This is a genomic window from Bradyrhizobium sp. sBnM-33 (assembly GCF_032917945.1).
Classification (GTDB): Bacteria; Pseudomonadota; Alphaproteobacteria; order Rhizobiales; family Xanthobacteraceae; genus Bradyrhizobium.
The window spans coordinates 2,227,026-2,284,696 of the sequence record NZ_CP136624.1 but is presented as its reverse complement, the minus strand read 5'-3'; the positions used below and the strand labels follow the sequence as shown (position 1 = coordinate 2,284,696).

The window sequence follows — 57,671 nt, the reverse complement described above, 5'->3', positions numbered from 1 at the left end:
CCGTGCATGCCAGCTTGCGTTCTCAGCGAACTTCCAGGGACGCCCCTTTTCGTCTCGAGAAATCTGGTTCGCAAATTCGGGACCGATCTCTCCGTTCAGACCACAGGCCTCAATCGCTTTGCTGTTGAGGTACGAAGCGTGAAAATTAAACAATGTTACGGATAGAGGGTTGTCAGGCGCAATACTATCAAGTTCGTCTCGACTTGGCTCCTTCATTCCCTGATGCAGCGTTGAATCCAAACCGACGGCCATGATGTAGTCGCCGGGTTGGGCTTTTGCGACCCGGCGCCTAATCTTGGCAAGCGCGGCGTCGTAGGTCGGGGTATGCACGGCGCGGATGTCAATAACTGGGTCCCCCCAGGTCAAGGCGCTGAATAGAGGGTGCCCATGCGCCTCGATAAAGCCCGGCAGAAGGGCCGCGCCTTTGAGATCGATGAGCTCTGTTTCTGACTGACCAAGCACGAGAATGTCATCCGTGCTGCCGACCCTATCGATCTGGCCATGCTTTACCGCCACTGCTTCGGCGATCGGCCGCACGTGGTCCATTGTCACAACCGTGCCGTTGAAGAATATGCGATCGACCATCTTATCCTCAAACTGTTGCCGCTGCTTGGGTAACAGGCGCGCGTGGACCGTCGTGGAAGTTCGGCCCGGCGACGGGTCTTGGGCGAACCAATCCACACGGCTGCGAGTTAAGGCTTCTTTGGATCTTGTAGGTCCACGCTGGAGATCACTTTGCCGAAGTGCACCCAGCGGGTGCCGTCAAACTTCTTCATCTGCAGTTGCTCGATGGGATAGAAGTCGTCGTCATTGGTGGTCATAGCCATGCCAGGCAGAAGCAGAGGCAGGGTCACTTCTTTCATGCTGGCCGCTTGCTTCATGACATTGGTACGAGTTAAATCATCACCGCACTGTTTGAGGACGTGGACCAGCGTCTGAGCAACTGTGTAGGCATAGGCATTGGACTTTGAGCTTTTGTCACCGGCCGGATAGTACTTGTCCATGAAGGCATAATAGTCCTTCATTCCCTGGTCATCAGCCCATTGTGGATCCCCTGTGTCTTTCAGGTAGGCCGTCGAGAGAATGCCGGTTGAGGCCTCAAGGCCGGCGGGCTTCAAGACGTCGCTGACCACGTCGGACACATTGGAGAGGATTTGCGTCGGCTTCCAGCCGATCTCGTAGACCTTCTTGATCGCTTGAGCGGCGAGTTTAGGCGTGGCAACATTGATGAAGACATCCGCTCCAGACGCCTTCAACTTAATCACTTCCGAGTCCACCGTCGGCTGTGATGCCTCATATGGCGCCGCGGCGACAATCATTGAGGTCTTATCGCCAAGCCCTGTCTGAAGACCTTTCAGAACGTCCTTGCCGAAATCATCGTTCTGATACAACACACCGATCTTGGCGTTCGGCATATTCTCCATTAACCAGCGGGCGTAAATAATGCCTTCGCTTTCGTAACTCGGCTGCCAGCCCATAGTCCAGGGAAACTGCTTGGGGTCCCCGAACGTAGCGGCGCCGGACGACACGAAGAGCTGCGGCACCTTCTTGCCATTCAAGTATTTCCGAATAGCGATATTATTTGCGGTCCCGAGCGGCTGAAAAAGAAGAAGGACCTCGTCGCTCTCCGTCAGCCTACGCACCTGCTCAACCGACTTGGGTGGCGAATAGCCGTCGTCGTAGGAGATGAACTTGATCTTCCGCCCATTGATGCCACCTTCGTCATTCAGCTTGTTGAAGTAGGCGTCGAATGTCTTGGCGATCGTCGAATAGGCCGATGCTGGACCGCTGTATGGGTTTGTATTGCCTATCTTGATTTCGATGTCGGACGCGGCGGGATCGTACTTGCCTTCTGCATAACTCGCGCCCGAGAGCGCAAGACTGGCGCTGAGCAGGAGACCTGCACTGCCGTATTTCAGGATCGAGCGTCTGTTCTGCATGGCTTTGCTCCATTTTGAAACCGCACTAATCTATTTTTTCGATGCGAGCGCCTTTACGGCGCGCACGAGGCCGCCCAGTCCGCTCGGGATGACGTACATGAGAAGGATCAGGACGAGCCCGTAGACCGCGCCGGAAAGCCCCTTGGAAATAGTCTCTGCGAAGTTTGGGACGAACAGGACGAAGGCGCCACCGAAGAGCGCGCCTGGCAACCAACCGACGCCGCCGACGACAAGACCGACGAGGAGCGCAACAGAGAGCGAGAAGGTGAAGGAATCGGGCGCGACGAACTGGACCACGATCGCACCGAGTGCGCCGGCCACACCTGTGTAGAGCGCGCTCACACCGAAGGCGAGCGACTTGTAAACCGCCGTATTGATACCCATCGACCGCGCCGCGATCGGATTATCGCGGATTGCCATCAGGGCTCGGCCGCCGCGGCTCGCGATCAGATTGCGGGCGCAAACGTAAGCTGCGATCCCGATCGCCAGTGTGAATAGATAGAGCCATTGGTCCTGATCGAGTGGCAGACCGAAGGGCGCGTCGGGTTTGGCGAGCGTGATGCCTGTGACGCCTGCCGTCCATGGCTCGAAAGGCGAAAGCTTGAAGAGCTGCGGCGTGACGACAGCGAGTGCGAACGTTGCGAGTGCAAGATAAACGCCTTCAAGGCGCAGCGCCGGTAGGCCGAAGAGGAAGCCGACAACGAAGCAAATGATTCCTGCTGCCGGCAAGGTCCAGAAATAACCGACGCCCCAGCGATCCATCATGATGGCGGCCGTATAGGCGCCTACCGCGTAGAAGGCACCATGGCCGAGTGAGAACTGGCCGTTAATGCCGGTCAGGATGTTGAGGCCAAGGATAGCGATCGCATAGACGAGCACCATGGTGAACTGAAAGATGAGTAAATTGCCCACGAGGAAGGGCGCAGCAATCGCTAGCCCCAGGGAAATGACGGCAATTGTTCGCCTACCTGCAATGATGCGCTGCGCGGGATTGACGGCGGTGGGCTTGCTCATTGTTGCGGACGACTGCCGCGCGATCGATGTCTCTATCGTCACGGTTCAGACCCTCTGCACGACGGTACGACCGAAAAGGCCGGTTGGCTTGAAAACGAGGACGACTATGATCAGGAAGAGCGCAATCGGCAGCTTCAGCTCCGAGCCGATGACTGGGACATACGTACCGGCGAGATTCTCGATGACACCGACGGCGATGCCGCCCGCGACTGCTCCAGCGGGGTTCGCCAAACCGCCGAGCACGGCGCCAGCAAACCCGTAGAGGAGAATCGATAGCATCATGTTGGGCTCGAGGAAGACGATGGGTGCGATCAGAATGCCGGCGATCGAGCCAATCGCTGCAGCCATGCCCCAGCCGAGCGCCGCCATCCGTCCGACACGAATGCCGACAAGACGAGCTGAGACCGGGTTTTCCGCTGCCGACCGCATGGCGAGGCCAATTCGCGTGTAGCGGAAGAAGGCATAGAGCAGGACGAGGACGAGGAGCGTTACGGCGACCATGCCGATCTGCTGGTTACTAATCAGGCCGCCGAGTTGCGAGCCTCCACCGAAGGGGCTGGGAAAGGGTCTGGTGGTGAAATCCCAGATGAAGCTTGCGAGGCTGTTGATGACCGCGTAAAGGCCGATAAAGACAACGACGTGGCTCAGGACTGGGGCGTCGCCGAGTGGCCCAATGATAATGCGCTCGATGGCTATTCCGCCAACGAAGGAGACCGCCACAGTCAGCGGGATCACGAACCAGTAGGGAAGGCCCCATTGAAGTAGTTGCCAGGCGATGAAGGTTGAGAACATCGCCATCTCGCCCTGAGCAAAGTTCAGGTGGTGGATCGCCTGGTATATCATCACGATGGCGAGTGCCATGCAGGCATAGATGCCGCCCGTCGCGATGCCGGTTACCAGTTGCTGGATCAGCAACTCCATTTGTTGTGCATCCTCTCAGTAGCCTAGATAGGCGGCGCGAATGGATTCGTTATCGCGGATTTCAGTAGCGGTCCCCGACATCAAGATGCTTCCGGTCTCGATCAGGAACGCGTGGTCGGCGAGTTCGAGGGCGAGCGCTGCGTTCTGCTCGACGATGAGCATGCCGACACCCTCCTCCTCATTGACTTTGCGCAGGATCGAGAAGAGCTCGGCGACGATCATCGGAGCGAGGCCGAAAGAGGGCTCGTCAAGCAGGATCAGCTTCGGTCGCAACATCAAGGCGCGGGCGACGGCGAGCATCTGCTGCTCGCCGCCTGACAGCGTACCGGCTTGCTGTCGACGGCGCTCCTTCAATCGTGGAAACCAGTGATAGATGCGCTCGAGATCAGTGGCGATTGAGGCTTTGTGCTTGCGTGTGATCGCGCCGCACTGGAGATTTTCCTCTGCCGTCAGGCCGGTGAAGGTGCCACGACCTTCCGGCACATGAGCAATGCCGAGCCGCGCGATGTCCTCGGTCGCGCGCCTAGCGATGTCGACGCCGTCGAAGACAATGACGCCGCTGTGCCCGATCATGCCGCATACGGCGCGCAGCGTCGTCGTTTTCCCGGCGCCATTTGTACCAAGCAGGGCTGTCACTCCACCTCGCTCGACAGTAAAGTCGATGCCCTGAAGGACGCGGAAATCGCCATAGGAGGCGCGCAACCCGGTGACGTTGAGAAGCGCCGTCAATGCGTGTTTCCTCCGAGATAGGCGGCGATGACGTCGGGGTTATTCTGAACTTCGGCGGGTGCGCCCTCAGCGATCTTGCGGCCGAAATTGAGGACCACGACCGTGTCGGAAACCGACATGACGAGGCCCATATGGTGCTCGACGAGGAGCACGGTGACACCACGATCGTCTCTGATCTGGCGAATCAAGCGCCCGAGCTCGGCGACTTCCTCATGGTTGAGCCCACCAGCTGGTTCGTCGAGGAGAAGCAGGCCGGGCTTGATCGCAAGCGCGCGGGCCAGTTCGACGCGCTTCTGCGTTCCGAAAGGAAGACCATTGACTGGCAGGTCCGCCACATCTGCGAGGTCGAGATAGTCGATCAGTTCCCCGGCAACGTGATCGATATGCTTTTCCTGTCGCCGCACCCAAGGAAGCGCCAGAGAATCGGAGAACAGGTCGCTCCCGCTCTTCGAATGGGCGCCGACGCGGATATTGTCGCGCACAGACAGCTGGCGGAAGAGTGACACGTTCTGGAATGTGCGTCCGATGCCGATCACCGGCATCCGGTGGGCTGGGCTCGACAGGATGGAGTCGCCTTCGTAGATAATGTCGCCGGAAACGGGCGTGTAGAGCCGACTTAAACAGTTGAAGAGCGTCGTCTTGCCTGCACCGTTGGGGCCGATCAAGCCAAGGATCTGGCCCCGATGCAAATCAAAGCGAATGCCGTCGAGCGCTAGAATGCCTCCAAAATGGACAGCGACGTCGCGCACGGAGAGCTGCGGCTCTAAAAAGGCGGCGCTCGCGCTCATGGCATTCCTCCTGTCCGCGATGAACCTACGCAGTGATCTTCGAATTAGAGGGATCATAGTGCGCAGCAAATTGCGCTGCTGCCCTATGGCGCTTGCCTGCTACCTCGATCTCGAATTTTGATGCGGACAGAAACGAGGCGTCTATTCCGTCGCCGTTCTCGACGTAGCCCATTGCGAGGGAAGCGCCGACACGATGTCCATAGGCGCCAGAGGTAATAGATCCGACCAAACGGCCATTAGCCCATATGGGCTCCTGATGGTAGACAAGCGGAGCATCCGGTTCGATCATTCTGAATTGCACGAGCCGGCGGCGTACGGATCCCTGTTCTTTCTGTCGCAGCAATGCCTCGCGGCCAATGAATCCTCCCGGTTTTTCCAACTTCACCGCAAAGCCGAGGCCAGCTTGGTAGGGTGTATCTTCCGGCCCGATGTCGTGGCCCCAGTGGCGATAGCCCTTTTCCATACGCATAGAGCCAAGAGCAAAGTAGCCAGCCTGCGACAAGCCGTAATCAGCGCCAGCCTTAACGACCTTGTCAAAGACATGCGCCGCGAACTCGGCCGGCACGTAGAGCTCCCACCCGAGTTCGCCCACATACGTGACGCGGCTTGCGCGTAGCTTCGCGTAGCCGATCTCGATTTCGTGGCTGGATGCGAACGGAAAGGACGCATTCGAAAGGTCGCAACCTGATAACCGCTCAAGCAATGGCCTCGCATTAGGTCCCATAAGACCGAGCATGGGCAATCCCGACGTCACATCTCGGATAAAAACATGGGCCTCATCTGGAGTGTTGCGTCGCAACCAAACTAAGTCGCGTGTCTGCGACGTCGCCGCCGTCACTACCAAGTAGGAATCTTCGGCAAGCCGAGTGACTGTAATGTCCGCCTCTATCCTGCCGCGCTCGTTTAGGCATTGCGTATAAACAAGCTTGCCAACGGGCACGTCCACATTGTTGGCGCAGATCCGGCTGAGGACTGCACAAGCATCCCGCCCGTCTACCATATACTTGACGAAGCAACTCTGATCGAACAGTGCGACGTGCCCGGCTGCGTTACGGCACTCCTGGCCGACGATATCGAACCAGTTTTGCCGGCCATATGAATATTCAATTTCCTTCGCCTTTCCGTCGGGGGAGAAGTACCCGGGCCTCTCCCATCCGGCAGCCTCCGTCATCACTGCGCCGAGTGCTTTCAACCGATCATGGAAGACGCTTTGACGAACATCGCGCGCCGTCGTGTATTGACGGTAGGGCCAATGCATATCAAAGAGCAGGCCAAGAGCCTCTTTCGTCCGATCGTAAAGATACGACTTGTTCGATTGGAACGTATGCATACGGAGAACATCGACATCGGCGAGATCGACCGGTGCGTGGCCCTCCTTGATCCAAGAGGCGAGGGCCTTTCCGATGCCGCCGGAAGACAGAATGCCTACCGAATTGAACCCGCAGGCCGTGAAGAGACCCGATACCTCGGAAGTCTCGCCAAGCAGGTATCGATTGTCAGGTGTGAAACTTTCGGGGCCGTTGAAAAACAGCTGTATGCCGGTGTTGGCAAGCACCGGAACCCGGTTGACCGCCATATTGAGAATTCGTTCAAAATGATCGAAGTCCTCAGGCAGCGAGTCAAAACAGAAGTCCGTCGGAATACCATCGCGAGCCCAGGGCTTCGCCTCCTTTTCGAAGCATCCCACGAGCAGCTTGCCGGCATCTTCCTTGTAGTAAGCCTCCTCATCGGTCACGAACAATACCGGCAGTTCGCGCGGTAAGTCTGGAATTGCGTCAGTGACGACGTAGAAGTGCTCTGCTGCATGAAGAGGCAAAGAAATGCTATGCTTCGAGGCAAACTCGCGTGACCACATGCCGCCGCAAATGACGACCTTCTTGGAGCGAATGTCACCTTCATTCGTCGAGACGCCTGCGGCACACCCGTGCTCAATTAGAATCCGGTCGGCGCGCAGGTTTTCAATGATTTTCGCACCGGCCATACGCGCGCCCTTCGCGAAGGCTTGCGTAACGTCGGCAGGATTCACTTGGCCATCTTTGGGAGCCCATATCCCTCCAACGATGCCATCCAGATTGAGGAGCGGCCAGCGCTCCTTGATCTCCGCAGGCGAGACAGCATGCATCTCAAGGCCGAAGTTGCGTCCCATCGAAGCGCCGCGCAGCAATTCCTCGAGGCGGCCAGGACTTTTGGCGAGCCGCAGAGCGCCGTTTTGCTTGAAGCCTGTTTCCTGCCCAGTCTCGGGGCCGAGACTGTGAAACAATTCGCCGGTGTATTTGGCTAGCTCCGTCATGTTTCGGGTGGCGCGCAATTGCGTCACGAGACCCGCGGCATGCCATGTCGTTCCGGATGTCAACTGCTTGCGTTCGAGTAAGACAACGTCGCTCACACCGAGCTTGGTGAGGTGATAGGCGACCGAACAGCCCGCTATGCCACCGCCGATAACTACGACTTCGGCCTCCTCGGGAAGCCTTCCTGCCATTCTTACCGTCCCACGAGATGAATTGTCGTAGATTGAAATCTACAAAAGTGAATATTGCAATAGAGAAATGACACTTTAGTGCGTTTTGTTGGCAGGAGAATCTATGCGAAAGGATAGAATCTATGCGAAAGGATCAAGTGCACGGCTTGCTTAGGCTCAGCAGAGATAAGCGGAATTGATCCCGTCCCACGCCTGCACTCGATCGATTCAAGGAGCGAACATGAGTTCGATGATCAGGACGCCGCCCAAAATGCTGCGCCCTTCCAATCTGGAGGGACTGGCAGAGCAGGCTGAGCAACCCGTCAACGTGGAAGAATTGCTCAATGTCGGCGACCGTATCGGAGGAGAAATCAAGAACCTACGCAAGGCGCGTGGCATCACGCTCGACGCACTTAGCGACGCCGCGGGCTTGTCAAAGGGATATCTCAGTCAGATCGAGCGTGGGGTCTCGAGCCCTTCGGTGAAAGCTCTTCATAGTATCAGCCGGGCGTTGGGGGTCACAATCAGCTGGTTTTTTCCGCCGAAGGCCGATGATGACAGCGATTTGCGTGACTATGTTGTAAGAGCAAGCTCACGACGGAAACTGACCTTCGTAGGTGGCATTACTGATGAGCTTCTGTCCCCCAATCTTGGCCGGCAGCTCGAGCTTCTGAGATGCACATTCCCTCCTGGCTCCGAAAGCGGCAAAGAACCCTACACGCATCAGGGTGAGGAAGCGGGATATGTGATTTCAGGTGAGCTCGACCTTTGGATCGGCGAGCGTCATGTGGTTCTACGCGAAGGCGATAGTTTTGCATTCGCAAGCGACCTTCCCCATCGTTACGCAAACACCAACAAACGAGAATGCGTGGTCGTATGGGCCATCACGCCTCCGAGCTATTGAAGACGAACGGCAGAGGCGTCACTGTTTACGCGTCCTTCAAGAGCCGATAATCGCCGGCGGCTTGAACCGACGAACGTCTCACCACACTCAAATTGCAGAGCAATCTGCACGGCGTCGCCTGGTACGAATCACCGCCGGCCGTCCTTGGTAGGCGGCGGGGGCAACCGAGCAACTACTGTTGTCGATCAATGGGTTGGATGGTCTGAACAAAAAAACAGGGCCATCGCGAAAATGGCGCCAGTCTGGGAGGAAGCGCTTTCGAGCGGCGGCCATACGCCCCATGGACCGCGTGCAGTACCTACGTCGATCTTGTCAGCCACCTGGGTCAGTTAATTCCGCGACGAAACTCGAAAGAAATCGCCGGTATCGACTCCGCCGACGACTGTCCCGACGATCGAAATCTGAAGAATTCGGTCGGTTTCACAGACAACGGGATCTCGATCAAGAATGACGAAATCTGCAAATTTGCCGGAGGCAATACTCCCGATTCTATCGTCCATCTGCAGTTGATATGCCGCGTCGATCGTGATCGCCTTCAGCGCTTCTTCCATGGACACGCGCTGCTCAGGGCCAAGGACTGCGCCCTTCATTGTGCTTCGGTTGACAGCGACATTCAGGCAAACAAGCGCATCTGGCCACGTCATTGGAGAATCGCAGTGATAGGAGACCCGCATGCCCTTTCTTGACGCCGAGCCTGACGGAGCGAAGCGAGCCGCGCGCTCTTCGCCAAGCAGATAGTCGCGGAGCGCTTCGCCCCAGTAGTGGACGTAAGGCAAGAAATAAGAGCAAACGACGTTCAGTCGAACGGCACGATCGATCTGATCCTCGCGCATGATCCCGCAGTGCTCAATGCGAAGCGGCCCGGACACCTTCTGAGCGCCGACCCTCTCGATAACCCTCTCATAGACATTGAGGACCATGTCGATGGTCCGATCGCCATGGGCGTGGACCGACATCTGCCAGCCCTCACTCACGTATTTGGCGACCAATTCGTGCAATTTCTCTTCTGAAATGTTGGAATGCCCCGTGCTATTCTCAGGCAACCCCATTCCTTTGAGTGTCATCTTGTTGTTCAGGTAGGGGCTTGTGGTCCAGACGTTGCCCAACAGGACGGAGCCGTCCGCGTGGAGCTTGGTGCCAATCATCCGGAAATCGTCGTCGCCAAAATTGCGGGCAACGGTCACCTCACCGCCCAGATGTTTCGCTTCGTATCCTACAATACGGAGCGGGTTTCGGCGCGATTTTACCAGAGCGTAGAGCATTGGGCCCGCGCCAGGCTCAATCATGATCTCTGACGTGGTGGTATATCCTGCTCGCACGAACTTCTGCACCCACTCCTCGAAGCTACGCTTTTTTCGCTCTTCGCCGCAGACCTCGTAAAAGCGGTTGCACAGTTGCCATGCCGAAGTCTCGGCAAACTTCCAAGGAAGCCCGTCTGCTGCGTCGAACACCTTTCCGCCAAGTGGCGGTTTGTAGTCAGCGCCGATTCCAAAAGCGGCGAGGGCTTTAGTGTTTATGAACACTCCGTGAAAGTTGATTGTCTGAACAACGATCGGATTGTTGGGGGCTATGTCGTCGAGAAGTTCGCGGGACGGCTCTTCCATGCCCTCATGCAGTTGCGGATCAAGTCCAAGAAACCAGATGATTTCATCAGGCTTCGCCTTCGCAACACGTCGACGCATCTTCGCAATCACCGCGGAAAACGTCGGCTCATGAACCGCTCGAATATCGACGACAGGGTCGCCCCAAGCCAGCGCACTCATCATGGGATGGCTATGGGCCTCGACGAAGCCGGGCAGCATTGCCCTTCCACCAAGATCGCTCCTGATCGTATCGGCGGCCGCGAGCCTTTCGATGTCCGCCTTAGAGCCGACCGCCAGAACCCTGCCTTCTCGAACCGCAACGGCCTCGGCGATCGGTTTCGCTGGGTCCATGGTCCGGATCGGGCCGCCAAAGAATATTCGGTCAGCTGTCTTCATTTGGACCACCCTTCTTCGATTATGGTTTCTATTCGCAAATCTTCGGACGCCTTGGACGCCGGCGCTGCGCGATTGGTAGGGCGGCACGCGCACCGGGGCACAGGTCAAGAGCCGCGTCAATCGCGCTCCTGTCGAGTTCTCCTCGCCGGGCGATCAATACGACCTGGCTTCTCTCAGGACCTTCCGCGCTCCCCAGTTCGACGGAAGATCGCTTTCCTACGAATTGAAAGATGCCCCGTGACGGGCGCTCTTGGTCCTTGATCGTCAGACTCAACAAGCCCTTGCCGCGCAGAATTTGGGACGGGAGAGCCTCGGCAAACCGTCTGAAGGCTTCAGCACGAATTGGAGCATCCCAGTAAAAGGAGGCGCTTTCGTAAACATCCGAGTGCTTACCCTGCACCGCCCCTCGAGCTCTGTGTCGGACTTGTTCCGTCGGACCAAAAAGAATTTCAGGTGAGACCTGCGCATTCACAACATCCAACAGCTTCATGCTGCGTTGAGCTGCTTGAAGCATTTGCCTGACTTCGAGCTGAACCGCCTCCGGCACTAAATCGGTCTTATTCAACAAGACCAGATCGGACATGGCCGCTTGATCGATTGCAAGCTCCGTGCTTTGGTAGTCGAGCTCGAGTATGTTGGATGTATCGATCAAACAGAATAGGCCATCTACATAGAACTGCGCTCTGATAGGATCGCTGTCGAAGACTCTCAATACGCCAGCGGGATGAGATACACCGCTGCACTCGAGCAGGACCCGTGTGAACTTGCTCGAAAGACGGCTGACCGAAACCAAACCAGACGCCAGGTCGTCTCGGATTGAACAACAAACGCAACCGTTGCTCAGCTCTATCTGATTTTCAGTCTCGACCTTGATGAGGTCTTGATCAATATTAATCGCACCAAAATCGTTGACCAGCACGGCAAGACGTTCGGATCCAGGGTTATGCAAGAGATGATTGATGAGCGTTGTCTTGCCCGCGCCGAGAAACCCGCAGACGATGGTCACTGGAAGCATCATCTCGCGCGTCCCATCCAGCGATAGACAATGCTGAGGCGCTCCTTGGCGGATGGCTTGCTGCTGGAATCCAGCCTCCGCGCGGGACGACGCAACACTCCAACGATTCCGGTTGGGAAGTAATAGACTGCCAGAATGAAAAGCAGTCCGAGCCACAACATCCAGCGATCCGGGGACAGCACCTGGCCGATTCCCGGCAATGAGCCTAATGCCGCGCTCGCGCCTTTCAGTAGATCCTGCAGATAACCTTGCGCCACTAAAAACGCGGCCGCTCCCACGATACTGCCGTAGATCGTTCCGACCCCGCCGATGATGACTATCATGAGGATATCGAGCATGATTTCGAACGAGAGCGAGGCGTCCGGGCCGGTGTAACGAAGCCACAGCGACAGCATGACACCAGCCAGGCAGGAAAACACGGCAGCAACGACGTTGGACAGCGTTCGAAAGACAAAAACCGGATAGCCGATCGCTTCCGCTCTGAATTCGTTATCGCGGATAGCGAGCAGCACACGTCCGAACGGTGAATTCACGATACGGAGCAGCGCGAGAACGAATGTCACGCTCATCGCAAAAATGAAATAGTAGCAGACGACTTTGCCGTCGATGGTAAGCCCGAAGATCTTTGTATCCAACAGGCGGAAGCTTGGCATCAAAGCAGGCGGCAACCGGAAGATAATGCCATCTTCCCCGCCAGTCAGATTGGACAACTGAGTTGCAAGTGTTTGGGCCGCCGCCGACAGTGCCAGCGTGATCATAGAGAAGAATATCGCTCGCACTCGCAGCGAGAACAAGCCGATGACAAGCGCAAGCAAGACGGATACAACGATTGCCGCGCTCGCGCCAACGGCTAGGGAGGTCCAGCTCGCCCCCAATCTGATGATGGCGATACCGACCCCGTAGGCGCCGGTCCCGAAGAACACCGTATGGGCGAAACTTACGATGCCGGTATAGCCGAGCAGCAGATCGAAGCTTGCAACAAGAACCGCGAAGATCATGATCTTAACGCAAATGCTGATCGCCTTTGCCCCGGTTAACGCGAACGGCGCTACGAGGAGCACGGCAATGATTGCGATCAGCAGTATGATCAGAAGCCGGCTTCCTGGCCGGTCTCTGGATATCAGGCGTGTCCAATCGATCGACGTAGTCACCGCGCACTCGCCGGATAGAGCCCATTCGGGCGCCAAAGGAGTATCGTCGTCATCAAAGCAATGTTTGAGAATAGTGCGACCTTGGGCTCGATGAAGCTGGCGTAGTTCGCGCAGATCCCGACCAAGATCGCGCCCAGGAGAGCGCCCCCGGTGGATCCGAGCCCGCCGATGATGATGACGATGAAGACCAGTACGTTCATTTGGCTCCCGATCTGGGGGACAAGCGTCTGCTGGTAGAGGCCCCACATTACTCCGCCGAGGCCAGCAAGCGCGCAACCTGATACAAATGTCGCGACGAAGAGGCGTCGCACGCCGTAGCCGAGAGCCTCGACCATTTCGCGGTCGTGAACCCCTGCGCGGATCAACAGCCCGGTTTTTGTGCGGGTGAACACAAGATACTGGCCGAAGAAGACGAGAGCCCCAACCAGGAATGCGAAGGCGCGATAACGTTCAATCGCGACATCGGCGATCACGAAGGCACCGCTCAGAAACGGCGGCAGCGCCACATTTACCTGCTGTACGCCCCAAATAATCTTGATGATCTCTTCACCGACGATCAGACCTCCGGTCGTCACCAGAATTTGCATCAAGTGATCGCCGTAGACCGGCTTGACCAGCAATCGTTCAAACAGAAAGCCGGACATGCCGGCACCAGCGACGGCCGCTACGACGGCCACCAGGATCACGAGCAGATTCTCGCTCAGGTATGGAGATACGACGTAGCCGCTGAGTGATGCGAAGACGGTCGCCGAGAGATAGGCTCCAACAGTGATGAAAATGCCCTGGCCGAAATTCAAAACATCCATCAAACCAAAAACAATGGTCATGCCGGACGCGACCGTAAAGATAATCATCCCCATGGCCACTCCAGCAATCGTCAGAGTGAACCAAGCAGCCGGATTACCGATCGCCAAATATGCGCAGCCCATAAGAATGGGCAGGAGCGCCAAGGGCATCAGGTCGGATCGGTTCATGGACATAGCGCGAGACCCAAATGCGTTTTAAGGAGGTCGTCACGCGCAAAGCACTCATCCGCGGGGCCCGTGTGGACGATCCTTCCGGCATCGATAATTGCCACGTCATCGCCGACGTCGCGCGCAAGCTGCAGATTCTGTTCGACCAATAATATACTGGCTCCGCTCTGCTTCAGTTTGAGCATAGCTTCAGCCATGTTGTTTACGATCGCCGGCGCCAACCCTTTGCTTGGCTCGTCAATCAGTAGCAGCTCTCGGGGTTCGACGATTGCCCGCGCCATTGCCACCATTTGTTTTTGACCACCGGACAGTTTTCCAGCCGGCCTGTTCCAAAATTGATGAACGGCCGGAAACAGTTCAAAAATCCACTCAAGGCGCTGCTGATCGATATCTGTCACGCGCGAGGCGTTTCTCGCTGCCAGGAGCATGTTTTCCTTCACACTGAGGTTAGGAAAGATGCCCATGTTCTCGGGCACATAAGCGATACCGAGCCGCGAGATCTCTGAGGTCGAGCGACCTACAATGTCAGTGCCGGCGAAGCTTATGCGGCCTTTTGAGGCCGGCCACAGGCCCATAATCGTGCGCAGCGTCGTCGTTTTGCCCGCACCATTTCTTCCAAGGAGAAGTGTGATCCGATTGCGTTGAGCGCGAAAGCCCACCCCCTGCAGGATGTGGTATAAGCCAATGTGGGTGTGAACGTTCTCAAGATTGAGCAAAAGTTCCGTCACATCGCGCCTCGTCTCGAACCGGCATTTGCGCCCAGGTAAGCTTCCTGTACGATTTTCGATTCAATCACATCGGCTGGCTTACCGTCGGCCACGAGCTCCCCATTGTGGAGGACGATGATACGATCGGCGAGATCGCGGACGACGTCCATTTTATGTTCGACAAGAAGTATCGTCTTGTGGCTCAAATCTTTCAGATCGCGAATGAGGTTCAAGACCACCGGAACTTCGTCGGCGCTCATGCCGGCCGTTGGTTCGTCAAACATGTACACTTTCGGATCCATGGCGATGAGCATGGCAACCTCCAACTTACGTTGGTCGCCGTGCGAAAGAGTGGCAACCGGCTCACCGAGTTGATTCGCCATCGAGACGGATTTGAGAATATCAGTCGCTCGCTCGATCAGATCGCTTGCATCGCTCCAAATGCTCCAGAAATTGAGACCATGGCAGTGGCGACCAGCTTGCATCGATTGCGCAACCAGGCGAATATTTTCAAAGACAGTCAGGCGCGGGAAGAGATTGGTAAGCTGAAATGCACGGCCTAGCCCTCTCTTTGCCCGTTGGGCTGCGGACAAGGCTGTTACATTTTCTGCGCTAAGCCATACTTCGCCGTGGGAAGCTGCGATTTGACCCGAGATCAGATTGAAGTAAGTCGTTTTGCCCGCACCGTTTGGACCAACAATGGCGGTAAGCGCACCGCCGTTGAAGGACGAGCTGACGGCATGTACGGCCCGATGTCCTCCAAAGGAAACGCCAAGATCGACGGTCCTAAGTATTGCCGGATTGGCACCTGCGTTAAGGGAAGCTGCGCGTTCGGACCGATTGGGGGACATGGCTGTTATGGCCTATTTGCTCTTGGCCATTGAGTTCAGCACGGAGTTCAACTCGTCACCACCAAATGCCTTGATCAGCTTGGGCACAGCCCATTCGACGCCCGGCACCGTGGTGTAAATCACGCCATAGAAATCATGGAGTGCCTGATGATTTTCCTTGCGGATGGTGAGTTGGCCGGTCGAACCCTCGAACGACATACCTTCGAAGGCAGCGACCAGCTTTTCGGAGTCCGAACCTCCTGACTTGATGACGGCATTGACGATGGCCAGGGCTGCGTCAAATGCGAACGCCGTTCCAACGTCGGGCGGAGAATTGAATCGCTTCTTGTGCTCGGCGACGAGCCATTCATTTTCGATGTTCTTGATGACTTCGTAGTAATAGGGGGTCACGCCCATCAGGTTAGGAATGCCCTTGTACGCGGCCATTCCCTGAAGCGGAGCAGCGGTCGTCGCTAGTTCGATTCCATAGCGAGCGGGATCCATCGCGTTGATCTTTGCGATCGGGCTGGTGCCGACCCAATTGACCCACAAGATCTTCTTGCCTGGGCGGTCCTTAAGCGCATCAAAGACGCGCTGCGCGACCCCAGTGAAGTCGGTGGTATTGATAGGCAGAAACTCTTCGGCCACGACGGTTGCGCCGGCTTTTGTCGCCGCCGATTTAAAGACCTGCGCGCTCTCGCGACCGAAAACATAGTCTTGAGCGAGCACTGCGACGAAAGTGTCTTTCCGGGCCAGAAGCGAGGCCGAGGCTACAGCTTCCTGCCCAACGGTTCGGCCCGTGCGAACCACATACCTGTTCCACTTGTCACCAGTGATGCTGTCGGCGCCGGCGACGTCGACGACGAGAGGCTTCTTGAGCTCCTCAGCAACGGGCATCATGGCCAGGGTGGTTGCAGATGAGGTGCTTCCGACCGCTATGTCGGCCTTATCGTCCTGAAAGGATTCTTCGATCAGCGCACGTGCCCGATCGGGCTTCAACTGGTCATCCTTTTGGATCACCACGATTGGTCGGCCATTCACCTTCATTGTGCCCTGCGTGGCATACTCTAGGCCGAGCTGCAGACCAATCTGGGCTTGCTTTGCGTAAACCTCGAAAGCGCCTGTGGTGCTCGTGATCAAAGCGATCTTGAAATCTTCGGCGAAGGCTGCCGACGAAACGCAACAAATCGCGGTCAAGAGGAATACGGATGATCGCGCAGTGCGCACACAACGTTTCGTGATGCCAGTCATCAAAAATCCTCCCCATTCTTGTCTACGGAGAGCTAAATCTCCCATCATAATTTTGTCAATATGAAATTTTGTCATGAATTTTCACGGACCGCCTGTTTTGTGCCAGGAGAACGCGTCCGTTTCGCAGGAGAAAGCCGCCCCGGCAACCAGACGGTCTTAGACCAACTGTTCGGATCTAAGAGCTCTGCGAGATCGCTGTCCGTCCTTTGGACTTCCAAGGTAAGCGGCAATTACATTCGGATCAGTAGCAATCTGATCGGGACTTCCGTCTGCAATAACCGATCCGTAGTTCATGACGGTTATCCGTTCACACAACCCCATGACGAATTTCATATCGTGCTCTACCAAGACAATCGTCAATCCCTGCCGGACCTGATTGCGCAAGAGGTCGCCAACGGTAGCCGTTTCGACGGGGTTTAAGCCCGACGTGACTTCGTCAAGGAGCAGAAGGCTGGGCTCGGTCGCCAACGCACGAGCGATCTCGACGAGACGGCGGTCACCGTAGGACAAGTCCGCTACCGGCGCGTCCTCTTTCGCCAGGAGACCGACGATCTCCAGAAATTCTCTCGCCGCAGAAACGGTTTTCGCTTCTTCCCTCCGCTTTCTGCCGATCGAGAACATGCTTCCCCATAGACCGACCGAGTTGTGGAGATGCCGCCCTGTTGCGACGACATCTAACACGGTCATTTCGTCAAAGAGTTTTGGGGTCTGAAAAGTGCGGCAGACACCGGAAGCCACCCGAGCCTCGGGGGCCATATGTGTGATCGCTTCGCCTCTGAAGCAAATCTCGCCGGTGCTTACGGTGGTGAGGCCCGATATCAGATCGAAAGCAGTGCTTTTTCCAGCCCCGTTGGGTCCAATGAGGCCATGTATGCTTGCCTCCTTCACGTCCATCGATAGTTTATTGACAGCCACAAGGCCGCCGAAGCGCCGCGTCACCTCGCGCAACGTCAGGATGACTTCAGAAGATCTCATCTTGCATGAATCCTCTTGCTGCGGCTCAAGGCAGCACCGGCACCCGCTATGCCCTTAGGCAGCAAGATCATCGAAGCAACAAGCAGAACTCCGAACGCAAGCATCTTATACTGCGCGAAGTCCCGTAAATATTCTGGAGCAACGATCAGGACGGCCGCTCCGATGATCGCGCCAGGAAGCGATCCTAGTCCGCCCACGGTTATCATGATCAGACATGTGAGCGACTCGTACCAGGTGAAACTTTCGGGGCTTAGAAAGCGCATGAGATGTGGCAGATATGCGCCCGCTATCCCGGCGATCGCGCAACCGAGTGTGATCACGATCATTCGATAGCGTGCCACGGGAATACCGACGCTTCGAGCCGCCGCTTCGTTCTGGCCGATCGCGCGGAAGGCACGACCGATTTTTCCGTGGCTAAGGCGAACGAGCAACCCATAAATGAGTGTGAGCGTTAGCGCTTCACATACGAACAGGCCTGTGCGCGTTTCGACCTGGAAACCAATCATGCTGATCACAGGAATTCCACGGACTCCGGCGCTACCGCCTGTCAGAGCAGTCCAATTGGAAAGAATCTGATGGACGACGATGCCAAACCCGAACGTCGCAATCTTGAAATAAACACCCGAAAGCCTAATCAACTGCGCCATCAGCAATCCGGCGGCAGCTGCCGTTAGCCCAGCAGCGGCGAGTGTCACGAGAAACGGCAGACCAAGAGTTTTTTGGAGAAGAACGGACGTGTAAGCTCCGATTCCCATGAAAGCCGCGTGCCCGAGGGACAGTTGCCCTGCGAGCCCGACCATAGTCTGTAAGCCGAGCGCAGAAATCGCGTAAATCGCAACGGCCAAGCCGAGGTAGAGATAGAAGCCACCGAGGCTCAAGGGCACAGACCAAAGAATGCTCACGATAACCGCAAAGACAATCCAGTCATTTCGATTCTGGCTTGTCGCGCTCGCGAAATCATTTTGCTGAGATAGCGACTCCTTTGCCGTTCTTAACGAGACAGCCTCTTGCACGTGCCTAGCCCCTTTTTCCCATTAGTCCGGTCGGTTTTACGAGCAGGATGCCGATCATGAGGAGGAAGGCTAAGCTGTCCTGGTACTCAGATGAAACGAGTTGACCTCCCAGCGTTTCACCAATGCCAATCACAAGGCCACCGATCACGGATCCCGGGATGCTGCCCAATGAGCCCAACACAGCCGCGGCGAACGCTTTAATTCCGAGCATTCCCATGTCGGCAGACACGAAGGTAATTGGCGCATAGAGAACGCCGGCCGCAGCACCGATACCCGAGGCCAACGCAAAGGAAGCCGCGGATGCAAATCTGCGATTCACTCCCATGATAGACGCAGTTTGAGCATCGTCAGCTGCCGCACGGAGGGCCAAACCGAGCCATGTCCGAGTGAAGAGGAGGTGAAGCCCAACGATCAACACCACCATCGTCAATCCGATGAGGGGATAGACTGCTGGTACAGGATACTGCCCGACCCTGATCGTCTCGTGCGTAAGAGGGATAGGATAGACCCGCGGATTTGCTCCCCAGATGAGCCTGGCACCATTGCTGAGAACGATGCCAATTCCCAGCGTGAGGAGCACGAGGTAAGTCTGGCTCGCTCCACGCTGAATGGCGGGCCAGAGTGCGCTTTGCGCGATGACGTACCCTAAGGAGGCCGTGAGCGCGGCCGCAAATGGGACAACAAGCCAAAACGGAAGAGCAGGAGCACTGATGATGATCGAATAACCGACGAAAGCCCCAACCATCATCAAGTCGCCTTGGGCAAAATTCACCAAGCCCATGGCGCGGTAGACCATGCTGAATCCGACGGCCACGAGGCTGTAGATGCAACCGACTGCCAGTCCGCTTAACAGCTGAAGCGAGAGATTCATGGTGGAACGCGCCTCGAACGGCTTTACTTGAGCAATGTATCGAGCTTGACCTTGCCGTCGACGAGTTCGGCCATGGGCAAAGGCCGTTGAGCGTCACCGTTTGACAGTATTGTGATCGGGCCTGTTGCGCCCTGAAATGCCTTGGTGTTGAAGATTTCGTCGCGGATTGTCTGCTTGGAAATCCCGCCCTTTGCGGCCGCCCGCTTCATTGCGTCGGCAAGGACATACATCGCATCATAGCCCATGCCTTCATATTGAGTTGGCGTTCTATGATAGCGTTCATTCCATTTTTGAACGAATTTCTTCCCGGCGTCCGTTTCGATGGAGCCGGCCAGATAATAGAGCAGGCCATAAGTCCCCTCGGCCGAAGGCCCGGCTATTTCACGATATTGGTCTATGCCAATCGCGCTTCCAACATAGAAGGGAAACTTGATCTGCATTTCTGCCATTTGTTTCGCCATTAGACCAGCTTCGGTGTAGTACCCCCAGAGCACGATATAGTCGGGCTTTGCCGATGCCACGGTCGCCAACGTTGGCCTAAACTCGCGGGACGTGGGTTCGTAAGCAATCTTTCCCTTGAGCTCGAGTCCGATTTCCTTGGCTCTCTTCTCGAATGCGTCAGCCAGCGGGATTCCGAAGTTATCGTTTCGGACGAGGAGATACGCGCTCTTTGCTCCCTTATCTTTTTTGAGCCACTCTGCAGTGCGCTCGGCCCAAGTGGTTGACGATTGCGCTATTCGCGCGAACCAGGGATTGTTCGCCAGCGTCAGGGCACTGTCCACGGCAAGTGGAGAGAGTTGTGGCACTTTCGCCTCTTTGGTGACCTCAATCGCCGCGGCTGTGCCGGCACTCGTGGAGCCGCCGACCACCGCCACCACGTCGTCAATGTCGATCATGCGCTGAACGGCCTGCGCGGCCACGCCAGGGCTTGCGGTGTCATCGGCCGGTATGAGCTTGATTTTGTCCGAACCCAAATATCCGGCATTGATTTCTTCAAGTGCTAATTGCGCACCAGCAAGACTTTCGGACCCGTAGGCCGCCGCCGGGCCGGACAATGGTCCGAAGAAGCCGACCGGAAAGTCCTTGGCCATGGCCGAAGACGCGAATGAGAGAAGAAGAGTTGCGAATATCCCAATACGAGCGAGTACCATCTTCCAATCCTCCATATGCAACACGTTAGACGCCAAGATAGCTTCGTTGAATCTCTGGATCGTTCTCAAGCGAGGCAGCGAGCCCCGATCGGACGATTGAGCCGCGCTCCAGAACGTATGCACGATCGGCCACATCAAGCGCCGCTGCTGCATTCTGCTCCACAAGAAGGATGGTCATGCCCTCCTTGGCGAACCGGTTGATCGTATCGAAGATCAATTCGATCAGCAAAGGCGCAAGCCCCATGGACGGTTCGTCCAATAGAAGGAGCCTAGGCTGTGCCATCATGGCCCGCGCCATGGCGACCATTTGCTGCTCGCCGCCAGACAGCGTTCCGGCAAGTTGATCACGACGTTCCGCCAACCGAGGGAAGAGATCGTAGACGCGTTCGAAGTGCCAAGAGGGCCCGAAACCAGTTCGACGAGAATAGGCGCCCATCGCGAGATTTTCCGCGACGGTCAGATTGGAGAAAACTCGCCGGCCTTCCGGCACAACAGCTATGCCGGCAGCAACGATACCGCTCGGCTTCAGACCGAGAAGAGACTTACCATCGAACGTCACCTGCCCGGCGTTGACAGGGAGCAAGCCGCAGAGTGCATTGATCAGCGTTGTCTTTCCGGCGCCGTTGCGGCCTAAAAGGCAAACCACTTCGCCCGCGCTAACATGAAGCGAAACGCCGTGAAGAACATCGACCCCAGCGACGTAGGAAACTTGAATTCCGGACACGGCCAGGAGTTTTGGTTCGTCGATCGTTATGCTTGCGGGCGTTAAGTGGGAAGCGTTCATTAGCAGGGCCCCCATCCGCTAGCTGGGATAATTGGTCACGAGTTACCGATAGGCGAAGAGACGCCGTGTCGGCGACAGGCGGCGTGGATTGTATTTCTGAGAAGACAAGCGATCGTCATGGGGCCTACCCCGCCCGGGACCGGGGTAAGCGCGCCGGCCACGGCACGCGCGCCTGCAAAGTCCACGTCGCCGACCAATTTCTGACGCCCCTCATGCTCGGCTCGATTGATCCCAACGTCGATCACAATTGCACCGGGCTTGATCCAGTCACCACGAATGAGCTCGGGCTGGCCGACAGCAGCTACAAGAATATCCGCGCGGCGACACAGCGAAGGAAGATCCTCGGTCCTGGAGTGCGCGACTGTGACTGTGCAATTTTCTCGAAGTAGAAGTTGTGCGAGCGGTTTACCGACGATGTTGGAACGTCCAACGATGACGGCATTCAGTCCAGCGAGCTGACTCCGAACTCCCTTAATCAGCAGCATACAGCCAAGCGGAGTACAGGGGACTAGCGCCCCCCCGCCGAGCGAGAGCTTGCCTACATTCATCGGATGAAAACCGTCTACGTCCTTCGCCGGATCGATGGCCGCGGTCACTTTTTGCGCATCGATATGGGAAGGTAGCGGCAACTGGACGAGGATGCCGTCCACATCGTGAGCGGAATTCAGCCGATCGATCAACGACAACAGATCTGTTTCGCTCGTCGTGCTTGGCAGTTCGTGATGAAACGAACGCAAACCAGCTTCAACAGAACGGCGAATCTTGTTGCGGACATACACCGAACTCGCCGGATCGTTGCCAACAAGGACTACGGCCAATCCGGGTGTAAGCCCCCTCTCCACAAGGTTCTCAACTGCACTTCGCAGCTCAGAATGGAGCCCTGCCGCAACCGCGGCACCATCGATGAGAGTGGCCTCACTTGTGTGACTGCCCTTCGTGTCCTGGACGTTCATCGAAAGATCACCGTGCGATCGCCATTCATGAGTATTCTATTTTCGGCATGCAGCTTGACGGCCCGCGCCAGGACAGCGGCCTCGACATCTCTTCCGATCGCCGAAAGATCGTCTGGCGTCAGGGAGTGATCCACACGGAGCACATCTTGTTCAATGATTGGACCTTCATCCAAATCTGCCGTGACGTAGTGGGCTGTTGCCCCAATCAATTTGACCCCTCGTGAGTGAGCCTGATGATAGGGCCGGGCTCCTTTGAAACTCGGCAGGAAGGAATGGTGTATATTTATGATCCTGCCGGACATCTTTTGACAAACATTGTCCGACAAGACTTGCATGTACCGCGCCAAGACAATGAGATCGATCCGCTCCTGCTCAACCAATTCGAAAAGCTTTGCCTCCTGCGCGGGCTTCGTATCAGTGGTGATAGGCATATGATGAAAAGGAAGGTCATAGGAAGCAGCGAGCCGGTAGAAGTCCCGGTGATTGGAGACGATCAACGGGATTTCGACGGAAAGGGTGCCGGTTGCGTACCGGAACAGCAGGTCGTTCAGACAATGCCCCGCCTTCGACACCATGATCAGGAGACGAGGCTTCGACTTGCAGTCATGAAATTCCCAGGTCATGCCGAATGAAGTGCTGACTTCCGAGAATTCCGCCTGCAGGTCCGTCAGCAGGACGCCAGGCGCATCAAACGACACGCGCATGAAAAGCCTTCCAACGCTGCGGTCCGAGAATTGAGCACTGTCACGGATATTGCACCCGTGCGTGGCGAGAAAGCCTGATACGGCGTGCACAATCCCAATTCGGTCCGGACAGGAAAATGTCAGAATGAAATCGGGACGCAGGGAGCGATCTTTGGAAGACGTGTCGACAACTGACGTTTGCGTTTCGGCATGAATAGGTCGAGGCTCGAATACGACGCTTGTTTCGGTCATGACAATTGTACTCTTCTACGAGGCCGCGGCTGAGACGAGAGCATCCGCCCCGACATCCTTTACGCGACTGTTGTTGGGATCATAAAATGGACGCAGTGAAGCGCGTGCGGGTATGCGCACGCCGGCGACCTCGACTTCGAAGTTTCCGGTCTGGAGAAAGGTTGCATCGATCATGCGGTTTGAGTCATCGATGAATCCCAATCCCAAGCAGGTGCCGACTGTATGTCCGAACATGCCGGACGTGATACGGCCAACGAGCCGGCCGTCGTGCCATATCGGCTCGTTGTGGTAGATCAACACGTTCGGATCGTTCAGCGCGAGGTGGATCATTTTTCGCCGCGGCCCTGCGTCCCTCTGGCGTAGCAGTGCATCTCGTCCGATGAAGCCTTGCGGCTTCGACCACGCCACCGCAAAGCCGAGACCTGATTCCAATGGGGTGTCCTCGTCCGTGACGTCGTGCCCCCAATGACGGTATCCCTTCTCCATTCGCAGAGAATTCATGGCATGATAGCCAGCCAGACGCATATCTGATGCCGCGCCTTCTTCGACGAGGCAATCATAGACCCCCTGCACGAACTCTGTAGGGATGTACAATTCCCATCCGAGTTCGCCGACATAGGTAATGCGGCTTGCCCTGACTTTGGCGTAGCCGAGGTCAATGACTTGGGAGGTTGCGAAGGGAAATGCTGAGTTGGAGAGGTCCGCATTCGTAAGCTTGCTCAGGAGCTCCCTGGATTTCGGACCCATGACGCCCAGCACGGCGTAGGCGGAGCTTACGTCGATCGCGATTGCTCGAGATCCTTCGGGAATGTGACGGCTCAACCAGGCAAAGTCCCTGACTTGCGTCGCCGCCGCCGTTACGATGAGGAATCGCTTCAAACCTTCGCGCGTGACGGTAAGATCCGCTTCAATACCGCCTCGTTCATTGAGCCATTGCGTATAGACGATACGGCCGACCGGCACCGAAACGTTATTCGAACATATCCTGTTCAGGATGGATTCTGCATCATCCCCTTCAAGGATGAATTTCGCGAAGGACGATTGATCGAACAATCCCACACTTTCCCGTACTGCCCGATGTTCTGCGGCTGAGAGTTCGAACCAATTCTGACGACCGTAACTATATTCGTATTTTGCCTCTCGTCCCTTCGGCGCGAACCAGTTCGGCCGTTCCCAGCCCGCGACCTCTCCAAAACAAGCTCCTTGCGCAAGCAAGCGATCGTGGAGAGCCGAGCGGCGAACTCCTCTTGCCGTATCGGGCTGTCGGAAGGGCCAATGCATGGCGTACAAGAGACCGAGAGCTTCGACAGTGCGGTCCTTTAAGTATCGTCGATTGGACTGGAACGGCATGACGCGCCGCACATCAACGTCCCAAAGGTCCATCGGCGGATGACCGTCGACAATCCAGTCGGCCAGGACTTTACCTGCTCCACCCGCCGACCGAATACCGATCGAGTTGAAGCCGGCCGCCACGAATAGATTCCGCACTTCCGGCGTCTCGCCCAGCATGTAGCGGTCGTCGGGCGTGAAGCTTTCGGGACCGTTGAAAAACAACTGGATCCCGGTTTTTGACAGTATTGGCACACGACGAATTGCCCCTTCGAGCAGTGGCTCAATATGCTCAAGGTCATCTGGCAGAGTGTCGAACTCAAAGCTCTCGGGGATTCCTTGCATACCCCACGGCTTTGCGATCGGCTCGAACCAACCGACCAGCAGCTTGCCGGCATCTTCCTTGAAGTAAGTACAGGCATCGCCGTCACGCAGTACGGGAAGATGCTTTCTGATTTCAGGCACCGGCTCAGTCACGATGTAGAAGTGCTCGGCCGCGTGAAGAGGGACAGTCGTGCCGGCTTTTGCGCCAAGCTCCCTCGCCCACATGCCAGCACAATTGACGACGAATTCAGCTGTTATATCAGCGTCCTTTGTTCGCACGCCCGTGGCACGGCCATTTTCGATGAGAATGTCGGTAACCGCGATATTTTCAAATATCTTCGCCCCACGACCCCTCGCTCCCCTTGCTAGAGCTTGCGTCGTATCCACCGGGTTTGTCTGCCCGTCTTTCGGAAGGTGCACCGCGCCAACGAGGTCCTCGGTCGCCATCAAAGGCCAAAGATCACCTGCCTCCTTTGCAGACATGACGTTGACTTCCAACCCGAAACATCGGGCCATCGAGGCTCCACGCCGGAGCTCTTCAAAACGCTCATGGTTGTTCGCGATTGCGAGCGATCCAATCTGTCGGTATCCGGTATTTTGACCCGTTTCGCGCTCGAGCTCAGAGTAAAGCTCTGTCGTGTATTGAGCTAATCGTGTGAGATTGTGAGTTGCACCAAGCTGCCCAACGAGACCCGCAGCGTGCCAAGTGGTGCCGGACGTAAGCTGCTTTCGTTCGAGCAAAACAACGTCCCTCCAACCGCGAAGGGTCAGATGGTAGGCCAGACTGCAGCCCATGATTCCGCCGCCAATGATGACGACTTGAGCCGACTTGGGAAGTTCCGTCACACCCGATCTCCGATCCAACGGTGAAATTCTGGCAGATTTTTTCACCTGTGTGAACGCATTTTTTCACAACGGGGGTGTTTTTTTTCAAAATTGTGCCAGCTATAAAGAATCGAGCGCTCTGGGCAACCGAGCGCGCCTAGGTTTGCGAGACGTTGGCTTCTGATGTGGTCCCGGTGCACTCCGTCGATCATCGAGAGGACTTTCGTGCTAGCGTTATTTTGAAGGTCGAAGGAGTCGATGGGTATTAGGTCGATACGCGCGGCTGACGAATGGGCCGCCACAGAGTCGGGATCCAGCATGGACCCTGAAGCCGCCGTGGGCGGGCAGATCCGTGAATTGCGCAAAATCAAGAAGTTGACCTTGACCCAGCTTGCCCAGGCAGCAGGAATCTCGATCGGCTATTTGAGTCAAATTGAGCGAAATCAATCCAAGCTGCCTATCGGAGTTTTGAAGAAGCTCAGCGACGTTCTCGGCGTCCATATGAATTGGTTCTTCAATGGCAACTTGCAGGCTGCCTCCGATGAAAGGGACGTCATCGTTCGTAAAGCGCATCGCCGACGCCTGACATTTACCGGGCTAGGCATCGCTGAAGAGCTTCTGTCTCCCAATCTCGCCGGTCCTCTCGAACTCCTTCTGAGCACAATCGAACCAGGCGCTGATAGCGGCGAGTACAGCCATGATGGCAATGAAGCGGGCATTCTGATTGCAGGTCGATTGGACTTATGGGTTGACGGAAAGTGCTTTCAGCTTGAGGAGGGTGATAGCTTTTCGTTCAGCAGCACCTCGCAACACCGCTGCGCAAATCCAGGAAAGGTGCCCGCAAAGGTGGTTTGGGTGATTACTCCGCCGCATTACTAGTGAGTATCTTTCACTCGATTGGGCAGCGAAATCGGTCAATCCATCTCGAGGTCGATCCTCGCGGCCTTGACTGAAGTCGTGATGAAGCGGCGTACCTCCTGAACACGACGGGTCTCGTGCGTGTCGGAATGCGAAGTCAGCCAGTAGCTTCGCACGAATCGCACTTTGGGGAGCAGGCGCTGTAGTTCGGGATAATTTCGGGCCGCGTAATCATGCAAAATGCCGATTCCGTGGCCGCTTCGCACGGCCTCTATCTGGGCAACGACGCTGCCGCATTCGTAGCGACGCGACATCAGGCGGCCAAGAGCCGAGGCATAGTCCAGCGCCCGGCTGTATACGAAGTCCTCCACGTGCGTGACGAACAGTCGCCCGCCAGATCAGATTGACTTTTGACTTCGCCTTCACGCGACAAATAGCTCTGCGCCGCATAGACGCTCAACGTATAGTCAGTCAATTTTGAAATGATTAGCCGTCCTTGCTTTGGCTCGTCCAGAGTGATTGCAATATCCGCCTCGCGCCGCGACAATGAAAACGTGCGGGGAAGCGGAACGAGCTGAATGACAAGACCAGGGTGTCTGGCAGCTAGCGCTCCGAGCCGGCTAGCCAAAAAATAGTTGCCCAGTCCGTCCGGCGCCCCGACGCGCACGGTGCCAGTAATCGCTTCGGTAGCACCGCCGATGCTTGCGCCGACTTTGAGAAGCTCACTCTCGGCGCGTTCTGCAGCGGCAACCAGGGCCTCACCTGCCAGTGTGAGCGTGCAACCTGAGACGTGGCGCTCGAGCAGCTTGGCGTTGAGACCTTTCTCCAACGCGGTAAGTTGACGGGCGACCGTCGCATGGTTGAGCCGCAACCGCTTTGACGCCTTCAGGATCTGCCCAGCACGCACGACTTCCAGGAATATCCGAACCCGTTCCCAATCCATTGACTACACTTTCTGCACAACGGAGCCGCGAACACGGCGATTGATGTGCAGATTCATGCGCTTCATATCGATCGGGATCAAGCATCCGACAGAGGAGCGCAACGATGTCCGCGACCATTCCGAACTTCATCAACGGCCAAGTATTCCAGGGTCGAGGCAGCAGGACCTCGCCCGTTTTCAACCCCGCGAGCGGCGAACAGTCCGGAACGCTGGGCTTAGCTTCGGCAGAAGACGTAAGCGCTGCAGTGGTTGCGGCAAGAGAGGCCTTTCCGGCGTGGGCTAGCACGCCTCCGCTTCGGCGCGCGCGCATTCTCAACCGCTTCTTGCGAATCCTTGAGGACCGGATCGATGAACTCGCCCAAGTGATCACTGCCGAACATGGCAAGGTTCTGTCAGACGCGAAAGGAGAGATTCAGCGGGGAATGGAAGTGGTGGAGTTTGCGACCGGCGCGCCCGAACTCCTCAAAGGTGAAATCACCGAAAATGTCGGCACCCGCGTCGATTCCCATTCGCTGCGGCAACCGCTCGGGGTCGTCGCCGGCATCACCCCATTCAATTTTCCTGCAATGGTTCCGATGTGGATGTTTCCCGTCGCGCTCGCCTGCGGAAACACCTTCGTTCTCAAGCCCTCCGAGCGCGTGCCATCGGCCTCGCTTATCCTAGCCAGGTGGCTCAAAGAGGCAGGTCTCCCCCCGGAGTGTTCAACGTCGTCCAAGGCGATAAGGAGGCGGTTAATGCACTTCTCACACACGCTGACGTCTCGGCTGTGAGTTTTGTCGGTTCGACGCCAATCGCACGCTATATCTACGAGACCGCAACGCGTCACGGCAAACGCTGCCAGGCACTCGGTGGCGCCAAGAACCACATGATCATAATGCCCGACGCCAATATGGACCTGGCAGTTGATGCACTGATGGGGGCAGCTTACGGTTCGGCGGGCGAGCGCTGCATGGCTATTTCGGTTGCTGTCCCTATTGGCGATGCCACCGCGCAAGAACTCATCCAAAAACTGGCACCGAAGGTTCGCGCATTGACCATTGGCCCCGGCACCGATCCCAGCGCAGAAATGGGGCCGCTCGTGACGAAACAACACCTTGACAAGGTTCGCGCTTACGTCAACGCCGGCGTTGCCGAGGGTGCAGAACTCGTTGTTGATGGGCGCGATTTTAAGCGACAAGGGTACGAGAACGGTTACTTTATTGGGGGGACCCTCTTCGACCGAGTGACAACGGAAATGCAAGTCTATCGAGAGGAGATCTTCGGCCCTGTGCTCGCGGTGGCCCGCGCTGGCTCCTATGACGAGGCGGCCGACATGATAAACAAGCACGAGTTCGGCAACGGCACCGCAATATTCACCAGAGACGGCGATGCGGCACGAGAATTCGCTCACCAGATTCAGGTCGGAATGGTGGGCATAAACGTTCCCATTCCCGTTCCGATGGCATTTCATTCGTTCGGAGGGTGGAAGGCTTCTCTTTTCGGAGATCACCACATGCACGGCCCCGAAGGAGTGCGATTCTACACCAGACTGAAAACAATCACGACGCGATGGCCAACGGGCATCCGGAGCGGCGCAGAATTCGTGATGCCGACGATGATCTGATCCATAGGATCGCCGGTTTGATCCTGCCGGCGACTCCCACTTATCCAGTCCAGACAGCCATAGCACGTAGCCCCGAGTTGCAGGGTGAACGCGTTCCACCGAAGTGTTTCAGTCGCTGTCCGACTTCGAGAAGTAAGCAAATCCTTCAGCCGCAGTTCCTCCTGCAGGGCCGTCCGGGTATTGCTAGCCATTCGGATTGCGTTCCGCGCAAACGCTGCCGTGCTCACGCACAGCGCGGGAGCGCAGCTCGTCCTTGATTCCCCTCGGCACGAGTTTGAGTTCAGTGGGACTTTCCCTCAATGTCGAGGGCGGGCGTGTCCCCAACACACGGACTCAGTTTCTTTCGGTTCGACCAGAGATTCTAAGGCAGCTGAAATCGTGAATTTATTACCAAAAAAAGGGCCACTCCTTCCGGAGTGGCCCGCCAAGTCAGGGAGGAAACGTCCCCAGTGGGACCTCTGTGATCAGGCCGCCGCCTGTTCGATCGGTGCAAACGGGAGGCCGAGGCTCTCAGCAACAGCCCTATAGGTGAGCCGGCCCCGATGGACATTGAGACCTGCGCGCAGATGCGGATCGTCGAGCGCTGCTGCGAGCCCCCTATTGGCAAGGGCCAAACCAAACGGCAGTGTCGCATTGTTCAGCGCATGGCTCGAAGTCAGTGGGACGGCTCCCGGCATATTGGCGACACAGTAGTGAATCACCCCGTCCACCTCATACGTTGGATCAGCGTGCGTGGTCGGACGTGATGTCTCGAAACAGCCGCCTTGATCAATCGCAACGTCGACAATCACCGAGCCCTTACGCATTGAACTCAACATGCTACGGGTGACGAGTTTTGGCGCGCTCGCACCCGGCACAAGTACGGCGCCGATGACAACGTCCGCTGCAAAGACCTCCTCCTCGACGGCTTCGATCGTCGAGAACCTGGTTCGAACACGGCCTTCGAATAGTTCATCCAATTCGCGAAGCCTAGGAATAGAGCGGTCGAGGATTGTAATCTCGGCACCTAAGCCCGCCGCCATCCGGGCCGCATGGGTACCAACAACGCCACCTCCGACCACCACTATCCTAGCCGGCTGGACACCGGGAACACCACCGATCAGCAGCCCTCGCCCCCCAGCGTATCGCTTTAGGGCAGCACCGGCCGCTTCGATCGCAAGCCTGCCGGCGACCTCGCTCATCGGAGCTAGCAATGGAAGACCGCCACGCGCGTCAGACACGGTTTCATAGGCAACAGCGGTGCAGCCAGATTTCATAAGGCCTTTGGCTTGCTCTGGATCAGGCGCAAGATGAAGATAGGTGAAGAGGATCTGGTTTTCTCGTAGGAGGGCCCACTCGGACGGCTGGGGCTCCTTTATCTTCACGATCATCTCGCTCGATGCAAACACCTCGTGAGCTGAGCCCACAATGGCCGCGCCAGCTTTGCGGTAGTCCTGATCTGCCGCGCCGATGCCGACGCCGGCATCGGTTTCGATCACCACAGTGTGGCCAGCGGCTACATATTCACGAACTGCTCCAGGGGTGAGGCCGACGCGATACTCATGCGACTTGATTTCCTTTGGAACACCGACTTTCATCTCCACCCTCCGATCTGGAAGATCTCCTTTTAGCCGGAAGAGCAGTTTGATTTTCTGCAAACTTGCGAAGCTGGAACGAAAAGGTGCAGAACTTTAACCGTTTTTGGCACTACCACGCAGGATTCCAAACAAATGGATGCCGACAGAATCGACCTAACAATTCTCGCTGAGCTCAGCACGAACGCGCGGATCAGTCAGACTGAACTATCCAATCGAATGGGTTTGTCTAGCACTGCAATCGCGCGACGTCAGCGTACGCTAGAAGATGAAGGCTACATCACCGGATATCAGGCGACGCTTGACCTCACTCGGTTCGGCCTCAACACAACGGTGCTGGTGAGAGTCACGCTGGACAGCCAAAGTGACGATGCATTGAAACTATTCGAAACTGGTATCGTCAAATGCCCATCGGTCGTCCGTTGCTTCCTAATGTCTGGAAGCGACGACTATCTTCTCATAGTGCTGGCTCGTGATATTGAAGATTTCGAACGAATCCACCGTACTGAACTCTCTTGCCTCCCACGAGTTTCACGCATTCAGTCGAACTTTGCCATACGTGAAATAGTCAGTCGCGCAGTTCCTCCGGCTATCTTCGGAAACCCGGTGCGCTACGCAGGCAGATAACCTGTCCTGACAACCAGTTTGACGTAAACAATAAGACCAGCAATTATTCCGTGCGACTTGCCAGCGACCGCGTTTCGAGCATCATCAAGGAATGCAGCTTGAGCAATAGTCCTGCACCACACTTTCCGAATCGATTTACTATTACGGTACCTGGTCATGTCCGGCGCGCTGGTCGTCAGCAAAAGCCTGATCATCGAAAGAGCCCGGGAGCAACCAATTCTGATGTCCGCGGCGACTCGGAGGTGCTGCAGAAAGCCAATCGAATGACAGATTCAACGGAACACTTGGACACATGCAACAACTCGCCATTGGTTTCGACGTGCCGTTGGAATTTCGAGATCTACGCTGGGCGATCGTCGTTTCCAGCATCGGAGCCTTCGTCAGGCGGCAGAGACGCTCAGAATCAAGCAGTCGACCCTGACTCGACTGTTTGCGCGAAGGCCAGGAACTCCACCATACCGCCCGGCGATTCGTGGAAGAGACAGAAGCAGTTGGGAGTTGTGTTAAAAGTCGATCACGCGGTGAAAGCGGTCGATTGGCGATCGGCGTCCAAGCCTCATTTTCAGCCGGAAATTTTAGGCAATCCGCCTCGACCACCGGCACCGTTTCCGCGATGTTGATGCCCGTATTGTCGACGGATCGAGCGACTATCTGATCTCCGACCTTGTCAGTTCCGCGATCGACGTCGCCTGCCCACGTGAGCTTCTATGTCTGCGCCTAGACTAGTTTCTGTCGCGAAAGACATTTCGCCCTTTAAAATAGGGGTTATTTCGCGATTTTCGAGCACGTTTTTCTTGCGGCGTACATGTGCATGGTATCACATTCTTCATATGAAGCATGTTGATTCGGAATCGCCTTCGGATGTCGCGCGCTGGCTGCGAAGCGAATCGACGAATCTCTGGCCTGCGCTTCTGGGTTCGCTGAGCCTGCGTCGTAGCCGGTGCATCCGCAAGAATTGCCCTGCGTGCCAGTCTGGCGAACAGCATCAAAGTTATGTGCTCTACGGTCGCGCGAACGGCCGTCGCGTTGCCGTCTACGTGCCGGAAGAGCTTGTGCCGGAGGTTCAGCGCAACCTGGACAACGGGCGCGCTCTGCAGGATCTGCTGCACCAGGCGGCACCGCGATACATCAAAGCGCTGAAGCGACAGCGCGCCGAAGCATCCAAAAGCAAGAAGAGCCGAGCGGTGTGAGAGCGACAGCGCGACAGATCAGCTTTGCCGATTGGGAGCTGATGCGGCAACGTGATCAGGGCATTTGCCTGGAGCCGCTGCTGGAGGCGATATCCGGCTTTCTCGACGACCAGCGGGACGTCATCGAGCGTGTCCGGCGGGATCTGGTGCGTGGCCTGAAGCAGCCAGATAGCGGTCGTCACGGATTGACGGCGACACAGGTTCTGCGCTCGCTGGTTCTGATGCGGCTCAAGAACTGGGACTATCGCGAGTTGCGTGAACGCATCGCAGATGGATTGACGCTTCGTCAGTTCACCGACTTCTACTGCGCGCCGGTGCCGAAGCACGACGCCTTCCAGCGTGGCTTCATCCGTCTGACCCCACAAACGCTGAAAGCGGTCAACGATTTGGTGGTTCGGGCAGCTGACCTGATTGCTTTGCAAAGCGGTCCGAGTAGTCCGCATTTACGACGCTGCTCATTGCATCGAGCATCCCCCACTGATCAAGAAGTCCGTCCAACTTCATTTGGCCTGGGTAGTCCTTGTGAGCGACTTCCCGCAACGCTTTGTATCCGGAAGCGAGTTTCATGGCTCCATCTCCGCACTGGCTGTAGTGGCCCGTCGCTCTTCCAGCAACAGCCGTGCCAGTCGCAGGATGATACTCCCTTGCTTGACAGGACCCGAGCTCGTACAGCATGTCCGCTGGAATGCCCGCGGCGCCTTGTCGAGTTTGCGACATCAGAGCTATCAAACCGGGCATAGATGGTCCGTAAGCGGTCATTTTCCCCCACCTTGTTGTAGGCGAACTGGTCTGCAATACGCTTTCGTTATGAAGAGAGCGGACCGCAGCATGATTGCGGATATTGTTGACGCATTGTGGCTCGGGTTCGGCGCCGCCGTTGGTGCGACGGTGTCAAGGCAGAGATCGTGGCGGACCTACGCGCCAGGCGCATTGATGTTGGAGGTCGGTCGTCGGCAGGCGATCTCGCCGCAACAACTTTCAGCCGGGCGCAGAAGGCTTGTTGAAGCTATCGGAGGGCACCAAGCCGGTGGCGACGAGGCCATCAGGTTCGACTGCGATCCTGAATCGGAGTTCGTCAAGCGGACAGGCTTCTGCCGCGCTCGGCGGCCCAGGCCAAGGCATGAGTTCGTCCAGTGGGAGACCGGCCAGAGATTGACCAGCTTAGTGAGGACGTCGGTCAGCTCATCGAGCTAACTACTAATGTTCGTAGGTTCACGCCATAGCCAGCTTTGCTATGGTCGCATGTCGATGCGAGGTGGGACAAAATCTCCGGGTTCACTTCCATTCGAGGCTGCCCCTCTTGGGAGGACGGAGCCAAGATAGTTAGCTCGGTGCACTCTGATATGTGCACTCTGACATGCACACGGGACGTAAGCAGCATATGTTCGACAAATCTAACGAACTCAGCCCTTGGGACCGCGATCACTTCTTCCATCCCGCGACGTATGCTGGAGCGCATGCGCGAGGTGAAATGCCAACACGCGTGATGAGCAGAGGGGATGGTGTCTACATCACTGATACGTCGGGCCGCACTAGTCTCGACGCCTTTGCGGGTCTTTCTTGCGTGAATGTTGGATACGGCCGCCAAAAGATAGCCGAGGCGATTGCAAAACAGGCGAAAGAACTCGCCTACTATCACGCTTATATCGGTAACGGCACCGAAGCCCCCATCAGGCTGTCTAAAATGATCATAGATCGCGCGCCGCGAGGCATGAGCCGGGTCTATTTCGGCCTCTCGGGCTCAGATGCGAACGAGACGAATATAAAACTGACATGGTACTACAACAACGTGCTTGGCCGACCGGAGAAGAAAAAAATCATCTCGCGCTGGCGCGGCTATCACGGTTCAAGTGTAATGACGGGTTCGCTGACGGGGCTTGAACTGTATCACAACGCCTTTGATCTACCGCGTGCGCCAATTCTGCACACTGAGGCACCCTACTATTTCCGCCGCGCCGACCGAACGGTCGGCGAGGAGCAGTTCGCCCAAGATTGCGCCGACAAGCTCGAAGACATGATCCTGTCCGAGGGGCCTGATACAGTCGCGGCATTCATCGGAGAGCCGATCTTAGGCGCCGGCGGTATCGTTCCGCCGCCCACTGGCTACTGGAAGAAGGTGCAGTCGGTACTAGAGAAATACGACGTTCTACTCATCGCGGACGAAGTCATCACCGGCTTCGGCCGCCTTGGGACCATGTTCGGCTCCGAGCACTACGGCATTAGGCCGGACCTAATCACCATCTCGAAAGGCCTCACCTCCGCGTACGCGCCTCTGTCAGGCGTAATCGTTTCTGAGAAGATTTGGCAGGTGCTCATACAAGGCTCCGATCAACTTGGCATGATTGGTCATGGCTGGACCTGTTCCGCCCATCCGATCTGCGCGGCGGCTGGCATCGCGAATCTCGAATTGGTCGATGAGATGGGCTTGATCGTTAATGCTCGGGATACCGGCGCCTACCTCCGCGCTGCACTGACTGAAGTGCTCGACGGTCACAGAAACGTTGGAGAGGTACGGGGGGACGGGCTGATGGCGGCGCTGGAATTTGTTAAGGACAAGGATGACCACGCCTTCTTCAATCCAACCAAAAAAGTTGGTCAGCAAGTAGCCGCTGCCCTGCTCGAGCGTGGCGTGATCGGCCGGGCCTTGCCGCAAGGCGATATTCTCGGGCTCGCTCCGCCGCTATGCTTAACGACTGAAGAGGCCGATATCATCGTCGAGAAGACAGCGAGTGCAGTCAAGGCGGTGTTTGCCAATCGATAGGTGGGCTGCTGCATAGAGCCATAGAAACTGGATCCCACAGCTATCACTAGCCTTACGAGCGTACAGTTGCTTCACTAGTGCTTGGAAACGGCCGCGTTTGCGTTAATGCTGCCCGTCGAAGACGTCGTGCATACACGGGTCACACGTCGAGCACATCTGCGCCGCCGGCGCCATGCCAAACTCGGCCCAAAGTCATTCTGCCGCACTTATCCAGCGATCTGTGGACGCTGCGCTTCCTCCGGCCGGACCAATCGCCAATCCAGACTCTCGAACAGCGCGGCACACATCGCCGGCGATATACGCATCAAGCCATCCGCAGACTTTGACCACACGAACTTGCAGCCCTCAAGGCGCTTGTGCACCAGCACCAGGACCGTTCGATCCCACACCAAAATCTTGATCCGGTCCGCCCGTTTCGACCGGAACACGAACGCTGCACCGCTGAACGGATCGAGACCAAGCATCTCCTGCCTTCGCAGCAAGCCCATCATGCCCACAGCGGAAGTCCGGGCTGCGTCTCGATGTAGATCTTCAGATCAGCACTGGGCGTGATCAACGTGACGATCGCACCGCGCGATCAACCGAGACAGTTGCTCACCGTCAATGGCCGCTTCCGTCCGCACAACGACGTCGCCAATCGCAATCTCTAGCTTGACCACCGAAACGTGACGCTCCCTAATGGCCCTTCCACAACCAGCGGCGCGAACGGCGGCCGTGAAGCTTCGCACAACGGCAATTCGCCTCGCTGCCGAAAGCGTTGCCGCCAATCGTAAATCTGCCAACGAGTCGCGCCGTGCCTGCGAGCCACTTTCGCCACCTGAGTGCCGGGCAGCAGGCTTTCCGCGAGGATCCGAGCCCGCTCGGTCTCCGAACGCACGCGACGTCCGGACGGGCCCTCAAGCAGCTCAAGCCGGCTGACCGCTGCAACTGACGAGCTGTCTTAATGGACGTCCTTTTTGCCGTCCAATCCCATCCCGCCCCCCGTTCCAATCCGGAGGCTTCTTCACACATCTAATCTATCGTGGAACCGAGGGTATCGGCTTAGCGCTTATGATTAATTCGTCCTGGCTTAATAAGGTCGAAATAAGCAGGTTCGAGAGCACATCGAAGCCTTCCGATTCTGCGCATAGAATGAAAGGGCCGTCTCTTCATCCTAGAGATCCGTCGGCGAACGACGAACTAAGGGGCCGTATCCGTCAGTTATGATTCCGGAATTGCGCCAAAAAGGTCACACCGCGCATATTTGAAGCGCCCGCAAATGATCACGTTTCCGCATTCTGACTGCTTGTTAAGTCCAGCATCGTCGGCGCCCCTAGCTTAGCAGCCGTCCAAAGGAGGGCTCGAAGCCAACGCATCGGAATTTGCCCTGATGGGTAAAACGACTATCGCGGCTTGGGCTCGCCGGCCCATTTCTGATAGGAAGTAGAACTGGCAATGCTCGTCGGGTCCAGCCGCTCATAGAGTCTCCCACCCGGAGACAGGCTGGCCAATGCCGCCTAGGAGCCTGTCTGAGTAGTGACTGGTCAAGAGGGTGCGAGTCTGATTCCTTGCGTGGCCATGAGCAAGGAATTTCGCCCCTGGAAGATCGACGAGGTCCAGCTTCTGCCGCCGAGCGTGCAGGACTATGTGCCGCAGGACCACGTTTCGCGGTTGATCGTGTCGCTGGTCAAGGAAAGCCTTGATCTATCGGCGATCCTAGGCAGCTACCGGAGCGGGCTGGGTCAGCCGCCGTTTGATCCGCGGATGATGACGGCGCTGCTTCTGCACGGCTACGCGAGCGGTATCTACTCGTCGCGGCGGATCGCCAGGGCGACGGTGGAGCGGGCGGATTTCATGATGATGGTGGCGGGCGATGCGCCGGACTTCCGCACGATCTCAGAGTTCCGGCGGCGGCATCTGAAGGCGCTGGCCGACCTGTTCGTGCAGGTGTTGAAGCTGGCCGAGAAGGCCGGGTTGGTGAAGCTCGGGCACGTGGCGCTCGACGGCACCAAGATCAAGGCGAACGCGACCAAGCACAAGGCGATGAGCTATGATCGCATGAAGAAGCGGGAAGCGGAGCTTGCAGCGGAGGTCGACCGCTGGCTCAAGGCGGCGGAGGCCGCCGATGCGCAGGAGGATAAGCTCTACGGCGACCAGCGCGGCGACGAGATGCCCGATTGGGTGGCCGACAAGCAGAAGCGGCTTGAGAAGATCCGCGAGGCCAAGGCCGCGCTGGAGGCCGAAGCCAAGGCCGCAGCCGAGGCGGAGCGCAAGGCGCGGGCCGAGGCCGAGGAGCGCCGCATCGCCGAAGGCGGTAAAAAGAACGGCAAGACGTCCGCGCCGCCGAACACGGAGCCCGACGGCAAGGCGCAACGCAATTTCACCGACCCGGAAAGCCGCATCCTGAAGACCAAGGACGGTTAATCCAGGGCTACAACGCCCAGGCCGCGGTCGATGGTGCCCATCAGATCATCGTGGCGCAGACGCTGACCAGTTCCTCCAGCGATCAGGCGCAACTGGCGCCGTTGCTCGACGGGATCAGGGCCAATCTGGGGACCAATCCCGACGAAGTATCGGCCGACGCCGGCTACTGCTCCGACGCCAATCTTCGCACGATCAAACGGCGGCGCATCGAGGGCTACATCGCCACCGGAAGGCAGAAGCACGGCACCAAATCCGCCACCGCGAAAAAGGCTTCAAGAGCCGGCTCGCTGATCGCCAGGATGAGCACCAAGCTCAAGCGCGCCGGCTACCGAAGTCGCTACCGCTTGCGTAAGCAGATCGTCGAACCCGTGTTCGGACAGATCAAACAGGCAAGAGGGTTCAGGCAATTCCTGCTGCGCGGCATCGACAAAGTGAAGCCCGAATGGGCCCTGATTTGCACCGCTCACAACCTCGTCAAGCTGGCGAGGGCCGCATGAGCCGCTATCATTCGGATAAAACCGGCTTCCCGATGCTAACTGGACAGGCTCCTAGGATTCCTAAGCGTTGCCGGCCCCATTGCTGCAAAACGCAGCAAGAGGATCATTCCTAGCCAAGCCTCGCGGCCATCAATCATTCCGCTCACCAAACGTTCTATGCCGCGCGTCGCTTGGTCGAATGTCGCTTCTCAAGCTGAAACAGTTCAAGCGCATCGCAATCCGCAACCAAAAGGGCAAGCCGGAACTCCTGCGACGTAGTCTCATCGCCGCCTCGGCCCTGGCTATGATAAACTATTCACGGGGCAAGTGGATATCTATCTCGGTGCATGCGATGGAAGTGCACTGCTGCAAGCTTGGATGCTTCGATACGGTTCCTCGAAATACCGTGACCCACGCCGCAATCGGCGTAATCTCCGTTGCCTGCGTAGCCGCCCTTCACCCTGCAATGCGGATTTTCCTCCACCAAAATGGGTAGTATCCCGATCGATTTAGAGCGCTATATCAGCATGAAGCAGCATGGCTACGATACAACGCATCACCCCAGTAACAAGGTGTAGCAATGAAGTGCTTAAATCATTCTTTACGCGTCTCTCGCACGCTCCAAATTCACGACAACGTGCTCGCTGAAATCGGCATCAAGTTACGAATCGGATTCGATTTCGACGAGTTCGCCAGACTCGCTTGCACGACTCCAACCAAAGAGCCGATCGAACCAAATTTCAGGCCAGATCTCTCGCCGATCAAACCAGGTGAGGGCTATTGGATAATGGGAGTCGACAAGGAAAACGCTGTGGCGATTTTGGCCGCGCACCGCCTTTACGATCTTTCAGGCACTAATCTTGCAGAACATTTTCAATCTTTAAAAGTGTTCTATGCAGATCCAACCGTACGTGCGGATCGCTATTACCGCTGCGATTGCAGGGCTACAGGCGCAACGACGATAACGGGCAAGGTCGCCTACCACGGGGACTACTGGATCAGAAACGACTTTAGAGGACAGGGATTGTCCGCAATCATAGCAAGAGTGACACACGGCCTGTCTTTTGCGATGTGGGCCCCTGACTTCTTGTGTGCGCTTGTAGAGCGATGGGCACTAGATAAGGGCCTTGTCTTACAATACGCATGTGCTCACCATGAAGGGGACATATCGATACTGGTGGAGGTGGACGGCGAGATCGTGGATTACGATTATTGGCTGATTTGGCGAACAGGAGAGGAGTTGAGGAACGAGTTTGATGGTCACAACAGGAACCCACTCATTTTGAACTCGCCGTTTCCGCCGGCACCACCTAGCGCTACTTAATCCTGGTGGCTAGCTAGTCAGTGGCCTCGCCCGAGTCCGCCATGAAGAGCAAGGGTCAAGCTGCTCGGCATAAGTGCGCAAGGCGAGCGACTCCGTCACTCGGACTTTCCGAGAAAGCCGACCAGCAGCTGCCCTCACCCGACGGACAATAGCGGGGATCATCACTGCGTCCGCGCCGTGATCGTGATGCGGGGGCTTGAGGTCTGACACCCTATTTGTCTTGCGCTCATTGCCAACGATGCTGGTGCCACAGTGGCCACACATCGCAGATGAAAAGGCTCATATCGTCAGCTTTCAAGCAGTAGTGACCGGCCAATGAGTGTTTATCCAGCGGCCGTTAGAGTCTCGGAGTTTTGTAAGCCAAGCGCAGGCGCGCCGTTTGCAACATTGGCTATCAGAGATGATAGTTGCTTGAAAGGGGCCGCGCGATTTAAGTCGCTTCTGTTTTGCCGGTTGATGCTGCGACCACGCGGCGACAGAGGCGACCACCATGCCCTCTAGTAGGAGCAGGGAGATTCAAAGCATGGCTCAGAATGATTACCCTTGCGAGGCGAGTAATTGGCTCTTCGTTGGACCGTCCAAGATCAACGGCTCTGGTCTTTTTTCGAAGAAAACCATATCGAGCGGGGCTGTTGTGGGAAGACTCGGTGGGACCGTTCTAAAAGCGCCCAACAGGAGAACGATCCAGATCGATCGTCACCGGCACCTCTGCAGCGGCCATATTGACTTTGTCAACCATAGTTGTCGACCCAACGCCTACGTCAGAGTCGATTCAGAAACTATCGTTCTGATCGCCCTCAAGCAGATCCGTACTGAGAGCGACGAAATCATGATTGACTACAATTGTTCCGAGTATAGCCTTGCTGAGAGATTCATGTGCCGATGTTGTCCGATTCCAAACCATATTGCTGGATACAGATATTTGATGGAAACCAAACAACATGAGTACTTGAGCCGAATAAACCCGTTTGCGCTATCCCATCTCGTCCAAATGGCAGAGGAAGAATGCTTGTCCAGACCAGAAGTCCATGACAACGGCCATGCGAACTAAAGCCGTGGCTAAGGACAGGAATTGCAGCAGAAGCCGAAGCGTCGGAAAGCGTACTCGCAGGGGCGCCATGCTATGAAAAACATCACGGATGCGATGCAGCCGATATCGATGTCTCAAAAGACGCTCTTCGATCGATATTTCGCGGAGTTTCCGCCCAGATGCTGCGAAATAACCTTTGCGAACGTTTTTTGTTGGAAGGACGTGAAGAATCATAAGGTTTGCGTGTATCGAGATCACCTCTTGGTGTCGTATCAACGCAAGTCGGACTGCGAACTGCAGTTCTTTCCACCGATAGGAGAGCATCCGCAGAAAATAATGCGTGAGCCGCTCCCTGGGCTCAAGACTTACCGATGGGTACGGATCCCGTCTCCGCTTTCTAACTATCTTTCACAAAGCGCGTCGGTATTGTTTGATCGTAATAATAGTGATTATTACTACAGGCTAGACGAGTTGATCGCGATGGAGGGAAAGAGGTTCGAAGTCAAAAGAAATCTCGTTAAGCGTTTTGCTGAACTTAATCCAACCGTGAGGGCGCTGCAGGCGCGCGATGCGAGTGATTGCATTGAACTTCAAGAGAAATGGCTGAGTGAGCAATATGCTGCCGGTGACTCCGGAGAGGAGGAAACCTTCGCTCTCAAGGTTGCTTTCCAGCACTTTGAATCGTTGCCGATTATGGGAGTGATTGTAAAGATAGGACAGAAGCTGGCGGGTTTCGCAATAGGCGAGCGGCTCAACTCTACGATGTTTGTGGAACACCATGAGAAAGCCAAGCGGGAATTCAAAGGCTCCTACGAATACGTTCTTCACGCACTAACAAGGGAGATTGTAGCCGAAGCCACGTTCCTCAATCGAGGACAAGATCTCGGTATTCCAAGTTTGCGTCAAGCGAAGCTTAGCTGGCGTCCAACAGGGCTTGTCGAAAAGTTCAGCCTTTTGGTAACTTCCTGAGACCCTAAAAGGAGGCGAGAGGCTGCCTAGTCTTACTGCGTCATAAATTTCGATAGCTACTTTGACTTGAGATTGCCCCGATGCAACAAGGGCATCGAGATAGTGTAGACACGAGAGCAGCGTTCAGTCTTCTCCGAACGGTCGCAATCGAATTTGGAACGTGTCGTTCAGGCCGCAATGGCGGATCCCCTCGGCCGATAAGTTTCGGGAATTGCAGCTTGCGTGAATAGCTTGGTGGAGGCTGTCTCTGAGGGGGGAATCGTCTCCCGCTCGGAGACCAGAAATCCGTAGGCGGCAATGCACAGCGTTGCATGATGGTGGAAGCCACGCCAGCTTCGTCCCTCAAAGTGGCCAAGGCCGACCTCCTGTTTGAGGTCGTGGTAGTCGCGCTCAATGCGCCAGCGCAGCTTGGCGATATCGACCAGCTGACGGAATCCAATGTTCGCCGGAAGCGTTGACAACCAATATTTGGTCGGAGCTTCCTCGCCCTCTGGCCACTCGATCAACAGCCATTCCTCCGGCCGGCTTTCGGCAAGCCAGTAATCTCGGTGTGCCGGACGGACGCGCACACGGGCAAAACGCGAAGACAACCGTTCTGCCGTACCCTCACGCCACGTGATCTTGTGCCAAGCATGCGCTGGCAGACCGATCGCAAGCTTCTTGGCCGAAATCGGTCGGTGTTTGCTATCACGCCGTAGCAGTTTTGGAGGTCGTCCGTTCCCCGACCACTTCTTCGGCGGACGCGGTCCAGTTCCGAGTGCCCATACTGAGGTTTGTGGCAAGATGCCGGCCACATAGCTCAGGCCCAGTTCGGTAATACTCCCACGCAGAGCGGTGTCGGTGCCATAGCCGGCGTCCATCAGTACCACGCCGCGCGGCAAGCCCACCGCACAGGCCCAACGCAAATGATCAAGTGCAATCGCCGGCTTGGTCTTGAAGGTGATTTCCTTGGGGACTCCAGCTTTGTGCCGGCGTGCGCGATCCGTCACCCACTCCCTTGGTAGATAGAGCCGGTAGGCCACCGGCAAGCTCGCATGATGGTTCGCAAGCGAAAGCGTCACGGCAACCTGACAATTGTCTTGCTTGCCCAACTGACCGCAATATTGCCGCGCAACCCCGACCGAATGCCGCCCCTTCTTAGGAAAGCCCGTATCATCGATGATCCAAGCTTCGATCTCTCCGTGGCGTTCGATGCCCGGCAACGCCAGCACGGAGCAAGCGCTCCTCGCCTGCGAATAACGTTGCGTCAGCTTTCTCAATTGTCATAGCTACACTTCGCTCGGACATGATTAAATTGGAGCCCAGATGGCCAGCCGGCTTTCCGCTCCTCCTGAGCATCTCTCTCGCGTTTCGCGGGTTGAATTTATCGAAAGACGTTCGATATCTCTCGGTTATTCCCGCTGAAGCGACGCTAAATTATCGCTCGAGCGATGCCATCGCGACATTTGCCATCCACTGCGCGCCGATGGGATGAGAAACGTCGGGCACTTGCTTCGTTATACTTTGCCTCAACGTTTGTTGAATGAGGTCGTCGTAGTTGGCGACGGGAGTATCAAGAACGACCTTGATATCTGGGCGCGTATCCATGAAACGCCGCGCGAGCGCCTCATAGAGACCTTTGAGAGAGGCCGGAGCATACGAGACCCGGATCGTTGTCTCGGGGTGCGCAACGGCCTTTAGGATCGGCATTGCCGCTACAGCCGTCGCTGTCGAGAGAAAGATCCTGCGTGAAAGAAGCATCGGTCGACTCCGTTAGCCTATTGTTTGACAGCCCCTCCGGTTAGTCCCTCGACGAACCAACGTTGGGCGGCAAGGAAGGCAACCATGAGCGGGAAGACGACCAGGGTGGATGCGGCCATGAGGGGGCCGTAGTCGTTGCCGGCCTCCTCGTTCTTGAAGGCCATGATGCCGAGCGGCGGCGGCATGAGGGACTGGTCGCGTACCGCGATCAGCGGCCAGAAAAGATCGTTCCAGTGGCCGACCACCGAGAAGATCGAGAACGCGATGACGGCCGGCAGTGCGATCGGCACCATGATCCTCCAGACGATGGCGAGTTCAGAGAGACCGTCGAGGCGCGCGGCATGCACCAAATCGTCGGGAATGGTCTTGAAGAACTGCCGGAACAGGAAGATACCGAACGGCGAGACCACATAGGGGAAAACGAGCGACGCATAGGTGTTGAGGATGCCGAGTTGGTAGCCGAGGATGAAGAGCGGCAGCGAGAGCACCTGATGTGGTAGGAGCAGGCCGATCAGCACCAGGCCGAAGAGCAGGTTGCGTCCGAGAAAACGAAGCTTGGCGAGCGCATAGGCGCAAGGGGCGCAGACGAGGATCTGAAGGCCGAGGATCAGAGCGCATACGATCAGGCCGTTGCCCATGTAGCGCGGCAATGACGCTTCGGTCAACGCCTTGGTATAGTTCTCGACGCCATAGAATTGCGCGGGCCAGAAAGAGAACGACGCGCGGAAGATCTCCCCCGGCGGCTTGATCGACAGCGACACCATCCACACGAAGGGGACGAGAATGAGCGCTCCGGTGACGAGCAGCGCGGCGTGTCGAAGAATGGCGGCGGGCCGCGACAGGTGGTTGGTGGAGGTGGTGGCGCTCATTGGTAATGCACCTTCCTGTCCATGACGCGGGCCTGAACAAGGGTGAGCGTCACGACGATGGCGAGAAAGACGACGGCAACAGCGGCGCCATACCCGGTGCGCAGATACTCAAAGCTCTCCCGATATAGCGTGTAGAGCAGCACTTCGGAGGCGTGGCCGGGCCCGCCTTGGGTAAGCACTTTCACGGTGTCGAAGGACTCGAACGCCCTCAGCGCCACTACGATGACAACGAACATAGAGACCGGCCCGAGCATGGGCAGGGTGACGGTGCGCAGCCGGTCAAGCCAAAGATCCGCACCATCGACATCGGCAGCATCGTAGAGGTCTTGCGGGATGCTCTTCAGGCCGGCCAGGAACAGCACCATGGCATAGCCGAGGTTCTGCCAGACTCCGATGACGGCCAGCACCGGCAGGGCCGTATTCTCGTCGCGCAGCCAGTTGGCGGTCGGCAGGCCGATGGCGGCGAGCGTCTGGTTGACGAGGCCGATCGTGGGATGCAGCAGCGCCTCCCAGGCGATCGCCATGGCCGTGAGCGTCGCCATGAAGGGCAGGAAATGAATGGCGCGGTAGAAGGAGCGGCAGGACTTGCCGCTTTCGATTAGGAGCGCGATCAGAAGACCGAAGACGACAGTGCCGGGTACGACGATCAGAACGTAGACGACGGTGTTGACGACCGAGGCCCTGAAGCCCACGTCAGCGAAGACCTCGCGGAAGTTGGCGAGGCCGACGAAGGAAAGGGAACGCGCCCCGAACTGCCAGTCAGTGAGCGCGATGACGAAGACGCCGATCACCGGCATGAAGAACAGGACGAACAGAAAGAAGACTGCCGGCCCGGCCAGCGTCCAGGCCGCCAGCGTCTCCGTAAAGGCGCGCCTGCGGGCCGGTGAAACAGTGGGAGATCGGAACGTTCGAACGCCGCCCGTCGCGGACGGCTCGTCGGAGCTGCCGCAAAGAGCAAGAGGCTCGCTCATCGGGCGATCTCCCGGATCGGCCTGACCGAAGCCCGGCCGGATTCCACCTCCCGGCGCAAACGCCGCCCGTTACGGGCAAAGAGAAGCACGCGGCCCGGCCAGACGCCGACATGCAAGGTCTGGCCGGGGGCAATATGAGGCGCCCGTTCGGCCAGCAGCCTTGCGATCAACGGATGATCGACACCGGCCAGATCGAGATGGACGAAGAGCTCGGAGCCCATATGCTCGATCATGCGCACGGAACCGGTGAGTGCGCCCTGCCCGCCATGGTCGACGAGATGAAAAGCCTCAGGGCGAATGCCGAGAGTGAGATGCGTGCCGGTGCGTGCATCGGCCTCGATCGTGAGCGTCGATCCGGCCACATCGATCAGGCCGCGGTCGCGAACCACGCCGTCGAGCATGTTGATCTTGGGTGAGCCGATGAATTCGGCGACGCGCCGGTCGTCGGGATCGGCATAAATGTCCTGCGGCGGAGCGACTTGCAACAACTCGCCGTCGAGCATCACCGCTACCCGGTCCGATAGCGTCATGGCCTCGGCCTGGTCATGGGTGACATAGACGAAGGTGACCCCGAGCCGCTGGTGCAGTTCCTTGATCTCGGCGCGCATCTGCACACGCAGCTTGGCGTCGAGGTTGGACAGCGGCTCGTCCATCAGGAAAACAGCCGGATGGCGCACCATCGCCCGGCCGACCGCGACGCGCTGGCGCTGGCCGCCGGAGAGCTGCCCCGGTTTGCGGGCCAGCAGGTGACCGATGCCGAGCGACTTGGCCGTACGGGTGACTTCCACGTCGATCTCGGCAGCGATACGCGCCGTTCCTGGCAGCAGGCGGCCGAGAAGAGGAAGCCTCTGGAAGACCGAGAGCCGGCGCATCCGGAGCGGTAGCGCCATGTTGGATGCGACGGTCATATGGGGATAGAGCGCGTAGGACTGGAACACCATCGCCACGTCCCGCCGCTTTGGCCTGAGGCCGTCCACCGCCCGCTCGCCGATCGAGACCGAACCTGCATCCTGCACCTCGAGGCCTGCCAGGATACGCAGCAGCGTCGACTTCCCACACCCCGATGGCCCCAACAGCGTCAGGAACTCACCATCGGCTATCGACAGCGAAACACCACGCAAGACAGATGTCGGGCCGTAATTCTTTCGGATGCTGTTTTTGCACAGCACGGCAATGAGATCATTTATCTCGTTGGACAAGTAGGTTGATGAATGAGAGCTTGAAAACCAAAATTGCTACAGCCGGATGACGTTGATCGAATAATTCGATACGAAGATTGCAAGATGCGATGACGTGCGGTGCTCCAGGAGTAAGAGCTGTCGCTCAAAGCGGTGAGCACTTTCGTGGAGATCGCTCGCGAACGCTGCGAAGAGCCTCGGCGGCACCCAGAGTTCGGTCAGCCGCATCTTGCGGTCCTGGAAGCCTATCTCGGCGCTCGAAACTGATCGAGTGGCGCGGCCGAAACAGCGAATTGACCGATTTCGGTCTGCGCCTCGCCGAGGGGCGGAAGACGATCCCGTTGGCCGCGCAGCGCATGCGTCGGTGCGACAAGACGGAAACGAACCACATCGTCGTGCAGGCCTCTCTCACAACCGCGCTCGTTAAAACCTTCAGGCATTCTCGTCGAGATGGGAGGAGCCGTGATAGACGTCATCAGCTCAATATCCATGCCTTCCCCTCGACCACGGACAACTTCGACGTGCTGAGCGCGTGCGAGCTTGTGCTGTCGCATCCTTCGGAACCCTTGAGACATCTATGATGAAAAACTGGTCTCGCGAGGGCGAGCCGCAATACGTCGCCGGCGTGGGCTTGCCGCGCTACGATCCATCCTGCTGCTAACCCTTACCTCCCGGCCGGACGCGCTCCCACATGTCTGCGCGCCGTGAACATGAAGGGCTAAATCGTGCTCGGCGCGCTACGACCATAACTACCTCTCGCTTCCGGTCATGATGACCAGCAAATGCTTGCTGGTCGCCTGCGATATTCCCGTCTACGATCTATTGCCCGGGTACTTACCGCCGCGCTGCCGGACAAGTGGCCCCAAGCAGCATGCGTACCCCCCCTATGCGCTCGATCGCAGCCCCAATCTCATCTTGCTCGTGCCTTCTGCCGCCTGATGACGCACGTCTGCAAGAAGGACGTGTTCGGCGATGCGACGTAGATATCGCAAAATTCGATCTTGTCATTCAGAAACACGATAACTGGATTGGTTAGCCCGTGTGAGAGCGAGTAGACGTCCTCAAAATCTTGCTTCGCGCTTCGCTGGGTATTCGATCTTGTCTCTCGTTGCAGAACGGCTGAATGTCGTCCGTCCCTCTGAAACCAAGGCCATGACAGCGCGTGCCGCCGAGCTACGCAATCAGGGCGCCGACGTGATCACACTCAGTCAGGGCGAACCGGATTTCAACACGCCGTCCGCGATCTGCGAAGCCGGCATTCGGGCGATTCTCTACGGGCGAACGAAATACACGGCCGTCGCGGGGATCAAGCCGCTGCGCGAGGCGATCCGCAAGAGCTTCGGCCGCGATCACGGGCTCGATTACGGGATCGACCAGATCACGGTGGGCTGCGGCGCCAAGCAGGTCATCTTCAACGCGCTCTTCGCCAGCCTCGATCCGGACGACGAGGTGGTAATTCCGACGCCGTGCTGGGTCTCCTATCCCGATATGGTAGCGCTCGCCGGCGGCAAGCCGGTTCTCGTCGCCTGCGATGAATTCCATGGTTTCAAGCTGCGCCCCGAGGCGCTGGAGGCGGCGATCACGCCGCGCACCAAGTGGCTGATGCTGAACTCGCCGTGCAATCCGACCGGCGCGGTCTATAGTCGAGGCGAGTTGCTGACGCTAGCAGCGGTGCTACGCCGCCATGCCCATGTCCATGTGCTGTCCGACGACATCTATGAAAAGCTCACCTATAACGCCGACTTCGCTACCATGGCCGCGGTCGCGCCAGACCTCTACGAGCGCACCCTGACGGTGAACGGCGTGTCCAAAGCCGACGCAATGACCGGCTGGCGCGTCGGTTATGGCGCGGGGCCTCTGCCGCTGATCAAGGCGATGAACCTCATCCAGGGCCAGACCTCCTCGCACACCAGCTCGATTTCGCAATATGCCGCCATCGAGGCGCTAACCGGCGGCCGACAACATATCGAGGAATTCGCGAGCGCCTTTCTGCAGCGCCGCGATTTCGTTGTCGCCAGGCTGAACCAGGCCGAGGGACTTACGTGCCGGGTGCCGGACGGCGCCTTCTACGTTTTCCCCTCCTGCGCGGGTGTTATCGGCAAGCGCACGCCGGATGGCAAGGTCATCGAAACCGACACCGATTTTGCGATGTATCTGCTCGAGGCTTTCGCCGTGGCCGTCGTGCCCGGCAGCGGCTTCATGGCCTCGCCCTATATCCGCATTTCCTATGCCTCGTCGCTCGAGGACCTCACCCGCGCCTGCGACCGCATCATAGCGGCCTGCGCCGCCCTGTCCTGAAAGGTCTCCGATGTCCGCTGCCAAACGCCTCCGCGCGCGCATGGCCGAGACCGGCCTCGTCCACATCATGGCCGCCCATAGCCCGCTTTCGGCGATCCTCGCAGAAGAAGCCGGATTCGATGGCCTGTGGGCCTCAGGATTTGAGCTGTCGGCGCTTTACGGCCTTGCGGACATGAGCCTGATCTCGATGACACAGCATCTCGACATGCTGCGGGCGATCGCCGGACGCACGACGCTGCCGATCATTGCCGATATCGATACGGGCTACGGCAATGCGATCAATGTGATCCATGCCGTCAGAGAATACGAGCGAGCCGGCGCGAGCGCCGTTGTCATCGAGGATAAGACCTTTCCTAAGGTAACGAGCCTTGTTGCGGGCGGACGCCAGGAGCTGCTGCGCATTGAGGAGTTTCAGGGCAAGGTCGAAGCCGCCGGTGCGACAAAACGGGACCCAGATTTTCTCGTCATCGCCCGCACCGAGGCCCTGATCGCAGGCCTCGGCGAAGCGGAAGCCCTGCGTCGGGCGCAAGCCTATGTGGAGGCTGGCGCCGACATGATCCTGATCCATTCGAAAAAGAAGGATCCTTTCGAGATTGAAAGCTTTTCGCGCGCCTGGACCGGATCGGTGCCGCTGGTGATCGTGCCGAACGCATACCCGGATCTCGACGCCAAACAGGTCAAGGCGCTTAGCAACATCCGCATGATGATCTACGGCAACTACGGCATCCGCGCTGCTGCAAGTGCTATCCAAGAGACCTTCCGCCGGATCATCGCAGACGGTGGCGTCCAGAACGTCCACAAGGACATTCTTCCGGTGGAGGAGATTTTCAGACTTCAGAAGATGGACGAGGTTAAGGCAGCTGAAGCTCGCTTCCTTTGCTGAACGCACCATTCCGTCCCCGCCGTGATTGTCGAGATTTCAACACGTTAAGCAGGGTCTGAGCTCCGCTCAGGCGCTATGCCTGCGCGCTGTCGATCGGAACACTCGAGTTAACGGGTTTTTCTCCTCCGGAAAGGGTTCTTCCGCACATTTGGTGCAGGGTGTAGGATTCACGGACAGTTCAAATAAGGGCATAAGGTAAGAATCGCAGTCGACGCTCGTGATTCGCCTTGCTCCAAGCCTTCCGCTCACTGGTTTCCCCCGAGCTTTCGATTGTCAAAATCTCTCCCCAGACCGACAGGGTGGTGCTCGTGGCTCGGCCGAAGTCAGCGGTCTCGCTCTGTCCCTGTTGCGGCTGCCAGACGGGTCGCGTCCACAGCCATTACGTGCGACGCTTAGCCGATCTGCCGTGGCAGGGTCAGGTTGTCGAAATCCGGCTTCACGCGCGACGGTTTCGATGCGCGAATCCGCAATGCCCGCGTCGGATATTCACGAGCGGCTACCGGCAACGGTGCGGCCGAAAGCAAGACGCACAACCCGCCTCGGCGAGAGCCAACTGGCGATCGGCTTTGCGGTCGGAGGTGAGCCCGGCTCGCGCCTGTCGCGCAAACTGGCCATGCCGGTCAGCGGCGACACCTTGCTCCGAATGATTCACTCGGCTCCCTTGCCGGATTTCGTTGCCCCGACCGTCGTCGGCATCGACGATTGGGCTTGGCGTCGTGGCCAGCGATATGGAACGATCATCTGCGATCTGGAGCGCAATTGCGTGCTTGATCTGCTTCCCGATCGTAACGCCGACAGTGTTGCGCGCTGGCTGAAGCGCTGGCCGGGGATCAAGGTCGTCGCCCGCGATCGTGCGGGACTTTATGCTGATGGCGCACGCTGCGGCGTCCCCGACGCGGTGCAGGTGGCGGACCGCTGGCACCTGCTCAATAGTCTGGGTGAGGCCTTGCGCCACGCGGTCGGCCGCCATCGTCACAACGTAGCCGCCGCCGTGCAAATCATGGCGTCCGCGCAACGAGCGAAGACCGGCAGTTCCGCGCCGCCGCCCGGCCTTGCACAGTTGCGGGCGGATCGAAAGGCTGCGCGACGCGAACGCTGGGATGAAATCTGTCGCCTACGCCAGCAAGGTTGCCCGACATCCAGGATCGCCCAACTGCTCGGCGTCGACAGGCGCACTGTTCAGCGCTGGCTGGCCGCTGGCGGCGAACCGGAGCATTCGCGTCCTCACCGACCTTCACATCTTCTCGCGCCCTTCCAGGCATGGCTCGAAGCGCGGTGGGCCTCCGGTTGCCAGGTGGGCCAGCAGCTTTGGCGGGAGCTTCAGCAACAGGGTTATACTGGAAGTCGGGTGACCATCGCGCGATGGGCCGCTGACAGGCGTGCACATGCAGACGCGGGAGGAGCAGCACAACCACACCTGACATGGAAAGCTCCCACGCGTCGTCGCTGTGCTTGGTACTTGAGCCAGGATCCGGATCAGATCGATGCTGAAGCCAGGCTGTTCCTCGGCCATCTATTTGCGCAAGCTCCGGAACTCGCGACGGTCGCCGATCTGGCGAAGCGGTTTGTGTCCCTTCTTAGTGGTAGCGACATCGCCGAGCTCGATGAATGGATCACACAAGCAGGCAACAGCGAGCTCAAGAGCTTCGCCAACGGCATCGCGCGCGACATCGATGCGGTCCGAGCGGCAATAACGACCTCCTGGACAACCAGTCCGGTCGAAGGCCAGATCAGCAGGATCAAAGCCATCAAACGACAAATGTATGGCCGGGCAAGCTACCCGTTATTGTGTCGACGCGTCCTTCTGGCTGCTTGAGAGCGACCGGGCAACCTATCCAACCCCGATCGCTCATGCTGCACCAAATATGCGGAAGAACCCCGGAAAGTCGCGTGGTGTCCGACTGCGAGAAGAGCGATCGAGCGATCGTGGCAACCACTGCCACGGCTCGCTTAAGATACGCGCAAGGAGAACGCGACCGAGATCAACTCACTATAAAGGCGATCGCGCCGACCGTATCGGCTTCGGCCGGACGTGGTTTTTGCGCGCGATATACCGTTGATAAGCAGTAATCCGGCTATCAACATGAAATAATGTGATGGAACATTCATTTTTGGCAATGGCCTGCCGTGAAAACTGGCGGACATTCCAGAAGTTGCCGGAATAGAAGATGGCCATCGAAGACAATGAAGTGCCACTCAACGCGATCCGGGTGTTCGTGACGATCGCGCGAGAAGGAAGCGTAACGCGCGCGGCTAGCGCATTGGGAATGACACAGAGCTCGGTCAGCCGCTATCTGGCCGTGCTGCAAGACTATCTGGGCACAGACCTCATGGAACGACGCGGTAGGCGGAGCGAATTGACGGAATTCGGAAGGCTTTTGCGAACACGGTCGCCGAACCGCTAGATACGGTGTGTTTCACCGCTAAAAGAATGTGCCGGCGGAACCGTCCGGACGCTAATCGGCTTGTTGTCCGCACGTCGCTCTCGACCTTCGCTTACTCCTTTCTGATTCCGAATCTCCAGGCATTTTCCGCTGAAATGGGTGGCGTAATTGTGGATGTGATTAGTTCACTGTCTCCACCAACATCTTCCGACGATTTCGACATCCTGATTACCCGCGATCTTTCCGTCATCGAACCGGCTGACAATTGGGAGATCTACAACGAGCAACTCGTCTGTGTGGGCTCTCCAAATCACGTGCATAGCAAAAGCCTCTCGGTCGTTCGCTCAATGCCAGTTCTGAACATCACATCCCGGCCCGACATACTGCCCACGTGGTTGCGGGCGATGAACCTGACCTCTAAAGACATAAGGTCGGGGGCGCGATATGATCACAATTATCTTGCTCTGCCGGCGGTCATGACGGGAAAATGCCTTCTGATAACGCCCGAAATTATTGTCGGCGATCTGGTGCGCGGGGGCGTTCTACAGGTGATACCAGGGTCACGTACTCCCAGCGGCATGCAATATCGGGCCTATTCGGTCGACCGCAGTGACAATCCCGAAATCGCTCGTGCTTTTTGCCGGTGGCTAGTCCGCCTTTGTAAAAAGGCCGCCCTTCCGGAAGCCGCTTAATGCGCATGAGACTATCGCGGCACCTCTAAAACGACATTGCACGGGCCAGTTTTGAAAGAGAGGTCTTGAGATTCTGCGCCGGAGGAATACCGCTACTTAGGTACGCGGTGTATTGCGGTAGCCGCATCAAGCTATTGGTTGAATCCTAGGAGCCTGTCCAGTTAGCATCGGGAAGCCGGTTTTATCCGAATGATAGCGGCTCATGCGGCCCTCGCCAGCTTGACGAGGTTGTGAGCGGTGCAAATCAGGGCCCATTCGGGCTTCACTTTGTCGATGCCGCGCAGCAGGAATTGCCTGAACCCTCTTGCCTGTTTGATCTGTCCGAACACGGGTTCGACGATCTGCTTACGCAAGCGGTAGCGACTTCGGTAGCCGGCGCGCTTGAGCTTGGTGCTCATCCTGGCGATCAGCGAGCCGGCTCTTGAAGGCTTTTCCGCGGTGGCGGATTTGGTGCCGTGCTTCTGCCTTCCGGTGGCGATGTAGCCCTCGATGCGCCGCCGTTTGATCGTGCGAAGATTGGCGGCGGAGCAGTAGCCGGCGTCGGCCGATACTTCGTCGGGATTGGTCCCCAGATTGGCCCTGATCCCGTCGAGCAACGGCGCCAGTTGCGCCTGATCGCTCGAGGAACTGGTCAGCGTCTGCGCCACGATGATCTGATGGGCACCATCGACCGCGGCCTGGGCGTTGTAGCCCTGGATGTAACCGTCCTTGGTCTTCAGGATGCGGCTTTCCGGGTCGGTGAAATTGCGTTGTGCCTTGCCGTCGGGCTCCGTTTTCGTCGGCGTCTTGCCGCTCTTCTTGCCGCCTTCGGCGACGCGACGCTCCTCGGCCCGCGCCTTGCGTTCCACCTCGGCTGCGGCCTTGGCTTCGGCCTCCAGCGCGGCCTTGGCCTCGCGGATCTTCTCAAGCCGCTTCTGCTTGTCGGCCACCCAATCGGGCATCTCGTCGCCGCGCTGGTCGCCGTAGAGCTTATCCTCCTGCGCATCGGCGGCCTCCGCCGCCTTGAGCCAGCGGTCGACCTCCGCTGCAAGCTCCGCTTCCCGCTTCTTCATGCGATCATAGCTCATCGCCTTGTGCTTGGACGCGTTCGCCTTGATCTTGGTGCCGTCGAGCGCCACGTGCCCGAGCTTCACCAACCTGGCCTTCTCGGCCAGCTTCAACACCTGCACGAACAGGTCGGCCAGCGCCTTCAGGTGCCGCCGCCGGAACTCTGAGATCGTGCGGAAGTCCGGCGCATCGCCGGCCACGATCATCATGAAATCCGCCCGCTCCACCGCCGCCCTGGCGATCCGCCGCGACGAGTAGATGCCGCTCGCATAGCCGTGTAGAAGCAGCGCCGTCATCATCCGAGGATCGAACGGCGGCTGCCCCAGCCCGCTTCGGTAGCTGCCTAGGATCGCCGATAGATCAAGGCTTTCCCTGACCAGCGACACGATCAGCCGCGAAACGTGGTCCCTCGGCACATAATCCTGCACGCTCGGCGGCAGAAGCTGGACCTCGTCGATCTTCCAGGGGCGAAATTCCTTGCTCATGGCCACGCAAGGAATCAGACTCGCACCCTCTTGACCAGTCACTACTCAGACAGGCTCCTAGCTGGCTGTGACGAAGAGAAGTTTTCGTTCGATCCCGTTTCAGTGACAAGGAACCATCTTTGGTGTCTTTCAAGCCTTGTCGAGGCCCGACCATTCCCTTGCTTATTTCTATTAATGACGCCCTCTCGTCAGAGAGCATTCATGGCTGATGTTCAAGCATCATGGTGGCTAGAAGCGAACAAGGACCATGCACGGTCAGCTGTTCCACCGATAACCCGTTCGCGTCGGGAACCACGAGCGTGCGCGATCCATGTAGATACTCAACACCCAGATCGACCGATGGCACAGGGCTGTAGATCAGGTTGGCGCGACGAGCGCAAGGTCTCCTGCGCATCTCGCGCGAAATCAGAGGGTGTGGATGATTAGGACAACAAACCGCGTCGCAAGGCCTCGGCGACGCATTGGGCAATAGATGCTGCACCGAGCTTGCGGCGAGCGTTCTCAAGATGAAACACGACAGTGCGCGGCGCAATCTGGACCAGCACCGCGATATCCGCGACAGTTTTTCCCTGCGCGATCCATGCAAGGCATTGGCGCTCGCGCTGAGTGAGTTCACTTGCCGCAAGTTTACCGGTAGAGGGTATCTCAAGTTTGGCGCCGACATGACTATGAAAATACAAGCCGACGAGTTGTACGAGATCCTTCCAGTCGGCCACGAGCCGCTCCGGGTGAACGTCGCGGTCGCCCGTCGCCAGCGTAAATGCGGCCATCCGCCCGAATCCGCCTCTGATCGGCACAGTGATGCCTGATCTAATCCCGAAGGTCGTCGCTTCATCAAAGAACCGGCGCTGCTCGCGATTTCCGGCCAGGGCTGACGCCTCGCCTCCCCAGCTGAACAGCGCGTGCTCGGCACGCGCGCGGCGCACCACAGGATCGAGCTGCTGATACCCAAGCTGGAAGTACCGGCTGGTCCAGGATTTTGGATAGGACGAGATCAACATCGGCGTCTCGCCGGTCAGGCGCAGGTAGGCAAATCGCTGAAAGCCCAGCCTCTGTGTTAGCCGCGTTGCGACACGCTCGAATTCATCCGCGTTGGTTGCGGTTTGGATAGCATCGATGAATTCCTGGAAGATGCTTTCGAGCGGGCTCATTCCGGCTCTACCATTTGAACATAATCGCCGTACTTCCCAATGACCTCGCCGCGCATTTGGCGAAGGATCCATCCGGCCTCGTAGGTCACACGAGCTCCCGCAGATAAAGACACGCCCACGAGGGCGCGCAGCCGAGCTGGAGGAGCACAGGAAGACCCTCCGCCAACGCACTTAGTTCGAAATGCCATGCCCCTGATCCTAGGCGGAACTCGTTTGTGCCGCCCCAGTATCGTTGGGAAGCAATAAGCCGGTGACAGAGATCAATTAATGCGATGGACCGTTCTGATTTGGCGATGGATTTGTGCGAACGGCTCTGCAGGTCGTTGAGTGCCACGTAGTGGCCATTACCTGATTAAGACGCGCGAAATCTTAGCGCCCGATTCGATATCGGCCGAGCCCGAAGCCGAAGGAATATGTCTGTACACAACGTACGGAAGGCGTCTTTATTCCGTCGCTGTATTCGTGACGCTTCACTTTTGTCCGAAGCGTACGAACGATTTGATCTGCTTCCTCCGGCGGCATTGTCCCTATTCTTAATCTGCGCTAAGGGGAAACAAGCCAAGGATGGAAACGCTGACATACGATTCCGCCGGATTTGCCTAACCTATCAAGAGCGCTCGGTGCAGTAGCTCTGCAGAGAGTCAGAAGGTGGTCAGCCGTGGGAGATCAGATCCATCAATGTGGTCTGGAGGAACTTCGCCAATTCCGGACCAATGTACTTGGCATCACTGGGCGACAGTGGACGATCCTGATGGCCTTTGGCGGACTTGGACAGGAAACGGTGTTCAAGTTAATCTATTGATGCACGTCGACCTCTTCATTCGTCACGGACCAATCAAAGCTGGTAGAGAAAAAGGCCAAGCCCTCCACAAGCGATGCTCGCGTACAGATGTCGCTGACGGACAAGACTTACAAGCATCTCGCGAGCCTGGCAGCACAACAGGAAGCACTCGATGAGTTCGTTTTTGGTGAATTCGGTGTTCGCGAACTGACCGAGTTCGCTAGCAGGCTCACTGCACTCGGGCATCGCCTACAGAAGCTCGCTTGAAAGTCGTTCCGGATTTCTGAGGACCAAAACGCAATCCCCAGAAATGGCGCGCTGTCTTGGTCGCGTTAACTCCGAGACACAATGCAGTTAAGGTAAAGGGTGTGCATGTCCTCCCAGGCGCCTCTCACTGTGAGTCTCCGCCAGCGGCTACTGGTTCTACGGGCATTGCCGTGTGGTTCTGAGAAAGCCTTGATGGGCACGCCTCGATCTGCCGGCTCCCCCTCAAGCGAAGTGTTTTTTCGGCGCGCAGGCGATCGTGCCGATCGTCTCTCCTGTGGTTAGGTTCTGCGTCGCTTCGACCGAGAACAAACCGAGCGTCATGAAGGAAGCCTTTAGCAAGTGCCGAACGCTAGCCGGTCTCCTAAATCTAGCGCCTCCGGACAGGAACGGCTTACGAGCGGGCCGTTTCTCGAAAGTCACGTACCTCTAAAGTTTGGGCGGAAGCGAGCGCCGAGGGCGAGCCTCTTGGTTAGCTTGGATCGCTCGAGCCGAAAGGCGCGAACGATACGGCGTGCTCAGCAGCAATAGAAAAAGCGCCCTGTTGGCTTCATAGCTCGCAGCGGATCGGCTGCTTCTTGAACCCGTCATTACCAGCGTGCCTTCACTCGTGCAGACCGACCATAACCACGTTCGCCCGCGCTGTTTTAAGAAAACCTCGAAGACTGGAAATCGATCAGACATGGCATCCAGCCCCTAACCTCCACCCGTCGTCTGCATTTCTGCATCCATAGCACAACTTACGCCGGTGCCGGCCTGCCTGTTGCGCTCTACTGGTTCTACGCGCACTGCCATGTAGGTTCTTAGAAAGCCTTGATGGACCGCCTCGATCAGCCGACTCCCCTCAAGCGGAGTTTTTTCGGCGCCACCGGAGCCCTGAACACGGGCCCGCCGTGGAGATACTCATTTCGTTATTTCCGCAAGGTCTACAGGTCCGAGTTGCCGAAAGCCGTAGAGGGCAGCAGACGTCTCGCCGAGGATCCGGCATCTAGCGTCCTCATCTGGGACGAGCTCCTCAAGCCACTCCAAGGTCTCCGAATAGGATGGCGCATAGGCGTGGTCGGCCGTCAGGTGCGGCCACTCCGACCCCCAGAGCAACTGTTCCGGCCCGATCTGCTCCAGCATCCTACCCGCCGCTGCCTGGGCCCAGCCATCTGGGACGCGTCCGATCCCCGACAGCTTGACCCACGCCTCGGCGCCCTTAGCGAGCGCCAGGAGCCGGTCCAGGCGCGGATCCCAGGCGGGATCGCGGGCGCTGTCCGCAAGTCCGAAGCCTCGGAACACCAGGCGATGGCCGTCAGCCAGGAGCAGCTCTGCCAGGCGCTCACGTCCTTCGACGCCGCCGGACA

At 57.5% G+C, this 57,671-nt stretch carries 48 protein-coding genes and 6 pseudogenes (2 of these 54 cut by a window edge); 18 read left to right on the top strand and 36 right to left on the bottom strand.

Translation table 11 applies throughout. The annotated features are described in order from the left end of the window. From RX328_RS10555 to RX328_RS10525, 7 genes are all read right to left on the bottom strand, one after another. Nucleotides 1–585, bottom strand: the 5' end (the start) of a protein-coding gene (locus tag RX328_RS10555) for an amidohydrolase (protein WP_213255596.1). It extends 1,044 nt beyond the left edge of the window; the window shows 585 of its 1,629 coding nt (coding positions 1–585); it begins with the start codon at nt 583–585; its stop codon lies off the left edge, out of view. 107 nt (nt 586–692) lie between these two features. Next, entirely contained in the window at nt 693–1,940 is a 1,248-nt protein-coding gene (locus tag RX328_RS10550) for an ABC transporter substrate-binding protein (RefSeq protein WP_213255594.1), read from the bottom strand. Nucleotides 1,941–1,970: 30 nt separating this feature from the next. Continuing rightward, a complete protein-coding gene (locus RX328_RS10545) occupies nt 1,971–2,954 on the bottom strand; it encodes a branched-chain amino acid ABC transporter permease (RefSeq protein WP_213255592.1) in 984 nt (327 codons plus the stop codon). Nucleotides 2,955–2,999: 45 nt separating this feature from the next. After that, nucleotides 3,000–3,875 carry a branched-chain amino acid ABC transporter permease gene (locus RX328_RS10540; RefSeq protein WP_213255590.1) on the bottom strand — a complete coding sequence of 292 codons (876 nt, stop codon included), beginning with the start codon at nt 3,873–3,875 and terminating at the stop codon, nt 3,000–3,002. Nucleotides 3,876–3,890: 15 nt separating this feature from the next. Further along, nucleotides 3,891–4,604: an ABC transporter ATP-binding protein gene (locus RX328_RS10535; RefSeq protein WP_213255588.1), complete on the bottom strand. Its 714-nt coding sequence runs from the start codon at nt 4,602–4,604 to the stop codon at nt 3,891–3,893. Continuing rightward, nucleotides 4,601–5,392, bottom strand: coding sequence for an ABC transporter ATP-binding protein (locus RX328_RS10530; RefSeq protein WP_213255586.1), 792 nt, complete (start codon nt 5,390–5,392; stop codon nt 4,601–4,603). Before RX328_RS10530 ends, RX328_RS10535 begins: the two co-directional genes overlap by 4 nt. Before the next feature lie 25 nt (nt 5,393–5,417). Next, nucleotides 5,418–7,871, bottom strand: a complete 2,454-nt coding sequence (locus RX328_RS10525; protein ID WP_213255584.1) for an FAD-dependent oxidoreductase — start codon at nt 7,869–7,871, stop codon at nt 5,418–5,420. Between the two features lie 220 nt (nt 7,872–8,091). On the opposite strand from RX328_RS10525, the gene RX328_RS10520 reads away from it, so the two are divergent. Then, nucleotides 8,092–8,754 (top strand): cupin domain-containing protein, encoded by a 663-nt coding sequence (locus tag RX328_RS10520; protein WP_249727088.1) that lies wholly within the window; start codon nt 8,092–8,094, stop codon nt 8,752–8,754. A gap of 329 nt (nt 8,755–9,083) precedes the next feature. On the opposite strand, the gene RX328_RS10515 is transcribed toward RX328_RS10520, so the two are convergent. The 15 genes from RX328_RS10515 to RX328_RS10445 all read right to left on the bottom strand — a co-directional run bounded on the left by RX328_RS10515 (nt 9,084) and on the right by RX328_RS10445 (nt 25,791). Then, entirely contained in the window at nt 9,084–10,733 is a 1,650-nt protein-coding gene (locus RX328_RS10515; protein ID WP_213255582.1) for an amidohydrolase, read from the bottom strand. Between the two features lie 28 nt (nt 10,734–10,761). Continuing rightward, nucleotides 10,762–11,751 carry a CobW family GTP-binding protein gene (locus tag RX328_RS10510; protein ID WP_213255580.1) on the bottom strand — a complete coding sequence of 330 codons (990 nt, stop codon included), beginning with the start codon at nt 11,749–11,751 and terminating at the stop codon, nt 10,762–10,764. Further along, nucleotides 11,748–12,899, bottom strand: a complete 1,152-nt coding sequence (locus RX328_RS10505) for a branched-chain amino acid ABC transporter permease (RefSeq protein WP_312018114.1) — start codon at nt 12,897–12,899, stop codon at nt 11,748–11,750. The genes RX328_RS10510 and RX328_RS10505 overlap by 4 nt, the downstream gene beginning before the upstream one ends. Continuing rightward, nucleotides 12,896–13,873: a branched-chain amino acid ABC transporter permease gene (locus RX328_RS10500; RefSeq protein WP_249727087.1), complete on the bottom strand. Its 978-nt coding sequence runs from the start codon at nt 13,871–13,873 to the stop codon at nt 12,896–12,898. Before RX328_RS10500 ends, RX328_RS10505 begins: the two co-directional genes overlap by 4 nt. Then, the gene (locus tag RX328_RS10495; RefSeq protein ID WP_213255576.1) at nt 13,870–14,601 is read right to left on the bottom strand and encodes an ABC transporter ATP-binding protein; all 732 of its coding nucleotides are present in this window, start codon (nt 14,599–14,601) and stop codon (nt 13,870–13,872) included. The genes RX328_RS10500 and RX328_RS10495 overlap by 4 nt, the downstream gene beginning before the upstream one ends. After that, complete coding sequence (locus tag RX328_RS10490; RefSeq protein ID WP_213255574.1) at nt 14,598–15,431, bottom strand: ABC transporter ATP-binding protein; 834 nt, start codon at nt 15,429–15,431, stop codon at nt 14,598–14,600. The genes RX328_RS10495 and RX328_RS10490 overlap by 4 nt, the downstream gene beginning before the upstream one ends. A gap of 12 nt (nt 15,432–15,443) precedes the next feature. After that, nucleotides 15,444–16,661, bottom strand: coding sequence for a substrate-binding domain-containing protein (locus RX328_RS10485; protein WP_213255572.1), 1,218 nt, complete (start codon nt 16,659–16,661; stop codon nt 15,444–15,446). A 156-nt stretch (nt 16,662–16,817) separates the two neighbouring features. Then, entirely contained in the window at nt 16,818–17,636 is an 819-nt protein-coding gene (locus RX328_RS10480; protein WP_213255570.1) for an ABC transporter ATP-binding protein, read from the bottom strand. Beyond that, nucleotides 17,633–18,649 carry a branched-chain amino acid ABC transporter permease gene (locus RX328_RS10475; protein WP_213255568.1) on the bottom strand — a complete coding sequence of 339 codons (1,017 nt, stop codon included), beginning with the start codon at nt 18,647–18,649 and terminating at the stop codon, nt 17,633–17,635. The genes RX328_RS10480 and RX328_RS10475 overlap by 4 nt, the downstream gene beginning before the upstream one ends. A gap of 4 nt (nt 18,650–18,653) precedes the next feature. Continuing rightward, nucleotides 18,654–19,520 (bottom strand): branched-chain amino acid ABC transporter permease, encoded by an 867-nt coding sequence (locus RX328_RS10470; protein WP_057855192.1) that lies wholly within the window; start codon nt 19,518–19,520, stop codon nt 18,654–18,656. A 23-nt stretch (nt 19,521–19,543) separates the two neighbouring features. Then, entirely contained in the window at nt 19,544–20,671 is a 1,128-nt protein-coding gene (locus RX328_RS10465) for an ABC transporter substrate-binding protein (RefSeq protein ID WP_213255565.1), read from the bottom strand. A 25-nt stretch (nt 20,672–20,696) separates the two neighbouring features. Next, nucleotides 20,697–21,455, bottom strand: coding sequence for an ABC transporter ATP-binding protein (locus tag RX328_RS10460; protein ID WP_213255564.1), 759 nt, complete (start codon nt 21,453–21,455; stop codon nt 20,697–20,699). A gap of 35 nt (nt 21,456–21,490) precedes the next feature. Next, nucleotides 21,491–22,408 carry a bifunctional methylenetetrahydrofolate dehydrogenase/methenyltetrahydrofolate cyclohydrolase FolD gene (folD, locus tag RX328_RS10455; protein WP_213255562.1) on the bottom strand — a complete coding sequence of 306 codons (918 nt, stop codon included), beginning with the start codon at nt 22,406–22,408 and terminating at the stop codon, nt 21,491–21,493. Next, nucleotides 22,405–23,343, bottom strand: coding sequence for a formyltetrahydrofolate deformylase (gene purU / locus RX328_RS10450; protein WP_213255559.1), 939 nt, complete (start codon nt 23,341–23,343; stop codon nt 22,405–22,407). The genes folD and purU overlap by 4 nt, the downstream gene beginning before the upstream one ends. 15 nt (nt 23,344–23,358) lie before the next feature. Continuing rightward, nucleotides 23,359–25,791: an FAD-dependent oxidoreductase gene (locus tag RX328_RS10445; RefSeq protein ID WP_249727091.1), complete on the bottom strand. Its 2,433-nt coding sequence runs from the start codon at nt 25,789–25,791 to the stop codon at nt 23,359–23,361. A 348-nt stretch (nt 25,792–26,139) separates the two neighbouring features. Between RX328_RS10445 and RX328_RS10440 the strand changes: the two genes are divergently transcribed. Then, a complete protein-coding gene (locus RX328_RS10440) occupies nt 26,140–26,700 on the top strand; it encodes a helix-turn-helix domain-containing protein (protein WP_249727085.1) in 561 nt (186 codons plus the stop codon). A gap of 35 nt (nt 26,701–26,735) precedes the next feature. Here RX328_RS10440 and RX328_RS10435 read toward each other — a convergent pair. After that, nucleotides 26,736–27,622, bottom strand: a pseudogene (locus tag RX328_RS10435) (LysR family transcriptional regulator). Between the two features lie 104 nt (nt 27,623–27,726). Here RX328_RS10435 and RX328_RS10430 point away from each other — a divergent pair. Next, a pseudogene (locus tag RX328_RS10430) lies at nt 27,727–29,225 on the top strand (CoA-acylating methylmalonate-semialdehyde dehydrogenase). A gap of 464 nt (nt 29,226–29,689) precedes the next feature. Here RX328_RS10430 and ald read toward each other — a convergent pair. Next, nucleotides 29,690–30,802, bottom strand: a complete 1,113-nt coding sequence (ald, locus tag RX328_RS10425; RefSeq protein WP_213255553.1) for an alanine dehydrogenase — start codon at nt 30,800–30,802, stop codon at nt 29,690–29,692. 132 nt (nt 30,803–30,934) lie between these two features. Between ald and RX328_RS10420 the strand changes: the two genes are divergently transcribed. From RX328_RS10420 to RX328_RS10405, 4 genes are all read left to right on the top strand, one after another. Then, entirely contained in the window at nt 30,935–31,426 is a 492-nt protein-coding gene (locus RX328_RS10420) for an Lrp/AsnC family transcriptional regulator (RefSeq protein ID WP_057855186.1), read from the top strand. Nucleotides 31,427–32,256: 830 nt separating this feature from the next. After that, nucleotides 32,257–32,616, top strand: coding sequence for a DUF6788 family protein (locus RX328_RS10415; protein ID WP_213257012.1), 360 nt, complete (start codon nt 32,257–32,259; stop codon nt 32,614–32,616). Further along, nucleotides 32,613–33,356, top strand: coding sequence for a hypothetical protein (locus RX328_RS10410; protein ID WP_317258681.1), 744 nt, complete (start codon nt 32,613–32,615; stop codon nt 33,354–33,356). Before RX328_RS10415 ends, RX328_RS10410 begins: the two co-directional genes overlap by 4 nt. Before the next feature lie 641 nt (nt 33,357–33,997). Continuing rightward, a complete protein-coding gene (locus RX328_RS10405; protein ID WP_213257514.1) occupies nt 33,998–35,377 on the top strand; it encodes an aspartate aminotransferase family protein in 1,380 nt (459 codons plus the stop codon). Nucleotides 35,378–35,583: 206 nt separating this feature from the next. Here RX328_RS10405 and tnpB read toward each other — a convergent pair whose 3' ends face one another. After that, nucleotides 35,584–35,868, bottom strand: a complete 285-nt coding sequence (gene tnpB, locus RX328_RS10400) for an IS66 family insertion sequence element accessory protein TnpB (RefSeq protein WP_213257512.1) — start codon at nt 35,866–35,868, stop codon at nt 35,584–35,586. 155 nt (nt 35,869–36,023) lie between these two features. After that, complete coding sequence (locus RX328_RS10395) at nt 36,024–36,194, bottom strand: hypothetical protein (protein ID WP_312018177.1); 171 nt, start codon at nt 36,192–36,194, stop codon at nt 36,024–36,026. A 740-nt stretch (nt 36,195–36,934) separates the two neighbouring features. Here RX328_RS10395 and RX328_RS10390 point away from each other — a divergent pair. From RX328_RS10390 to RX328_RS10375, 5 genes and pseudogenes are all read left to right on the top strand, one after another. Beyond that, a pseudogene (locus tag RX328_RS10390) lies at nt 36,935–38,277 on the top strand (IS1182 family transposase). A 178-nt stretch (nt 38,278–38,455) separates the two neighbouring features. Continuing rightward, complete coding sequence (locus RX328_RS10385; RefSeq protein ID WP_213257538.1) at nt 38,456–38,752, top strand: hypothetical protein; 297 nt, start codon at nt 38,456–38,458, stop codon at nt 38,750–38,752. 84 nt (nt 38,753–38,836) lie between these two features. Further along, on the top strand, nt 38,837–39,580 hold the full coding sequence (locus RX328_RS10380; protein ID WP_213257540.1) for a hypothetical protein: 744 nt from the start codon (nt 38,837–38,839) through the stop codon (nt 39,578–39,580). Between the two features lie 490 nt (nt 39,581–40,070). Continuing rightward, entirely contained in the window at nt 40,071–40,631 is a 561-nt protein-coding gene (locus RX328_RS43425) for an SET domain-containing protein-lysine N-methyltransferase (RefSeq protein ID WP_410734041.1), read from the top strand. 72 nt (nt 40,632–40,703) lie between these two features. Next, nucleotides 40,704–41,579, top strand: coding sequence for a DUF2156 domain-containing protein (locus RX328_RS10375; protein ID WP_213257544.1), 876 nt, complete (start codon nt 40,704–40,706; stop codon nt 41,577–41,579). Between the two features lie 167 nt (nt 41,580–41,746). Here the strand turns inward: RX328_RS10375 and RX328_RS10370 are convergent. The 7 genes and pseudogenes from RX328_RS10370 to RX328_RS10340 form a co-directional block, all read right to left on the bottom strand. Further along, nucleotides 41,747–42,787 (bottom strand): annotated as a pseudogene (locus RX328_RS10370) (IS701 family transposase); the annotation flags it as partial. 208 nt (nt 42,788–42,995) lie between these two features. Continuing rightward, nucleotides 42,996–43,319, bottom strand: a complete 324-nt coding sequence (locus RX328_RS10365; RefSeq protein WP_213257451.1) for a hypothetical protein — start codon at nt 43,317–43,319, stop codon at nt 42,996–42,998. Between the two features lie 17 nt (nt 43,320–43,336). Beyond that, complete coding sequence (locus tag RX328_RS10360) at nt 43,337–44,188, bottom strand: carbohydrate ABC transporter permease (RefSeq protein WP_213257453.1); 852 nt, start codon at nt 44,186–44,188, stop codon at nt 43,337–43,339. Further along, nucleotides 44,185–45,159, bottom strand: a complete 975-nt coding sequence (locus tag RX328_RS10355) for a carbohydrate ABC transporter permease (RefSeq protein WP_213257455.1) — start codon at nt 45,157–45,159, stop codon at nt 44,185–44,187. The genes RX328_RS10360 and RX328_RS10355 overlap by 4 nt, the downstream gene beginning before the upstream one ends. Further along, entirely contained in the window at nt 45,156–46,334 is a 1,179-nt protein-coding gene (locus tag RX328_RS10350) for an ABC transporter ATP-binding protein (RefSeq protein ID WP_213257463.1), read from the bottom strand. Before RX328_RS10350 ends, RX328_RS10355 begins: the two co-directional genes overlap by 4 nt. Before the next feature lie 60 nt (nt 46,335–46,394). After that, entirely contained in the window at nt 46,395–46,565 is a 171-nt protein-coding gene (locus RX328_RS10345; protein ID WP_213257456.1) for a hypothetical protein, read from the bottom strand. Between the two features lie 17 nt (nt 46,566–46,582). After that, nucleotides 46,583–46,828: a hypothetical protein gene (locus tag RX328_RS10340; RefSeq protein WP_213257458.1), complete on the bottom strand. Its 246-nt coding sequence runs from the start codon at nt 46,826–46,828 to the stop codon at nt 46,583–46,585. Between the two features lie 661 nt (nt 46,829–47,489). On the opposite strand from RX328_RS10340, the gene RX328_RS10335 reads away from it, so the two are divergent. The 5 genes and pseudogenes from RX328_RS10335 to RX328_RS43420 all read left to right on the top strand — a co-directional run bounded on the left by RX328_RS10335 (nt 47,490) and on the right by RX328_RS43420 (nt 52,594). Beyond that, nucleotides 47,490–48,635, top strand: coding sequence for a pyridoxal phosphate-dependent aminotransferase (locus RX328_RS10335; protein ID WP_317258680.1), 1,146 nt, complete (start codon nt 47,490–47,492; stop codon nt 48,633–48,635). 10 nt (nt 48,636–48,645) lie between these two features. Next, a complete protein-coding gene (locus RX328_RS10330; RefSeq protein ID WP_213257619.1) occupies nt 48,646–49,518 on the top strand; it encodes an isocitrate lyase/phosphoenolpyruvate mutase family protein in 873 nt (290 codons plus the stop codon). A gap of 299 nt (nt 49,519–49,817) precedes the next feature. Further along, nucleotides 49,818–49,922, top strand: a pseudogene (locus RX328_RS10325) (hypothetical protein); the annotation flags it as partial. A 50-nt stretch (nt 49,923–49,972) separates the two neighbouring features. After that, a complete protein-coding gene (locus RX328_RS10320; protein ID WP_317258679.1) occupies nt 49,973–51,334 on the top strand; it encodes an ISL3 family transposase in 1,362 nt (453 codons plus the stop codon). Nucleotides 51,335–51,686: 352 nt separating this feature from the next. Then, nucleotides 51,687–52,594, top strand: a pseudogene (locus RX328_RS43420) (LysR family transcriptional regulator). Between the two features lie 200 nt (nt 52,595–52,794). Here the strand turns inward: RX328_RS43420 and RX328_RS10305 are convergent. Both RX328_RS10305 and RX328_RS10300 read right to left on the bottom strand, forming a co-directional pair. Next, complete coding sequence (locus RX328_RS10305; protein ID WP_317258676.1) at nt 52,795–54,126, bottom strand: IS1182 family transposase; 1,332 nt, start codon at nt 54,124–54,126, stop codon at nt 52,795–52,797. A gap of 422 nt (nt 54,127–54,548) precedes the next feature. Further along, nucleotides 54,549–55,277: an autoinducer binding domain-containing protein gene (locus RX328_RS10300; RefSeq protein WP_213255479.1), complete on the bottom strand. Its 729-nt coding sequence runs from the start codon at nt 55,275–55,277 to the stop codon at nt 54,549–54,551. Between the two features lie 889 nt (nt 55,278–56,166). On the opposite strand from RX328_RS10300, the gene RX328_RS10295 reads away from it, so the two are divergent. Beyond that, a complete protein-coding gene (locus RX328_RS10295; RefSeq protein WP_213255477.1) occupies nt 56,167–56,325 on the top strand; it encodes a hypothetical protein in 159 nt (52 codons plus the stop codon). 900 nt (nt 56,326–57,225) lie between these two features. Here the strand turns inward: RX328_RS10295 and RX328_RS10290 are convergent. Next, nucleotides 57,226–57,671, bottom strand: partial view of an amidohydrolase family protein gene (locus RX328_RS10290; RefSeq protein WP_213255476.1) — the 3' portion only. The gene runs 352 nt beyond the window's last position; 446 of the gene's 798 nt are visible here — the last part of the coding sequence; its start codon lies beyond the right edge, outside the window — the gene reads right to left on this strand; the stop codon is at nt 57,226–57,228.

Bases quoted from the DNA above. Each gene is read 5' to 3' on its own strand.
- RX328_RS10550 (WP_213255594.1), bottom strand. From the start codon at position 1,940: ATGCAGAACAGACGCTCGATCCTGAAATACGGCAGTGCAGGTCTCCTG.
- RX328_RS10545 (WP_213255592.1), bottom strand. From the start codon at position 2,954: ATGAGCAAGCCCACCGCCGTCAATCCCGCGCAGCGCATCATTGCAGGT.
- RX328_RS10540 (WP_213255590.1), bottom strand. From the start codon at position 3,875: ATGGAGTTGCTGATCCAGCAACTGGTAACCGGCATCGCGACGGGCGGC.
- RX328_RS10530 (WP_213255586.1), bottom strand. From the start codon at position 5,392: ATGAGCGCGAGCGCCGCCTTTTTAGAGCCGCAGCTCTCCGTGCGCGAC.
- RX328_RS10525 (WP_213255584.1), bottom strand. From the start codon at position 7,871: ATGGCAGGAAGGCTTCCCGAGGAGGCCGAAGTCGTAGTTATCGGCGGT.
- RX328_RS10520 (WP_249727088.1), top strand. From the start codon at position 8,092: ATGAGTTCGATGATCAGGACGCCGCCCAAAATGCTGCGCCCTTCCAAT.
- RX328_RS10515 (WP_213255582.1), bottom strand. From the start codon at position 10,733: ATGAAGACAGCTGACCGAATATTCTTTGGCGGCCCGATCCGGACCATG.
- RX328_RS10510 (WP_213255580.1), bottom strand. From the start codon at position 11,751: ATGATGCTTCCAGTGACCATCGTCTGCGGGTTTCTCGGCGCGGGCAAG.
- RX328_RS10500 (WP_249727087.1), bottom strand. From the start codon at position 13,873: ATGAACCGATCCGACCTGATGCCCTTGGCGCTCCTGCCCATTCTTATG.
- RX328_RS10490 (WP_213255574.1), bottom strand. From the start codon at position 15,431: ATGTCCCCCAATCGGTCCGAACGCGCAGCTTCCCTTAACGCAGGTGCC.
- RX328_RS10485 (WP_213255572.1), bottom strand. From the start codon at position 16,661: ATGACTGGCATCACGAAACGTTGTGTGCGCACTGCGCGATCATCCGTA.
- RX328_RS10480 (WP_213255570.1), bottom strand. From the start codon at position 17,636: ATGAGATCTTCTGAAGTCATCCTGACGTTGCGCGAGGTGACGCGGCGC.
- RX328_RS10470 (WP_057855192.1), bottom strand. From the start codon at position 19,520: ATGAATCTCTCGCTTCAGCTGTTAAGCGGACTGGCAGTCGGTTGCATC.
- RX328_RS10465 (WP_213255565.1), bottom strand. From the start codon at position 20,671: ATGGTACTCGCTCGTATTGGGATATTCGCAACTCTTCTTCTCTCATTC.
- RX328_RS10460 (WP_213255564.1), bottom strand. From the start codon at position 21,455: ATGAACGCTTCCCACTTAACGCCCGCAAGCATAACGATCGACGAACCA.
- folD (WP_213255562.1), bottom strand. From the start codon at position 22,408: ATGAACGTCCAGGACACGAAGGGCAGTCACACAAGTGAGGCCACTCTC.
- purU (WP_213255559.1), bottom strand. From the start codon at position 23,343: ATGACCGAAACAAGCGTCGTATTCGAGCCTCGACCTATTCATGCCGAA.
- RX328_RS10445 (WP_249727091.1), bottom strand. From the start codon at position 25,791: ATGGGCTGCAGTCTGGCCTACCATCTGACCCTTCGCGGTTGGAGGGAC.
- RX328_RS10440 (WP_249727085.1), top strand. From the start codon at position 26,140: ATGGACCCTGAAGCCGCCGTGGGCGGGCAGATCCGTGAATTGCGCAAA.
- ald (WP_213255553.1), bottom strand. From the start codon at position 30,802: ATGAAAGTCGGTGTTCCAAAGGAAATCAAGTCGCATGAGTATCGCGTC.
- RX328_RS10420 (WP_057855186.1), top strand. From the start codon at position 30,935: ATGGATGCCGACAGAATCGACCTAACAATTCTCGCTGAGCTCAGCACG.
- RX328_RS10415 (WP_213257012.1), top strand. From the start codon at position 32,257: ATGAAGCATGTTGATTCGGAATCGCCTTCGGATGTCGCGCGCTGGCTG.
- RX328_RS10405 (WP_213257514.1), top strand. From the start codon at position 33,998: ATGTTCGACAAATCTAACGAACTCAGCCCTTGGGACCGCGATCACTTC.
- tnpB (WP_213257512.1), bottom strand. From the start codon at position 35,868: ATGATGGGCTTGCTGCGAAGGCAGGAGATGCTTGGTCTCGATCCGTTC.
- RX328_RS10385 (WP_213257538.1), top strand. From the start codon at position 38,456: ATGTCGCTTCTCAAGCTGAAACAGTTCAAGCGCATCGCAATCCGCAAC.
- RX328_RS10380 (WP_213257540.1), top strand. From the start codon at position 38,837: ATGAAGTGCTTAAATCATTCTTTACGCGTCTCTCGCACGCTCCAAATT.
- RX328_RS43425 (WP_410734041.1), top strand. From the start codon at position 40,071: ATGCCCTCTAGTAGGAGCAGGGAGATTCAAAGCATGGCTCAGAATGAT.
- RX328_RS10375 (WP_213257544.1), top strand. From the start codon at position 40,704: ATGAAAAACATCACGGATGCGATGCAGCCGATATCGATGTCTCAAAAG.
- RX328_RS10365 (WP_213257451.1), bottom strand. From the start codon at position 43,319: ATGCTTCTTTCACGCAGGATCTTTCTCTCGACAGCGACGGCTGTAGCG.
- RX328_RS10360 (WP_213257453.1), bottom strand. From the start codon at position 44,188: ATGAGCGCCACCACCTCCACCAACCACCTGTCGCGGCCCGCCGCCATT.
- RX328_RS10355 (WP_213257455.1), bottom strand. From the start codon at position 45,159: ATGAGCGAGCCTCTTGCTCTTTGCGGCAGCTCCGACGAGCCGTCCGCG.
- RX328_RS10345 (WP_213257456.1), bottom strand. From the start codon at position 46,565: ATGCGGCTGACCGAACTCTGGGTGCCGCCGAGGCTCTTCGCAGCGTTC.
- RX328_RS10340 (WP_213257458.1), bottom strand. From the start codon at position 46,828: ATGGATATTGAGCTGATGACGTCTATCACGGCTCCTCCCATCTCGACG.
- RX328_RS10335 (WP_317258680.1), top strand. From the start codon at position 47,490: ATGACAGCGCGTGCCGCCGAGCTACGCAATCAGGGCGCCGACGTGATC.
- RX328_RS10330 (WP_213257619.1), top strand. From the start codon at position 48,646: ATGTCCGCTGCCAAACGCCTCCGCGCGCGCATGGCCGAGACCGGCCTC.
- RX328_RS10320 (WP_317258679.1), top strand. From the start codon at position 49,973: ATGCGCGAATCCGCAATGCCCGCGTCGGATATTCACGAGCGGCTACCG.
- RX328_RS10305 (WP_317258676.1), bottom strand. From the start codon at position 54,126: ATGAGCAAGGAATTTCGCCCCTGGAAGATCGACGAGGTCCAGCTTCTG.
- RX328_RS10300 (WP_213255479.1), bottom strand. From the start codon at position 55,277: ATGAGCCCGCTCGAAAGCATCTTCCAGGAATTCATCGATGCTATCCAA.
- RX328_RS10295 (WP_213255477.1), top strand. From the start codon at position 56,167: ATGTCGCTGACGGACAAGACTTACAAGCATCTCGCGAGCCTGGCAGCA.